Source organism: Allokutzneria oryzae (assembly GCF_042429765.1).
GTDB lineage: Bacteria > Actinomycetota > Actinomycetes > Mycobacteriales > Pseudonocardiaceae > Allokutzneria > Allokutzneria oryzae.
The window spans coordinates 697,640-753,223 of the sequence record NZ_JBHLZU010000002.1 but is presented as its reverse complement, the minus strand read 5'-3'; the positions used below and the strand labels follow the sequence as shown (position 1 = coordinate 753,223).

Below are 55,584 nucleotides of genomic sequence, written 5' to 3'. Positions count from 1 at the left end.
CAGGTCCAGCCGGTCGCAGTCCTCACCGGTCAGCGGCACGCAGATGTAGCCGGAGGTGTAGCGGACGGTGAACGCCACCAGCTCCGGGGTGGCCTTCTCCGCGGCGAAGATGAGGTCGCCCTCGTTCTCCCTGTCCTCGTCGTCAACGACGACGACGGGGCGGCCCGCCGCGATGTCGGCCAACGCCCGCTCGATGGTGTCGAAAGTGGTCACCGGGCCACTCCTGTTCATGTGCGGGTCCTTGACAGCATATTGTCCCCCAACCGGCGGTGTCCGACGGCGCGGCGTTCGTCACGTGGCGAGGTGCGGGGTGGCGAGCCGCTCGACGTACTTGGCGACCACGTCGACCTCCAGGTTCACCACGTCGCCCGGCTCGCGGCGGCCGAGCGTCGTCAGCTCCAGGGTGGTCGGGATCAGCGCGATGCTGAACTCGTCGGCGCCCGCGTGCACCACGGTCAGTGAGACGCCGTCCACCGCGATCGAGCCCTTCTCCACCACGTAGCGGGCCAGGTTCTCCGGCATGGCGAAGCGGGTCAGCCCGGAGGCGTCGCGGGAGAGCATGGTGCCGGTGCCGTCCACGTGGCCCTGCATGATGTGCCCGCCGAGGCGCTGACCGGCGGCGACCGCGCGTTCCAGGTTGACCGGCTGCCCCGCCTCGGCCTTGGCCAGGCTGGAGCGCTGCAAGGTCTCGTGCACCACGTCGACGGTGAACGAGCCGTCCCGCACCTCGACCACCGTCAGGCACACCCCGTTGACCGCGATGGAGTCACCGTGCTTGGCGTCGGAGGTCACCAACGGACCGTGCACCGTCAGCCGGGCGGAGTCCGCCTCGTGCTCCACCGCGGTGATCGTGCCGAGCTCCTCGACGATTCCGGTGAACAAGGTGATCCTCCTAGTCCTGGGCCGGGACGGCGCTGATCCGCACGTCCGGGCCACTCATGGTGACGCTCTCGTAGCTCAGGGGCAGCGCGGCGCTCATCGTGGACACGCCCAGCTCCCCCAGCGCGGCGGTGCCCGCCCCGAGCAGCAGCGGCGCCACGTACATCAACACCCGGTCCACGACGCCTGATTCCCAGAACGCGCCCGCGAGCCGGGGGCCGCCCTCCAGCAGCACGTCGACGACGCCCCGCCCGGCGAGCACGGCGAGGACCTCACGGGGGTCCCTGGTGCGCAGGTGCAGCGTCTCCGCCGCGTCGTCGAGCACCCGCGAGCCCTCGGGGATGTCGCTCTCGCCGACCACGACGCGCAGCGGCTGCCGTTCGGCAAGACCGCCCTCGGGCGTGCGGGCGGTCAGCTGCGGGTTGTCGGTGACCACCGTCGCCGTGCCGACGATCACCGCGTCGATCTTGCGCCGCAACGCGTGCACCTCGGCGCGCGACTCGGGCGAGCTGATCCACCGGCTCGTCCCGTCGGCCGCGGCCGACCGTCCGTCCACAGTGGACGCGAACTTCCACGTCACGTGCGGCCGCCCAGTGCGCACGTGGTGCAGCCACGCCCGCAACGGGCCCTTGCGCACGGCGTCGGCGAGCAGTCCGGAGTGGACGGTCACGCCCGCGGCCCTGAGCTGGTCCGCCCCGCCCGCCGCGGCCGGGAACGGGTCGGCCACCGCGAAGTGCACCTCGGAGATCCCGGCGTCCAGCAGCGCGAGCACGCACGGCGGGGTGCGGCCGTGGTGCGCGCAGGGCTCCAGCGTGACGACCGCGGTGCCGCCCCTGGCCAGCTCACCGGCGGCGCGCAGCGCCATGACCTCGGCGTGCGGCCCGCCGGGCGGCTGGGTGGCGCCGACCCCGGCGACCGCACCGGTCGGGTCGAGGACGACGCACCCGACGGGCGGGTTCGGGCTGGTGCGGCCCCGCGCGCCCTCGCCGGCGGCGATCGCCGCCCGCATCGCGATCTCCAGCGCGGACATCAGCGCGCGGAGTCGAGCACCTGTCGGCGCAGGGCACGGACCGCCCGTCCGGGGTCCTTGCCGTCGTAGACGGCCGAACCGGCGACGAAGCAGTCCACCCCGGCCTCCGCGGCCTGTTCGATGGTGTCGGCGTTGATCCCGCCGTCGATCTCCACGACGAGCTTCAGGTGCCCGGTGTCCACCAGCCGCCGGGCGGTGCGCACCTTGTCCAGCACCTCGGGCATGAACGACTGCCCGCCGAACCCGGGCTCCACCGACATCACCAGCAGCGTGTCGAAGTGCCTGAGCACGTCCACATAGGACTCCAGCGGCGTGCCCGGCTTGACGGACAGCCCCGCCTTGGCGCCCGCGGCGCGCAGGTCCTTGGCGATCTTCACCGGGTCGGCGGCCGCCTCGGCGTGCACGGTGACGTTGTAGGCGCCCGCCTCCGCGTAGCCGACGGCCCAGCGGTCCGGGTCCTCGATCATCAGGTGGCAGTCCAGCGGGATCTCGGTCGCCTTGCGCAGCGACTTCACCACCGGGAGCCCGAGCGTCAGGTTGGGCACGAAGTGCGCGTCCATGACGTCGACGTGCAGCCAGTCCGCGCCGTCGGGCCCGCCGACGGCGGCGGCCTCCTCGGCGAGACGCGCGAAGTCCGCGGACAGGATGGAGGGAGCGATCAGCGCCTGACGAGCCACGGAACGGCAGTCTAGGTGCTGGGTTCGGCGTCGCGCGCACCGGTCCGCGCGGCCCGGCGGCGGACCGGCAGGTACGCCAGCACGAGCAGCAGCAGGAACGGCGGACCCGCAAGCCACGCGACGAAGAACTGGTCGGTGAACCCCGTGGTGACCAGGACCGCGACCAGCGCGAGCGCGGCGAGGCCGGAGGTCACCGGCGCCCCGGGCAGGCGGATCGGCGAGGCGGGCAGCCCCTCGCGGGCGCGGGTGCGCCGGAAGGCGAAGTGCGTCACGAAGATCAGGATCCAGGCCGTGACACCGCTGAACAGGGCGGCGCCGATCAGCAGCGGGAACGCCTGCTGCGGCGAGAACACCGAGGCCAGCACCGCGATCACCAGGCCGAGCGCGCACAGCGCCAGCGACCTCGTCGGCACCCCGCGCGCGCTGGTCTTGAGCAGCGCCTTCGGGGCGTGGCCGACCATCGCCAGCGAGTGCGTCATCCGCGAGCTCAGGTAGAGGTTGGTGTTCATCGCCGAGAGCGCGGCGGTCAGCACCACGAAGTTCATCAGCCCCGCCGCGGCCGGGATGCCCGCGTACTCGAAGAGCCGGACGAAGGGGCTCTGCGTGATGCCCTCCGCGCCCGCCGCCTCGGTCCACGGCACGACCGCGACCAGCACCGCCGTGCCCAGCACGTAGAACAGGCCCAGGCGCACGACCATGCCGCGCGCGGCCCTGGGCACGTCGCGCTCCGGGTCCTTCGACTCCGCCGCGGTGACCGCGACCGCCTCGGTGCCGAGGTAGCTGAAGGTCACCACGCTCAGCGCGAGCCACACCGCCCCGAGCCCGTTGGGCAGGAAGCCGCCGTGGTCGGTGATCGCGGTCAGGCCGGGCGACGGGCGGCCGGGCAGGCCGAAGAGCAGGAAGTACACCCCGATCGCGATGAACACCACGATCGTGACGACCTTGATCATCGCGAACCAGTACTCGAACTCGCCGAAGAAGCGCACCGACAGCGTGTTGACCGTCAGGATCAGCGCGGAGAAGACGACCACCGGCAGCCAGAGCGGCACCTCCGGCCACCAGAACTGGATGTAGAGCCCGGCGGCGACGACCTCGCTGCCGATGTTGACCACCTGCGCGACGACGTAGAGCCACCGCTGCACGAAGCTCGCCATCGGGCCGAGGTAGCGGTGCGCGATGGCGCCGAAGCCGCCGGCCTCCGGGTGCACGACGGTCATCTCCGCCAGGGCGTAGGCCAGCGCGAGGGCGACGACGGCGGCCACCGCGTACGCCGCGACCGCGGCGGGACCGGCCAGCGAGATCGCCAGCCCGGAGCCGAGGAAGAGCCCGGTGCCGATCGCGCCGCCGAGGGCGATCATGCCCACCTGCCGCCCGGACAGCTCCCGCCGCAGGCCAGTGCCCTCGTCCACGCCACGCTCTCCCTGTCTCGGCCCGGTAACGCCGTGGCGAGTCTGCCCGGAACACGGACGGTGATCGCCAGTGGGCCGGTCGTCGGTGCTGCGCCGGGGCCTACTTGTCGGTGCCGAGGAACTCGCGCAGCTCAGCGAGGACCTCGGCCGGGCGCTCCTCGGGCAGGAAGTGCCCGCAGTCCGGGATCGCCCCGCCACGGACGTCGTCGGCGTACTCCCGCCAGATGTCCAACGCGGGCAAGGAACCCAGCAGTCCGGAACCGCCCCACAACGCGAGCACCGGCATGCCCAGCCGATGTCCCGCGGCGAAGTCGGTGTCGTCGTGCTCGGCGTCGTGCGGGAAGGACGCGCGGTAGTCGTCGAAGCCCGCGCGCAGAGCGCCCGGGGCGGAGAACGCGCGCACGTACTCGTCGATCGCGGCGGGTTCGAGCCCGTGCCGGTTCACCGTCCACTTCTCGAAGAAGTACGAGAGATATCCCGCGACGTCCTGCCCTGCCAGCCGCTCCGGCAGGTCCGGCTGCAGGTGGAACAGCCAGTGCCAGTAGGCGGCACCGAGCTTCGCGTCCAGGCGCTGCCACATGGCCCGCGTCGGGAGGATGTCCAGCACGGCGAGCCGGTCGACCTGGTCCGGGCGGTCCAGACCCCAGCGGTGGGCGACCCGCCCGCCTCGGTCGTGCCCGACCACGGCGGCGCTGGCGAAGCCCAGAGTTTCAATCAACACTGAAATGTCGGAGGCCATAGTGCGCTTGTCGTAGCCGCCGGTCGCCTTGTCCGTGCGGCCGTACCCGCGCAGGTCGGGAGCGATCACCGTGTGATCGCGAGCGAGCTCGGGCAGCAGGAACCGCCAGCAGTGGCTGGTCTGCGGCCACCCGTGCAGCAGCACCACGAGCGGCCCCTCCCCCGCGCGCAGGTAGTGCATCCGCAGCCCGTTCACCAGCGCTACCTCACCCATGACGCCTCCTTCTAACCGGCTAAGATGGTTAGAGACGGTAGCGTGCGGCACACTCTCCGGACAAGGAGGGACGATGGCCAAGCGGGACTGGGTCTGGGACGGCGGGCGGGCGAGCGTCGACCTGGTGAACACGGTGCGCGACCGCAAGATCAGCCCCCGCGAGCTGCTCGACACCGAGGCCGCACTCGCGGAGTGGCTGCGCCTTGCCAAGCTCGCGGACGTCACCGCGGCCGAAGCGCGCCCGTACCTCGACGCGGCGCACGAGCTCCGCGAGGCGGTCGACCGCGTGACCAGGGGAGAGCTGACCCAGGCAGACATCACCCTGCTCAACGGCTGGGCGGCCCGCCACCACCAACCCCCGCCCCAGCTGCGCCTGACTCCGGAGGGCACTCCGGAGGCACACATCCCGAAACCCGAAGACCCGGTCGCATCGGCCCTGGGCGCGGTGGCGGTGGACGCGATCACCCTGCTCCTGGAGGACCGCCCGCCGACGATCAGGGTCTGCGCGCTCGACACCTGCGGCCTGCGCTTCGTGGACCGCTCCCCCGCCAGGAACCGCCAGTGGTGCTCAATGGCGCGCTGTGGCAACCGGGCGAAGGCGCGACAGCACTACGCCCGCCACAAAACCACGTAGGAAGGGGAAAGCGTGAGCTACGTCCACTGGCAGGACGTGCCGACGCGGTGGAAGGACAACGACATCTACGGCCATGTGAACAACGCGGCCTATTACTCCTTCATGGACACCGCGATCAACACCTGGCTCATCGAGACCGGCGGGCTGGACATCCACAACGGCAAGACAATCGGCCTCTGCGTGGAGTCGCATTGCTCCTACAAAGCACCCGCGGCATTTCCGGAGACGATCGCGGTCGGATTGCGCGTGGGACACCTCGGCCGGTCAAGCGTCCGGTACGAGCTCGGGCTCTACCGCGATGACGACCTGCTGGCCGAGGGTCACTTCGTCCACGTCTTCGTCGATCGCGAGACGCGGCGCCCGCAGGAGATCACCGCGCCGTTGCGCCCGGCCCTGGAATCACTGCTCATCAACCCCTAAGCCGCTGCGGGGAAGTCTCCCCCAGGACCCCCAGACCCCGCAGCGGCCGTTGGTGGACGCCCTCCCCCGTGCTCGCCGAGCGAGGCTCGGTGACTGGCGTCTGGCACAAGACTGGCCTCGCCCACGAGCCCGCCGAAACCCCCTGACCGGAAGGCGCGAGCAAAATCCCAGCTCACGGGTAGTGCCCCGGGTTTCCGGTCCGGAACTCGGGGCGGTTAGGGTCACCGCATGGGCAGTGGGGGCCCGCGCGGGGCGTTCATGGAGCGGTTCGCGCTGCTGTACGCGGAGGCGGGTGACCCGCCGCTCAAGCGGGTCGCCGAGACGATCGGCCGGGCCCGCCGGGTCGACGAGGACGGGCGGCCCGTGCGGGTCAGCGTCCAGCGCATCAGCGACTGGCGGCGCGGACGGAGCGTCCCCGCGCGGTTCCCCGGGCTCGCCGCGGTCCTGGAGATCCTGATCGGAGAGGCGCGGAAACGGCGGCCCAGCCCGCTCGTCCCGGGTTTGTACGACCTGGGCTCCTGGCGGTCCCTGTGGGAACTGGCGGTCGCCGGCACCGCCCGCGCCGAGCCGGACGTCAACGTTTGTCCTTATCGGGGCCTTGCGCCTTTTCGCCGGGAAGACTCGGATTGGTACTTCGGGCGGGAACAGGTCACGCAGGATCTTTTCCGCATGGTGGAGACCACTCGCGAAACCGGCGGGATCGTCACGGTCGTCGGCGCTTCCGGAGCGGGCAAGTCCTCACTCCTCAAAGCCGGGCTCATGCCGCTTCTCGGCGATGCCGTCGAATACGTGACGCCCGGCAGCGAACTCGAACTGGCCGAGGCTCCCGTGCTCATCGTGGACCAGTTCGAGGAGCTGTTCACCCTCACGTCCGACCCGGTCGCGCGGCAGGACTTCGTGTCGCGGCTGCGGGAGAGCAGTGAACGCGCCGTCGTCGTCATCGGGGTCCGCGCGGACTTCTACGACCACTGCCTGGCGCACCCCGAACTGCTGGACGCCTTGCAGGACCGGCAGCTCGTCCTCGGACCGATGACACCGAAGCAGCTCCGAGAAGCGATCACGGCGCCCGCCAAAGGGGTCGGGCTGCACCTGGAACCCGGTCTCGTCGAGCTGCTCCTGCACGACCTCGGAACCGATGCCGGAGGGCTCCCGCTCCTGTCGCACGCGCTGCTGGGAACGTGGAAGCGCCGCCAGGGCAACCGCCTCACCATCGCCGGTTACCGGGCGACGGGCGGTATCCACGGCTCGGTCGCCGCCACCGCCGAGCGAGCGTGGACGCGGTTGGACGAGCCGGGGCAGCTGGCGGGACGGGCGATGCTGCTGAAGCTCGTCCGCATCGACAGGGACGGCAAGGACACCCGCAGGCGGACCACGCGCGATGACCTCCTTGGCTCACCGGCCGGGGCCGCGGCGCTGGAGATCCTGGCCGAGTCACGGCTGGTGACACTGGACGCGGGCTCGGTGGAGATCACCCACGAAGCCCTGCTGAGGGCCTGGCCGAGGCTGCGGCAGTGGCTCGACGAGGACCGCGAGGCGATCCTGGCGCGGCAACGGCTCGACGAGGACGCCGAGGCGTGGGCCCGTGCCGGGCACGACCCGTCCCTGCTCTACCGCGGCGCGCGGCTGGCGACCGCGAGGGGGTGGGTGTCGGGGGACTCCGGGGAGGCGACCCGGGCTTTCCTGGCGCGTTCGGAGCGGCAGGACCGGCGGGTGCGGTGGGCGCGCAGGAGCGGGGTCGCGGCCGTCCTCGTGTTCGCGCTCATCGCCGCACTGTCCACCGTGGTCGTTCTCCGGCAGCGGGACGAGGCCCGGTACGCACATCTGGTGTCGGCCGTCGAACGGGTCACCGACACCGACCCTTCGCTGGCGGCACGGCTCAACCTCGCGGCCGCCGCACTGCGACCGGAGGACCAGAACGCCTACGCGCGAACGATCTCCGCTCAGCACGCCATGTTCACCACCAGGCTGGACAGCCATCGAGGCGCGATCCGGGCGATCACCTCCAGTGGTGACGGCAGGCTCGTCGCGACGGCGAGCGAGGACAGGACGGTCCGGCTCTGGGACGCCGTCAGCCGCACCCCCCTTGGCGAGCCGCTCACCGGGCACGGCGACGCCGTCATGGCCGCGGCGCTCAGCCGGGACGGTCGCGTGCTCGCGACCGGCGGGGCGGACGGGGCGGTCCGCTTGTGGGACGTCGCCGAGCCGGCACGCCCGCGCCCACTCGGCCCCCCGCTCAAGGCTGATACCGGCGCCGTCAGCTCGGTCGCGCTCTCCCCCGACGGCAGGACCCTGGTGAGCGCGGGCACCACCACCAGGATCTGGGACCTGGCGTCACCGATCCCGGTCTCCCGCGACCTGGCGGGCCACTCGGGAGTCGTCCGCGCTGTGGCCATCAGCCCGGACGGCCGCCTCCTCGCGACCGCGAGCTCGGACAGGACGGCGCGGCTGTGGGACCTCAGCACCGCCACCCCGCTCGGTCGGCCGCTGACCGGCCACACGGGCCGGGTGTGGTCGGTCGCCTTCAGCGCGGACTCGGCGATGCTGGCGACGGGAAGCGACGACGAGTCGGCGCGGCTGTGGGACACCCGCGACCTCCGCCAGATCGGGCAGCCGCTGACCGGCCACGCCAGCGCGGTGATGTCCCTCGCGTTCAGTCCCGACGGCGGGCACCTGGTCACCGCGAGCACCGACAAGAAGCTGCGGCGGTGGGACATCCGCACTCCGGAGAAGCCGCGCGGGGAAGTGCTCGCCGACAGCAGCGGCGTGGTGTACGCCGTGGTCACCCGGGCGGACGGGACCCTGGTGACCGGGGGCGAGGACACCGCGCTGCGCTTCTGGAGCCCGCCGCCCGGCCTGCTTCCCGGGCACACCGCCAGCGTGCACGCCGCGGCCTTCCGCCCGTCGGACCACACGCTCGCCACGGCAGGCGAAGATCGCACGGTGCGCCTGTGGGACACACGGGACCCGTTGCACCCCAAGCCTTGGGGCCCGCCGCTCGTCGGCCATGCGAGCGGCGTCCGGTCAGCCGCGTTCATCCCGGGCAGCTCGCTGCTCGCCACCTCCGGCGATGACAGCAAGGTGGTGTTCTGGGATGTGAGCGACCCCGCGAACGCCGCGCTCGCCGGGCAGCTGGACGTCGGCGCCGGGGAAACGCTGTGGAAGGTCGCGTTCAGCCCGGACGGGCGCACGATGGCGACCTTGGTCTACGGCAAGGAAGTGCGGCTGTGGGACACCAGCGACCCACTGCGCCCTCGGCCGCTCGGCAGCGCGCACCCCGGAGCCGTGTGGGCCGACTTCGCTCCGCGGGGCAGGACCCTGGTGACCGGTGGCCCGGACCGCACGGTGCGGTTGTGGGACGTGGCCGATCCCGCCGCGCCGAAGCAGCTCGGGCAGCCGCTCACCGAGCACACGGGGACCGTGTGGACGGGGGCGTTCAGCCCGGACGGCCGGTCGCTGGCGACGGCGAGCAGCGACCGGACGATCCGGCTGTGGGACATCACCGACCGCCTCCGCCCCCGGCCGGGCCCGGTGCTGACCCGGCACGGCGAGACCACCACCGGACTGGCGTTCAGCCCGGACGGCCGCCACCTCGCCAGCTCCAGCTCCCACCACACGGTCCAGCTCTGGGACCTCGGCACCGGCGACGGGGTGACGCTCACCGGGCACCACGACCTGATCTGGTCGATCACCTTCAGCCCTGACGGGCGGAGCCTGGCCACGACCAGCTCCGACCGCTCGGTGCGGCTGTGGACCCTGGACGCGGCGCAGGTCGCCGAGCGGGTGTGCGCGCAGACCCGGGGAGTGCTGACGCCCGAGCTGTGGCGGGAGCACGTGCCACAGCTGCCCTACACCGATCCCTGCGCTAGGTAGCGCTACTCCTCCGGCCGCCGGAACAGCGCGCAGAACATGGCGTCGGTGCCGTGCCGGTGCGGCCACAGCTGCACGTACGGGCCGTCGCCGAGGTCGGGCACGCCGGGGAAGTACTCGCGCGCGTCGAGCACCTCGGCCTTGCTGCGGCGGGCGGTGTCCACGGCGATGCCGACCGTCTCGGACAGGTGCGGGGAGCACACGACGTAGCCGACGACACCGCCCGGCCGGACCAGCGTCATGGCCGCGCGCAGCAGCTCGCGCTGGATCTTGGTCAGGCCGCCGACGTCCTCCGGCTTGCGCCGCCAGCGGGCCTCCGGGCGCCTGCGGAGCGCGCCGAGGCCGGTGCACGGGGCGTCGACCAGGACCCGGTCGAAGGAGCCCTCGGGCAGCCCGGAGTCGCGGCCGTCGCCGACGTGCACGGTGACCGGCAGTCCTTCGGTGGCCTGGCGGACCAGCTTGGCGCGGTGCTCGGCCTGCTCAACTGCGTCCAGGGTGCCGCCCTCGATCGCCACCAGCGAGCCCAGCAGGTTCGCCTTGCCACCGGGTCCGGCGCACAGGTCGAGCCAGCGCTGGTCGGAGCCGGTCAGCGGCACGCGGCTGAGCGCGACCGCGACGAGCTGGCTGCCCTCGTCCTGGACCGCGGCCAGGTGCTGGCGCACCGGGTCCAGCTCACCGGGGTCGCCGGACTCCAGGTGCACGCCGTAGGGCGAGTACGGGGCCACGTCGCCGCCGGTGATCGCGGCGAGCTCGTCAGCGCTGATCTCACCGGGCCGGGCGAGCAGGTGCACACCGGGCCGGGCGTCGTCCGCGGCGAGGGCGTCGGCCAGCTCCGCGCGGGCGCCGCCGAGCGCGTCGGCGAAGGACTGGGCGATCCACTTCGGGTGGGCCGTCCGCAACGCGAGGTTGCCGATCGGGTCGGTGTCCGCGGGCGGGGCCAGCTGCTCGACCCACGCCTGCTCGTCCTGCTGGGCGACCTTGCGCAGCACCGCGTTGGCGAAGCCACCCGCGCCACCACCCGCCTCCACGCGGACCATGTCCACACTGGACGCCACGGCCGCGTGCGCGGGAATCCTGGTGCGCAGCAGCTGGTACGCGCCCAGCCGCAGCACGTCGAGCACCCGACCGTCCACTTCGGACAACGGCCGGTCGGCGCAGGCCGCGAGCACGGCGTCCAGCAGCCCCTGCGCGCGGCTGGTGCCGTAGCCCAGCTCGGTGGCAAGCGCCGCGTCCCTGCCGGTGATCTTGCGCTCCCGCAACAGCTTCGGCAGCACCAGGTTGGCGTAGGCGTCGCGCTCACGGACCGCGCGCAGCGTCTCCAGCGCGGCCACCCGCGCGGGGTCCAGCTCCGGCGGGCGACGCGGTGCCTCGGTGCGCCCGCGCGGCGGACCCGACTTCTTGGGTCCGCCGCGTCGGCGTGGCTGGTGGAAGGTCATCCGAGTCGCTCTCCAACGTCGATGCGGCTGCCACGGGCCCAGTCCACGGCGGCCATTCTCTTCTTGCCCTGCGCCTGCACCTCGCCGAGCTGCACGGCGGTGGTGGCGGTGCCGACGAGCACGCGCCGCTTCTCCACGCGCAGCTCCCCCACCGCCAGGTCGGTCACGTCCGTCGGCTGGACCGGGGCGAGCTTGAGCCGCTCGCCCCGGAAGACCGTCCACGCGCCGGGATCGGGGGTCACCCCGCGCACCAGGCGGTCGATCGCGGTGGCCGCGACGGTGAACTCCACCCGCGCGTCCGCCACGGTGATCTTGGGGGCCAGGCTGACACCCTCCGCGGGCTGGTCCACCGCGACCAGCGTGCCGTCCTCGATGCCGTCCATAGTGGACAGCAGCAGGTCCGCTCCGGAGACCGACAGCCGCTCCAGGAGCTCACCGGCGGTGTCGCGCTCGCGCACCTTCTCCGTCACCACGCCGAAGACCGGTCCCGCGTCGAGCTCGCGCACGATGCGGAAGGTGCTCGCGCCGGTGATCTCGTCGCCGTGCCGCACCGCCGCCTGCACCGGCGCCGCGCCGCGCCACGCGGGCAGCAGCGAGAAGTGCAGGTTGACCCAGCCGTGCTCGGGCACGTCGAGCGCGGACTGCGGCAGCAGCGCGCCGTAGGCCACCACCGGGCAGCAGTCCGGCTCCAGCTCGGCGAGGCGGGCGAGGAAGTCCGGGGCTCCGGCCTTGGCCGGGGTCAGCACCTCGATGCCGTGCTCGTCGGCCAGCGCCCCGACCGGGGACCGCAGCACCTTCCTGCCCCGTCCCGCGGGCGCGTCCGGCCGGGTCACCACGGCGACCACCTCGTGCCGGGGCGAGTCGATCAGCGCGCGCAGCGAGGGCAGCGCCACCTCCGGCGTTCCGGCGAAGACCAGCCTCATCGCGCGCCCCCCTTGCCGAAGAACGGGTGCGGGCTCTCCTTGATCATGGGCACCGCGCCATCGAACCACTCCGCCGCGCGGATCTCGCGCAGCGCCTGCTTCCTGGTCTCGGCGTCGAGGCGGTCGACGAACAGCACGCCGTCGAGGTGGTCGGTCTCGTGCTGGATGCAGCGGGCCAGCAGGTTGCTGCCCTCCACCTCGACCGGCTCGCCGTGCATGTTCCAGCCCTTGGCCACCACGTGCAGGTGCCTGCGGCAGTCCCAGCTCATCCCGGGGATGGACAGGCAGCCCTCCGGGCCGTCCTGCTCCTCGTCGCCGACCACGTCGAAGGTCGGGTTGATCAGGTGTCCCGCGAAGCCGTCGCAGTGGTAGGTGAACACGCGCAGGCTCACCCCGACCTGCGGAGCGGCGATGCCTGCCCCGCCCTGCGACTCCATGGTGTCCCACAGGTCCTTGACCAGGCCGCGCAGCTCCTTGTCGAAGTCCACCACCTCCGCGGCTCTGGTACGCAGCACGGGGTCTCCGAACAAGCGGACGGGCTGAACGGTCACGGGGCTCCTCTCGACAGTTGCCCAGTCTACGAACCGGAACGGGACGCGGCGGCGGCGGGCGCTTCGGTCCGGAACCCCACCTACCGGCTGACCGGCTCCTGGGCCGCCGCCGAGGACCTGACGCCGGGCACCTGCCTGACGGCGCGGAACAAGTTCGGACAGGTGGCGCTGGCGGCCGTGAACCGGGTTCATCCGCGCCTGCTCGGCGAGCTGTCCTTCGCCGACGCGGCGACCGCGCTCGGCATCGCCGGGTCCAGCGTGCGTGCCGTCCTTCCCGAGGAGCCCCGGGTCCGCTGTTCGCCACGATGACACCGCTGGTGGGGACCCCGGAGATCACGGTCACCGGCCTCCGAGCGGGTCCGGCGCCCGACCTTCGCCGTACATCCCGAAGCGGCGCTGTGGCTACCCCCAGGAAACCCTGGGGGGTGATCCTCAGTTGCCTGAGAAGTCCCTCAGGCGCCCCCCGGACCTTCTTGAGGGGTGATTCCGGGTTGTCCGAGGGTCTTCCCCGATGGTTCCGCTCGACGACGCGAACAAGAGTTGGTCGTGTGATGGAACTGACCGTGCTGGCCGTGGCGCTGGCCGCGCTGGGCGCCTGTTGCTACGCCGGGGCCGCGCGGTTGCAGCACACCGCGGTGCGGGCCACCGGCGACGGGGAAGCGCTGAAACTGGCTTCCCTGCTGGGATTGCTGCGCGACCGGCGGTGGCTGCTCGGCATGGGGCTGCTCGTCGGCGGCACCGTGCTGCACGCGGTCGCGGTCGCTATCGGTCCTCTCATCGTGGTGCAGCCGGTCGGCGTACTCGCACTGGTGCTCGCCGCCGTGCTCGACGCCCGCCAGACCGGCGAGTCCCTTACCGCCCAACGCATAGCGCCCGTGCTGACGGCGACGCTCGGCATGGGGCTGTTCGTCGCCTTCGCGGCGGGCAACACCTCCGGGGCGCTCGCCCCGCTCACCGCGGTGACCGACGCGCTGCTGATCACCTTGGGCCTGCTCGCGGTGTTCGGCCTCGTCGGCGCGCTCTCCGGGGGCGGCCTGCGCTGCCTCGCGCTCGGTGTCGCGGGCGGAGTCGCGTACGGACTGATCTCGGTGCTGATCCGCCTTGTGGCACAACGATTCCAGTCCGGCGGCGACATCGACCCGCTCGCACCGGCTGGCATCGTGGTCGCGCTGGTGGTCGGCGGCTGGTGCGTCCAGCAGGCCTACGCCAGCGGCCCGTCGCACATGGTGGTCGCCTGCCTCACGGTGATCGACCCACTGGTCGCGGTCGGCATGGGCGTGGGACTGCTCGGCGAGGCCGCGGGCACCAGCCCCGCCGTCGCCGTCGCCGAGCTGGCCTGCGCCGCCGTCGCACTCGCCGGTGTCGCGCTAATCGCCTTGCACGGCAACAAGAACTCATCCAGCAGTACTGGGCGGACCGTCGGTCCGGCCGAGAACGAGCGGGTGCTCGCCGCCGCTCACGCCACGTCCCCCCTCACGGACAGGACCGGATCATGACCAGCAACCGCCCCCTCCGGATCGTCATCGGCGCCGACACGTTCCCGCCGGACGTCAACGGCGCGGCCAACTTCGCGCACCGCCTCGCGGTCGGGCTGGCCTCCGCCGGGCACGAGGTGCACGTGCTGTGCCCGGCCCCCGCCGCCGACGCGCCGATGCTCGCCGGGGTCAACGCCGTCGACGGCATCACCGTGCACCACCTGAAGTCCTACCGCTGGCCGTTCCACGAGAGCTTCCGGTTCTCGGTGCCCTGGAAGGCCGCGGCGGAGACGGAGGAGCTCCTCTGGCAGATCCGCCCGGACGTCGTGCACGTGCAGGCGCACTTCGTGGTGGGCCGGGCGCTGTCGAAGACTGCGACCGCACTGGGCATCCCGCTGGTGGCCACCAACCACTTCATGCCGGAGAACCTCTTCGCCCACGCCAAGGTCCCGCGCTGGTTCCGCTCCACCGCCGCCAAGTTCGCCTGGCGCGACCTGGCCAAGGTCTTCGGCCGCGCCCAGGTGGTGACCGCGCCGACGCCGAGAGCCGTGGAACTGTTGCACGCCAACAAGCTCGGCAAGGAGGCGCTGGCGATCTCCTGCGGCATCGACATCGACAAGTACCGCGACCGCGCGGCCGCGGTGCGGCCAGAGGGCGCGGCCAAGACGGTGCTCTTCGTCGGCCGCCTCGACGAGGAGAAGCGCGTAGACGAGCTGCTGCGGGCGATGGCGAAGCTGCCGGAGACCCTCACCGTGCGCGCGGAGATCGTCGGAGGTGGCAGCTGCCAGACCCAGCTTGAGGAGCTGGCTCGGCAGCTGGGCGTCGCCGACCGCGTGAGCTTCCTCGGCCGGATCAGCGACGAGGAGCTGCTGGACGCCTACGCCCGCTGCGACCTGTTCTGCATGCCCGGCATCGCGGAGCTGCAGAGCCTGGTCACCATGGAGGCGATGGCGGCGGGCAAGCCGGTGATCGCCGCGGACGCGATGGCGCTGCCGCACCTGGTCCGCCCCGGCCGCAACGGCTGGCTGTTCCCGCCCGGCAACGTGCTGGTCCTGGCGGCGCGCCTGGCCCAGACCCTGGGCGACGAGGAGATGCTGGAGCGCATGGGCAGGGCGAGCGCGGAACAGATCACCGAGCACGCCATCACGGCCACCCTCCAGCGCTTCGAGTCCCTGTACCGCCAGGTGATCGCCGACGGCCAGGGCCAGCTCCGCCTGCTCCCCAAGCTCACCCCCTCGGAACCCCACACCGCTCTCCCCCGCACCGCCTGACCCCCGCCCCCGCCATTCGCGGGCTTATGGACCTCCGCCCGCGCGCGAAGAGGTCCATAAGCCCGCGAATGGCGCTAGATCAGCTCGGGTGGGTCGAAGCGGACGCGGACCGGGTCGGGTTCCTTGCGAGCGGTCCGGACGCCCTGGGCCTCCGCCAGCGCCGCCGCGAGGGCCTTGCCGTCCCGCCGAGGCACCCTGATCAACGCGCGCTCGCGCTCGGCGAGGCCGTCCGCGCTCTCCGGGCCCAGCGGCACCGGGCCGAGCACCTCCGCGGTCTCCGGCAACCGGGCCGTGTCGAGGAACTGCGCGACCGCGTCGGGAGTCCCGTCGACCGTGCCCATCCGCACGGCGGGCGGGAAGCCGAGCTCCTGCCGCCCGGCGAGCTCCTGCCGGGCGTGCCACACCGGGTCCCACCGCACGAGGGCCTGCACCGGCACCAGAGCCGACTCCGCGACCACCACGACCTTGCCGCCATCGGGCCCCGGTTTGACCAGTGCTGCCGCAGTCAGCCACCTGCGGAAAGCCTCCTCCGCGGCGCGCAGGTCGGCCCGGCCCAGCAGCGCCCAGCCGTCCAGCAGCAGCGCCGCCCCGTAGCCGCCCTCCGCGTACGGCTCCGCTCCTGGCGTCGACACCACGATGGCGGGTTTGCCCGGCACCGAGGACAGCACCTCGTCGGCCCCGGACGTCCGCACCACGGCCCCGGGGAACGCGCGCCCCAGCTCCTCCGCCGTCCGCTTCGAGCCGATCACCACCGCGCGCATCCGGCGCGAGGAGCACGCCGGGCAGACGAAGGACGCCTCGCTGACCCCGCACCACCGGCACGCGGCGGGCCTCGGCTGGTCCTCGCGCATCCCGCCCGGCAGCGCCAACGGCCCGGCGCACCGGCGGCACCGCGCGGGCTCGCGGCAGTTCCCGCAGGCCAGCGAGGGCACATAACCCCGGCGAGGCACCTGGACGAGCACCGGAGCGCCAGCGGCGAGGGCGGCACGCGCGGCGTCGAAGGCGATCGACGGCAGCCGCGCGGCCCGGGCCGCCGGGTCCCTCGCGAGCTGTGTGTCGGTCTCGCCGATCGAGGCCACCTTCGGCGCCGCCGCGCGAACCTGGTCGCGGGTGCCGATGATCTCGTGCGCCCAGCCGGTCTCCACCAGCAGCTGCGCCTCCGCCGTGCGCGCGAACCCCGCCACCAGCAGCGCCGCGCCGTTGCCGTGCGCGCGTTGGGCGAGGACGTCACGGGCGTGCGGGTAGGGCGAGCGCGGCTCGGCGTGCAGGTCGTCACCGTCGTCCCAGATCACCAGGAGCCCCGGGTCGTGCACGGGGGCGAACGCCGCCGCCCTGGTTCCCACGACGACGCGGACCGCGCCGCGCAGCACCGCGAGCCAGCGGCGGTAGCGCTCGGCCGGGCCGAGGTCGTAGGACAGCGCGACGACGCCATCAGCGCCCATCAGGGCTTCGCAGGCGGTGTGCACGCGGGCGAGGTCGCGGTGGTCAGGCACCACGATCACCGCGCCGCGCCCGGTGGAGGCGACCGTCGCCGCGGCCTCGGCGAGCCGGGCGGGCCAGTCTTCGCCGGGCAGCGCCTGCCACACCGCGTGCGCGGGCCGACCGGCCAGCGCCGCGTCCAGGAACACCTTGCCGCGCGGGTAGCGGTGCCATCCCCCGGCGGGCGGGGCATCGGGGACCGGGGCGGGCTCGCGCGGGGTCTGCGCCTCCGCCTTGGCGTGCCTCGGCGGGATGGCCAGCCGCAGCACGTCGATCATCATGCCCGCGCCGCGGTCGGCGATCACCCGCGCCAGCTTCTTGATCTCCGGAGCCAGCACCGGCTCCGGGGAGACCACCCGGTCCAGATAGGACAGTCGGCCGCCGAACTCCGAGGCCTCAAGGCGCTCCAGCACGAACCCGTCGACCAGCTGCCCGGCGAAGCGCACCCGCACGCGCGCGCCGGGCACCGCCGAGGCGTCGGCCTCGCGCGGCACCAGGTAGTCGAAGGGCCGGTCCAGGTGCGCGAGCGGCACGTCGACACAGATCCGCGCGAACGGCAGCGTCTCGGCGGGCTGCTGTTCGCCCTTGCGCTTCGCGCGCGGTTTCCCACCCGGCTTCCCGGCAGCTCCAGCCACCTCGCTGGTGTACCAGAGACCACCGACCACGGGCATGCCGGGAGCGCGCGTCGCCCGCCGCACCCCCAGAAGGCGCGGCGGGCGCACCCACCCCGCTCACGCGCCCCGACCCGGCGTGCACCGGAAGCGTAGACCGGGCTCGTCACCGACAGTGCCGGTCGATCACCCCACGGCTACAGGTCGCCGACGTCGATCAGGCCGTCCTGGATCGCCCGCGCCACCAGGGCCGCCTTGGTCGGCGCGCCCCGCCCGGCGTTGGCGTACTTCACCCGCACCCGGTCGATGTAGGAGTTCACCGTGCGCACCGACAGCGAGAGCTTGCGGGCCACCATCTCCTTGGACTCGCAGTGGAACCACTCGATCAGCACGTCCACCTCGCGCGGCGCGAGCTTGGGCCGGTGCAGGCGCATGTCCGTGCCCAGCGCCCCGGCAAGCGACGGCGTGGTGTACGGCAGGTCGTTCGCGGCCGCCCGGATCGCCGCGACCAGATGCCGCTCCCCCTCCGCCTTGGTGATGTGGCAGCTCGCGCCGATGTCCAGGCAGGTCAGCGCGGTCTCCGGGTCGTCGCGCATGGTGTAGACCACGACCTTGCGCCCGTCGTCGACCAGCCGCCGCAGGTCGCCGTACGCGGGCACGCTGTCGGCGAGCTGGAGGTCGAAGACCACCACGTCGGCCAGCGACCCGGGCTCCAGCCAGGCCGTGCGCACCGTGGGCCCCGCGGCGAGCACCTTGATCGGCGGGGTGGCGGACGCGCACCACACCCGCACCCCGGCGGCGATGGCCGGGTGGTCGTCGACAACGGCCACCGTGATCGTCATGCCCGCCACGTCACCTCGACCCACAGCCGCCCTTCTGCCTCCACCGTCGTCGTGGTGACCCCTGGAACCTCCACAGTGGACAGCTCATCCGGGGCGGCGTCGGCGACGACGCTGACCGACACCCGGTCCGGCCGCCCGGCAACGGTAACCCTGGCGGAGCGCACCGTCGCCACCAGCACCGCGAGCACCGGCTCGGTGAGCGCCCGCCGCACCTGCTTGCTCAGCGCGGGCCGCTCCCCGCGCACCGACAGCTGCACCGTGATCCCGTTGCGCTCCGCCAGGTCGATGCACGCCTGGAGCTGGTGCACCAACGGATCCGGCACGTCGTCGCCCTCGGCGAACAGCCGCCGCATCCTGGCCGCCTCCAGCGCGCACGAGCGCCTGACCCGCTCGTCCTCGGGGTTGAGCACCCCGGTCGCCAGGCCGGCCAGCAGCGGCGCCGTGGTCGCGGCCAGCGCCGCGTAGCGCTCGCGCTGCTCGGCGTGCAGCCGCTGCGCCACGGCCTCGTCGGTGCGCAGCTTCTCCTCCTGCTCGGCGACCCTGGCGGCGTCGACGGCGATCCGCCGCATCAGCGTCGCGGCGTGGCCGACCGCGAGCTGGAAGCCCCACACGATCACCGTCTGCACGGCCATCCCGACCAGGGTGGCGCGGTCGGTCTGCCCCGCGAGGGCCAGCTGCCCCAGCGTCAGCAGGTAGTGCGTGACCAGCAGCGCCGCCAGCACCTGCGCGCCGAGGTCCAGGGTCAGCAGCACCGCCAGCCAGCCCAGCGGCCCGAAGGACCAGTGCGCCTGGCCGATGAGGTGCGGGGCGGGAACCGCGGCGGTCGCCGCGACCGAGGTCAGCAGCACGAGCGCGGCCAGCGGCCACCGCCACCGGCCCGGCGCGACCTCCAGCCACGCCAGCACGCCGAACCCGCACGCCACCACCACGAAGATCACGAACGCGGCGAGCTGCGTCCACGCCGGACGGTAGACGCCCATGTGCGCCAGCAACATCGGAAGGCTGAGGCCGAACAGCACGGCCAGCGTGATGGCCACCACCGCCAGCCGCAGCCCGCGCAGGATGTGCGAGGTGGCCGGGGCCGGGGAGATCGTCGGAGCGACGACCCGGACGGGCGCGGCGACCGCGGCGACGTCAAGCATGCGGCCACTCCAGTCGCACGCTGGTGCCCGCGCCGGGACTGCTCGCGATCACCGCCCGCCCACCGACGGCGGCGAGCCGGTCCACCAGCGAGAAGGCCAGTCCCCTTCGCTGCGGCGGCACCTGGTCGGGCTCGAACCCGGTGCCGCTGTCGAGCACCTCCACCACCACGCCGCCGTTGCGCCGCGAGGACATCCGCACGAGCGCGTTGAGCACACCGGAGTGCCGGGCCACGTTGGTCAGCGCCTCCCTGGTGGCCAGGCACAGCGCCACCGCCACCACCGCGGGCACGACCAGGCCGGAGGTGCCGCGCCAGTCCACCCGCAGCGGGCACTGGTCGATGACGTCCTCCAGCAACCCGACGAGGTCCACATCGCCCTCGGTGACATTGGCGAGCCCGGAACCGCTGAGCACTTCGAGATCCCGCGCCGCCTGCCCCGCCAGCCACGTCTCACGCCCGTTGAGCACCCCGGCGCCGACCATCAGCAGCGTCGCCGCCGCGGTGTCGTGCAGCGCCGCCAGGTGAGCGCGCTCGTCGGCGCGCACGGCAGCGGCGATCGCGGCCTGCCTGCGGACGAGCTCCTGGGCCGCCACCGCCCGGTCGGCACGCCTGCCTCCGCGCCGCACGAGCACGTACAGCCCGTAGGACAGACCCGCCTCGACCAGCATCCAGACCGCAAGCGGAACCGCCTCCGCCCACCGCGCCGGGGCGGCCAGCGCCGCGCCCGCGAGGTAGGCGGCGACGAGGGTGGCGGTCGCGGGCGCCGCGACGACCGGCCGGAGGTGCCACTGGTAGGTCACCACCACGATGGAGATGACCACCAGCACCCAGCTGGTGCCGTTGTAGAGCGCCTCCGTCGGCACGATCCACAGCTGTGTCAGGCAGAACCCGGCAAGCACCAGGGTGTCCACGGCGATCAGCCAGGTCATCCTCGGCAGCCGCACGTACACCGCGTTCCACCCGTTGAGCCCGGCCGCGACCGACAGCGTCACCAGGACCGCCTGTGCCGGGACTGCCAGCAGCGACAGCAGACTGCACGTCGCGATCACGACCGTGCGGACGACCCCGGCATAACGCAGCCCGAGTCGCCGCAGCTCCCGCTCCGCTGGCCCCACGCGTTCACCCGCCACTGACCGCTCGACTGTGTCGAACACCGTAGCGATCAAGGGCAAGGCTGGGCGTACCCATTCGGCCCTGAAATGCAGGCTGATGCTTGTTTAGTTCACGCGGGTCGCCGAAAGACCAGGTACCGCACGGTGCGCTCCTGCGCGACCGGGACGTCGGCGGCCAGCGGGCTCTCCGCGAGCACGCCCTCCCCCAGCGACGGCAGCAGGCCCCGGTCCTGCCCGGCCCGCCAGCGGTCGGCGACCGCGACGGCGTCCGCGACGACCTCGCGCGGGGTGATCATCAGCTCACCGGAGACCTCGATCGGCTCCTCGGGGAGGAGCCCGAGCGCGGTCAGCTCCTCGGCGACCTGATCCGGCCCCTCGATGTCGGCGCGCACGTCGTCGCGCGGCAGCCCGGCGGCCTCGGCCCGGTCGTAGAAGGCGTTGGACAGCTCGCGCAGCCCGCCGGTGTAGAGCGGCCAGCCCAGCGACAGGCACAACCGCCCGCCGGGCGCGAGCACGCGGGCCAGCTCGGCCAGCGCGGTCCGCCACTCGGTGATGTGGAACAGCACCCTGGCGATGTGCACGCCGCCCATCGAGCCCGACGCCTGCGGCAGCGCGGTGGCGTCGGCGCGCACGAAGGTCGAGCCGGGGACCTCCACCTGACGCCAGTCCTCGACATCGGTCAGCTCGAAGGACACCCCGCGCGCGGCGATCTCCGCGGCCAGGAAACCCGATCCGCAGCCGACGTCGAGCACGGCAGCGCCGGTGCCCAGACACGCCGCGAGGCGGCCGAACAGCTGTTCGGCCGCCTCGGCGGGAAGAACTGGGATCACGCCCCGACGGCGCTCTTGAGCGCCTCGACCCGGTCCAGGCGCTCCCACGGGAGGTCCAGCTCGGGACGACCGAAGTGGCCGTAGGCGGCGGTCTGCGCGTAGATCGGGCGCAGCAGCTCCAGGTCGCGGATGATCGCGGCCGGGCGCAGGTCGAAGACCTGGTTGATGGCGGCCTGGATCTTGGCGGGGTCGATGTTCTCGGTGCCGAAGGTCTCCACGAACAGGCCGACCGGGGCCGCCTTGCCGATGGCGTAGGCGACCTGGACCTCCATCCGGGTGGCCAGGCCCGCGGCGACCGCGTTCTTGGCGACCCAGCGCATGGCGTAGGCGGCGGAGCGGTCCACCTTCGACGGGTCCTTGCCGGAGAACGCGCCGCCACCGTGGCGGGCCATGCCGCCGTAGGTGTCGACGATGATCTTGCGACCGGTCAGGCCGGCGTCACCCATGGGGCCGCCGATGACGAAGCGGCCGGTCGGGTTGACCAGCACGCGCACGTCGCTGGTGTCCAGGTTCAGCTCGTTGATCTCCGGGGAGATCACGTGCTCGCGCACGTCGACGGCGAGCATCTGCTCCAGGTCGATGTCCGCGGCGTGCTGGCTGGAGAGCACCACGGTGTCCAGGCGGACCGGCTGGTCACCGGCGTACTCGATGGTGACCTGGGTCTTGCCGTCGGGACGCAGGTACGGCAGCGTGCCGTTCTTGCGGACCGCGGTCAGGCGGCGGGAGAGCCGGTGCGCCAGCGCGATCGGCAGCGGCATCAGCTCCGGGGTGTCGGTGCTGGCGTAGCCGAACATCAGGCCCTGGTCGCCCGCGCCCTGCTTGTCGATGTCGTCGTCGGCGCCCTCGACCCGGGTCTCGTGGGCGGTGTCCACGCCCTGGGCGATGTCCGGGGACTGGGAGCCGATGGCGACGTTGACGCCGCAGGAGTGGCCGTCGAAGCCCTTGGCCGAGGAGTCGTAGCCGATCTCCAGGATCTTCTCGCGGACGATCGAGGGGATGTCGGCGTAGGCCTCGGTGGTCACCTCGCCTGCGACGTGCACCTGGCCGGTGGTGATCAGGGTCTCCACCGCGACGCGGCTGCGGGCGTCCTTCGCGAGCAGCGCGTCCAGGATGGAGTCGCTGATGGCGTCGCAGATCTTGTCCGGGTGTCCCTCGGTCACGGACTCACTGGTGAAGAGTCTGCGGCTCTGCTGCGTCACGGTGCTCCCCAAAGATGTGTTCTCGGCCCCGAAATGGCCGGGCCAGCGTACTTCGCTGGTCTACGCGCCCGAAGCGACGTATTCAAGCTTCTTGCTCACAGCGTCCCAGAGCTGCGCCGCGAGTTCAGTCTTCTCACCAAGTGGGAGCTCGACGGCGGTCGCGCCGCCGTCCGCCGAGGCCAGCAGCCAGCCGGAGTTCTGCTCGACCTCGAAGGCCCGCCCGTCCCCGACCGCGTTGACAACCAGCAGGTCGCAGCCCTTGCGCGCGAGCTTGGCGCGGCCGTGTTCCAGCGGCGTCCCGTCGGCGTCGCCGGTCTCGGCGGCGAAGCCGACCACGAGCTGTCCAGGGAAACGGTGTACAACCAGTTCGGCCAGAATGTCCGGGTTGCGGGTGAGTTCCACCACGGGATCGGGCCGGTCATCCGACTTCTTGATCTTGTGCTCGGCGAGCTCGGCCGGCCGGAAGTCCGCGACGGCCGCGGCCATCACCACGACGTCGGCGGCCTTGGCGGCCTCTCGCACCGCCTCGCGCAGCTCCAGCGCCGTGCCCACCCGGACCAGGTCCACCCCGGCGGGCGTGCCCAGGTCCGCGGTGTGCGCGGCGACCAGGGTGACCGTCGCGCCCCGCTGGGCGGCGACGCGGGCGAGCGCGAAGCCCTGCCGCCCGGAGGAGCGGTTGCCCAGGAACCGCACCGGGTCCAGTGGCTCGCGGGTGCCGCCCGCGGAGATGACGACTCGCCTGCCCTCCAGGTCGCGGGGCAGCGCGTCGCGGCGGGCCAGCAGCAGCCGGCACAGCTCCGCGATCTCGGCGGGCTCGGGCAGCCGGCCCTTGCCGCTGTCCTTGCCGGTCAGCCTGCCGCTGGCCGGTTCGGCGACGACCACGCCCCGCTCGCGCAGCAGCGCCACGTTGGCCCTGGTCGCCGGGTGCTCCCACATCTCGGTGTGCATCGCCGGGACCAGCAGCACCGGGCAGCGCGCGGTCAGCAGGGTGTTGGTCAGCAGGTCGTCGGCCAGCCCGTGTGCGGCCTTGGCCAGCAGGTCCGCGGTGGCGGGGGCGACAACGACCAGGTCGGCGGTCTGCCCCAGGCGCACGTGCGGGACCTCGGGCACGTCGGCGAAGACCCCGGTGTGCACCGGGTTGCCGGACAGCGCCTCGAAGGTGGCCGCGCCCACGAAGTTCAACGCGGCCGAAGTGGGAACGACCCGCACCTCGTGGCCGGTCTCGGTCAGCCTGCGCAGCAGGTCGCACGCCTTGAAGGCGGCGATGCCACCGGCCACTCCGAGAACGACCCGAGGGCGGGTCCCGTCGGTGGTGCTCACCTCGCGGTGCTCACTCGCCTTCGGTGTGCTCGAGCATTCCGGCGTGGATCTCGCGCAGCGCGATCGACAGCGGCTTCTCGCGCGGGCCCGGCTCCACGAGCGGGCCGACGTACTCCAGCAGGCCCTCGCCGAGCTGGGCGTAGTAGTCGTTGATCTGCCGCGCGCGCTTGGCGGAGTAGATCACCAGGGCGTACTTCGAGCTGACCTTCTCAAGCAGGTCGTCGATGGGCGGGTTGGTGATGCCCTCGGCGCCGGTGATCGGCTGCGCGAGCGCGCCCAGCTCTGCGGGGATCGTCACTGAGATTGCTCCATGCGGTCGGTAAATCCGGGGTGCGACCTAGTCGGTCGTCACGGCCCCGGATGATGTAGCGGCGGTGCTGTCCGCGGCCTTGCTACGCGATCCAGGCGGGCCGACCACCAAGTTTACCAACTCGGCCGCGGCCTGCCGCACGTCGGCGTTGACGACGTGGTGGTCGAACTCCTCAGCGGCGGCCAGCTCCTCGCGGGCCACCCGGAGCCTGCGCTCCACGACGGCGGGATCCTCGGTGCCTCGTCCGGTGAGCCGGTCGACCAGCACCTCCCACGACGGCGGCATCAGCATCACCAGCCGGGCCTCGGGCATCGCCTCCCGGACCAGCCGGGCGCCCTGGAGCTCGATCTCCAGGATCGCGGGGCGCCCCGCGTCGAGCGCGGCCAGGACCGGGCCCCTCGGCGTGCCGTAGTGGTTGCCCGCGTACTCGGCGTGCTCCAGCATCTCGCCCGAGTCGATCATGTGCTGGAACCGGTCCCGGTCGACGAAGTGGTAGTGCGTCCCGTCGATCTCGCCGGGGCGCGGGGACCTGGTCGTCGCCGAGACGCTGAAGTAGAGGTCCGGGGCCAGCCTGCGGACCTCGGCCAGCACGCTCGACTTGCCGACGCCCGAGGGCCCCGAGACAACGGTGAGCCGGGGCCGGGCGATGGCGTCGCCCGGCCCCGGCCGATCCGCGGTCACTCTGCGCTGAACTCCGCGAGCAGCGCCTTGCGCTGACGGTCGCCGAGACCACGAAGACGGCGGCTGTTGGCGATCTCGAGGCGCTCCATGATCTGGGCGGCGCGGACCTTGCCGACGCCGGGCAGGGCCTCGAGCAGCGCCGAGACCTTCATCTTGCCCAGGATCTCGTCGCTCTCCGCGGAGTGCAGCACCTCCTTGAGGTTGGTGCCGCCGCGCTTGAGGCGCTCCTTGAGCTCAGCGCGAACGCGACGAGCAGCAGCCGCCTTCTCCAACGCTGCAGCCCGCTGCTCCTCGGTCAGCTGGGGAAGGGCCACGATCATCCTCCGTGGGGTGGGGGTTTATCCAGTAGGAACGGTGCGGCGACCGTACCGACCGGGTCTGACACGACACAACGCGGGTCGAACATCCGAACACATCTCTTGCGACAGTGTCCGTCGCGCCCCGCATTCGACATCAGTCCTGAGGATGACTACCCATTCGGGTTGTCCTCCTCGCGGCGGACGGTCTGCGAACGTTACCCGCGAATCCCGTTGAAAGCGGTATCACCCGCACGGCATTCCCGGAAACGATCGGCACCGGGCGCAAGTACTACCAGTACCGGCGGCTTCACCGCTACTGACCCGCTACAAGGCACCCGAACTCCTAGATCACATATTTCGTACGCGAGCCGAAACAACCTGTGTTGCACGAGGCCGCACAGGTGGGCGATTGGCGTGGTTTTCCCGCGCGCTTTCGGGGCCTCAGACAGCGAGCGAAGCGGCTATCGACTCAACGGCGCGCAATGCCGCCGAGCGCACTTCCGCGACCCCGGGACCATGCCGCAGAACGTCGCGGGAAGTGGCGGGCAGAACGTGCGCCAGCCGATCGCCGAAGACCGTTCTCAGGTCCTGCGCCGTTGCGCCCTGCGCACCGATGCCCGGAGCCAGAAAAGGCCCGTTGACCTGCGAAAAGTCCAGCCCCGTCCGGCCGACGGTCGCTCCGACGACCAGCCCGACCGAGCCCAGCGGATCGGCGCCGGCGTTGCGCGCGGCGGCCTCGTCGGCCATGGCCTGGGCGACGCTGCGGCCGCCGTCGGCCAGGGTCGCGGTCTGCACCTGGGGACCCTCCGGATTGGAGGTCCTCGCGAGCACGAACACCCCCCTGCCGGTGCGCTCGGCGAGGGCGAGCGCGGGCTCCAGCGAGCCGAAGCCGAGGAACGGCGAGAGGGTCACCGCATCGGCCGCCAAGGGCGAGGAATCGGCCAAGTAGGCGTTGGCGTACGCCGACATGGTTGATCCGATGTCGCCGCGCTTGACGTCCAACAGGACCAACGCCCCGGCCTGACGCGACTCCGCGATCACCCGCTCCAGGACCGCCACCCCGCGCGAACCGTGCGCCTCGAAGAACGCCGACTGCGGCTTCAGCACGGCCACGGTGCCCGCCAGCGCCTCCACAGCGGTCAGGGCGAAGCGCTCAAGGCCCCCGGCGTCCACCGGCAGCCCCCACGCCTCCAGCAGGCCCGGATGCGGGTCGATGCCCACGCACAGCGCGCCCCGTTCGGCGACGGCGGAGACCAGCCGCGCCCCGAACGGGACGCGGCCGGTTCCCGCGGTCACTTGCGGGCCTCGCGCACCGCCGCCTGCAGCTCCTGCAGCGAGCGCACCCCGATGTCGCCCCTGATCAGGGCCTCGATGCCGTGCACAGCGGCAGCGGCGCCCTGGACCGTGGTGACGCACGGGATGTCCCTGGCCACGGCCGCCGTGCGGATCTCGTAGCCGTCCAGCCGGGGCCCGTGGTTGCCGTACGGGGTGTTGATCACCATGTCCACCTCGCCGGCCAGGATCGAGTCGACCACGTTGTGCTCGCCCTCGAAGTGCTTGCGCACGACCGTGCACGGGATGCCGTTGCGCCGGAGCACCTCGGCAGTGCCGTCGGTGGCAAGAACTTCGAAGCCGAGGTCGGCGAGCCGCTTGACCGGGAAGATCATCGAGCGCTTGTCGCGGTTGGCCACCGAGACGAAGACGCGGCCGCTGGTGGGCAAAGACCCGTACGAAGCGGCCTGCGATTTGGCATATGCCTTACCGAAGGACGCGTCGATGCCCATCACCTCGCCGGTGGACTTCATCTCCGGGCCGAGCAGCGAGTCCACGCCGCGGCCGTCGGGGGTGCGGAAGCGGTGGAACGGCAGGACCGCCTCCTTCACCGCGACCGGGGCGGAGACGGGCAGGTCGCCGCCGTCGCCGTGCGCTGGCAGCAGGCCCTCGTCGCGCAGCTCGGAGATCTTCGCGCCGAGCGCGATCCTGGCCGCCGCCTTGGCCAGCGGCACCGCGGTGGCCTTGGACACGAACGGCACGGTCCGCGAGGCGCGCGGGTTGGCCTCCAGCACGTAGAGCACGTCGTCCTTGAGCGCGTACTGCACGTTCAGCAGGCCGCGCACGCCGACACCGCGGGCGATGGCCTCGGTGGTGCGGCGGACCGCCTCCAGGTCCGTGCGGCCCAGGGTGATCGGCGGCAGGGCGCACGCCGAGTCACCGGAGTGGATGCCCGCCTCCTCGATGTGCTCCATGACGCCGCCGAGGTAGACCTCCTGGCCGTCGCAGAGCGCGTCCACGTCGATCTCGATGGCGTCGTCGAGGAACCGGTCGACCAGCACCGGGTGCTCCGGGCTGACCTCGGTGGCCCTGGCGATGTAGCCGGCCAGGGTGTCCTCGTCGTAGACGATTTCCATACCGCGCCCGCCCAGCACGTAGGAGGGCCGCACCAGCACCGGGTAGCCGATCTCGTCGGCGATCCGCTTGGCGCCCTCGAACGAGGTGGCCATGCCGTACTTCGGCGCCGGCAGCCCGGCGGAGGTGAGCACCTCGCCGAACGCGCCGCGCTCCTCGGCGAGGTGGATGGCCTCCGGCGGGGTGCCCACGATCGGCACGCCCGCGTCGGCCAGCCGCTGCGCCAGGCCGAGCGGGGTCTGGCCGCCGAGCTGGACGATCACCCCGGCGACCGTGCCCGACCGCTGCTCGGAGTGCACGACCTCCAGGACGTCCTCGAAGGTCAGCGGCTCGAAGTACAGGCGGTCGGAGGTGTCGTAGTCGGTGGAGACCGTCTCCGGGTTGCAGTTGATCATGACGGTCTCGAACCCGGCGTCGCGCAGCGCCATGGCCGCGTGCACGCACGAGTAGTCGAACTCGATGCCCTGGCCGATCCGGTTCGGGCCGGAGCCCAGGATCAGCACCTTCTGCCGGTCCCGCTGCTCGGTGACCTCGCACTCCGCGTCGGGGTCCAGCTCGTAGGCGGAGTAGTGGTACGGCGTGTTCGCGGCGAACTCCGCGGCACAGGTGTCCACCGTCTTGAACACCGGCCGCACGCCGAGCCGGTGCCGCAGCGCACGCACGCCGTCCTCACCGGCCAGCTCCGGCCGCAGCACGGCGAGCTGCCGGTCGGACAGGCCGTTGCGCTTGGCGCGGCGCAGCAGGTGCTCGTCGAGCACGGGGGCCGACTCGATCTCCTGGCGCAGCTCGATCAGCGCGGCGATCTGGTCGACGAACCACGGGTCGATCCCGGAGGCCTGGCAGACCTGCTCCACGGTCGCGCCCAGCCGCAGCGCCCGGTCGACGGTGTAGAGCCGCCCGTCGTGGCCCTGCTTCAGGGCTTCGAGGGTGTCCTCCAGCGTCACGTCGGGGTCCGGCAGCGTCCAGAACCCGGCCGCCTTGGTCTCCATCGAGCGCAGGACCTTGCCCAGCGCCTCGGGGAAGTTGCGGCCCATGGACATGGCCTCGCCGACGCTCTTCATCGTCGTGGTCAGCGTCGGGTCCGCGCCGGGGAACTTCTCGAAGGCGAACCTCGGCACCTTGACGACCACGTAGTCCAGCGTCGGCTCGAAGCTGGCCGGGGTCTCGCCGGTGATGTCGTTGCGGATCTCGTCGAGGGTGTAGCCGATGGCCAGCTTCGCGGCGATCTTGGCGATCGGGAAGCCGGTGGCCTTGGACGCCAGCGCCGAGGAGCGCGAGACCCTCGGGTTCATCTCGATGACGACCATGCGGCCGGTCTCCGGGTGGATGGCGAACTGGATGTTGCAGCCGCCGGTGTCCACGCCCACCGCGCGCAGCACGTCGATGCCGACGTCGCGCATGTGCTGGAACTCGCGGTCGGTCAGGGTCATCGCCGGGGCCACGGTCACCGAGTCGCCGGTGTGCACGCCCATCGGGTCGATGTTCTCGATGGAGCAGACGACCACCACGTTGTCGCGCCGGTCGCGCATGAGCTCGAGCTCGTACTCCTTCCAGCCGAGCACGCTCTCCTCGATGAGCACCTCGGTGACCGGGCTCTCCGCGAGGCCGGTGGAGGCGATGCGCTCCAGCTCCTCGTGCGTGTGCGCCATGCCGGAGCCGAGGCCGCCCATGGTGAAGCTGGGCCGGATGACCACCGGCAGGCCGAGCTCGGCCACGGTCTCGCGGACCTCGTCCATCGAGTGGCAGACCCGGCTGCGCGGGGTCTCGCCGCCGATGGAGGCCACGATGTCCTTGAACTTCTGCCGGTCCTCGCCGCGCTGGATGGCGTCGATGTCGGCGCCGATCAGCTCGACCCCGTACTTCTCCAGCACGCCGCGCTCGTGCAGCGCGACCGCGGTGTTCAGCGCGGTCTGGCCGCCGAGGGTGGCCAGGATGGCGTCGGGGCGCTCGGTCGCGATGACCTTCTCGACGAACTCCGGCGTGATCGGCTCGACGTAGGTGGCGTCGGCGAACTCCGGGTCGGTCATGATCGTCGCCGGGTTGGAGTTGACCAGGCTGACCCGCAGGCCCTCCGCGCGCAGCACGCGGCAGGCCTGGGTCCCGGAGTAGTCGAACTCGCACGCCTGGCCGATCACGATCGGACCGGAGCCGATGACCAGGACGTGCTTGATGTCGGTGCGCTTGGGCATCAGTTCTTCCCGTCCATGAGCTCGACGAACTGGTCGAACAAGGGCGCGGCGTCGTGCGGACCCGCTGCGGCCTCGGGGTGGTACTGCACGCTGAACGCGGGAACGTCCAGGCAGCGCAGTCCTTCGACGGTGTCGTCGTTGGGGCAGTAGTGGCTGACCTGGGCGGCGCCGAAGTCGGAGTCGAAGCGCTCCCCCGGCGTGCCCTCGACGGCGAAGCCGTGGTTCTGGGCGGTGATGGCGACCTTGCCGGTGGCCACGTCGATCACCGGGATGTTGATGCCCCGGTGGCCGTAGCGCATCTTGTAGGTGCCGCGACCGAGCGCGCGGCCGAGCACCTGGTTGCCGAAGCAGATGCCGAACAGCGGGACGCGGCGGCCGAGGAGCTCCCTGGTGAGCGCGACCGCGTGGTCCTGGGTGGCCGGGTCGCCCGGCCCGTTGGACAGGAACACGCCGTCCGGGTTCACGGCCAGCACGTCCTCCACGGAGGAGGCCAGCGGCAGCACGTGCACCTCGATGCCGCGCGCGGCCATCATCCGCGGGGTGTTGGACTTGATGCCCAGGTCCAGCGCGGCCACGGTGAACCGGCGCTCGCCGTCGGCCTTGACGACGTAGGGCTGCTTCGTGGTGACGTCCCCGGCGAGGTCGGACCCGGCCATCTCCGGTGCCTTGCGCACCTCGGCGACCAACCGGTCGACGTCGGCGAGGGCGTCGCCGGAGAAGATCCCGGCGCGCATGGCGCCGCGCTCGCGGATGTGCCGGGTCAGGGTGCGGGTGTCCACCCCGGAGATGCCGACGACGCCCTGCTGGACCAGCTCGTCGTCGAGCGAGCGGACCGAGCGCCAGTTGGACGGCACGCGCGCGGGGTCGCGCACGACGTACCCGGCGACCCAGATCCGCTCGGACTCGTCGTCCTCGTCGTTCCAGCCGGTGTTGCCGATCTGCGGCGCGGTCTGCACCACGATCTGGCGGTGGTAGGAGGGATCGGTCAGCGTCTCCTGGTAGCCGGTCATGGCGGTGGAGAACACCACCTCGCCGAGGCTGCGGCCGAGGGCTCCGTAGGACTCGCCACGGAAGCTTCTGCCGTCCTCGAGCACCAGGACAGCGGGGGTGCGAGAACTCATCGCGCAGAATTCCCTTCGTGGTCGGGGGTGGGAGCCGGAGCAATACTCTGCAACGCGGCCTCCCACTCGGGGTAAACCGAACGGTCATCGCCGCGGAACCCGCTGTCCAGCAGCCAGTTCTCGTCGAGGGCCCATGTCACGACGAACACGCCCTTGATGCCCATGGCCTTGCCCGCGAGGCCGCGCGCGGCACGGGCGCCGCGGACAGTCTGCGCGGGAATCCACAGTGGACTGGCGCCGACGCGTTCGACGAGCAGTCCCTCGGCGGTGAGACGCACGGTCGCCTCGGCGCGGTAGCCGATGTCGCCGACGGCGATCCGGTCGTGCCAGTCGCCCGCGTGCACGGTGCCGACGTAGACACCGCGCAGCGGGGGAAGCAGGTCGGCGGTGAGGGTGTCCGGCGGGGCGAAGAACCCGGGCATGACGGCGGACTGGCGGCGGGCGCGGTAGCGCCACCCGCGCAGCATCGCCAGCAGGGTCAGCACCAGCAGGCCGACCAGGATCAGGGTGAGCAGCGCACGCATCAGCCGCACACCTTTCCCTCGTGGGCGGTGATCCGCCCGCGCAGCATGGTCATGACCACCCGGGCGGGCAGCTCCATGCCCTCGAACGGGGTGTTGGCGGCGATGCTGGCGAACTCCGATCCACGCACGGTCCAGCGCGCGTCCGGGTCGACCAGCGCGAGGTTGGCGGGCTCGCCCTCGGCCAGCGGGCGGCCCTGGTCGGGCAGCCCGGCGATCTGCGCTGGGCGCTCGCTCATCACCCTGGCCACGCCGCGCCAGTCCAGCAGCTCGGTGGCGACCATCGTGTGCGCGACGACCGACAGCGCGGTCTGCAGACCCAGCATGCCGGGACGGGCGCTGGACCACTCGCAGTCCTTGTCCTGCGGGGCGTGCGGGGCGTGGTCGGTGGCGACGCAGTCGACGATGCCCTCGGCGAGCGCGGCCCGCAGCGCCTGCACGTCCACGGAGGTGCGCAGCGGCGGGTTGACCTTGTTGACCGGGTCGTAGCTCGCCAGCACCTCGTCGGTGAGCAGCAGGTGGTGCGGGGTCACCTCGGCGGAGACGCCGGTGCCGCGCGCCTTCGCCCACCGCAGCACGTCCACCGTGCCCGTGGTGGAGACATGGCAGACGTGCAGCCGGCCGCCGGTGTGCTTGGCCAGCAGGCAGTCCCGCGCCACGATCGCCTCCTCGGCGACCGCGGGCCATCCGGCGAGCCCCAGCCGCGAGGCGACCTCGCCCTCGTTCGCCTGCGCGCCAACGGTGAGCTCCGGCTCCTCGGCGTGCTGCGCGATGACCGCGTCCAGTGCCTTGCTGTACTCCAGGGCCCTGCGCATCAGCAGCGGGTCGTGCACGCAGTGCCCGTCGTCGCTGAAGACCCGCACTCCCGCCGCGGATCTGGCCATGGTGCCGAGCTCGGCGAGCTTCTCGCCCTTGAGCCCCACGGTGACCGCGCCGACCGGGTGCACGTCGACGAGCCCCACGGCCTGGCCCTGCCGCCACACGTGCTCGACCACGAGCTGGGTGTCGGCGACCGGATCGGTGTTGGCCATCGCGAAGACGGCGGTGTAGCCGCCGAGCGCGGCGGCGGCCGACCCGGTGGCGATGGTCTCGGTGTCCTCACGGCCCGGCTCACGCAGGTGCGTGTGCAGGTCGACGAACCCGGGCAGCAGGACCTTGCCCCTGGCGTCGACGACCTCCGCGCCGCCGGCGTCGAGATCCGTGCCGATCCGCGCGATAACCCCGTCATCGACGAGGACGTCGACGGGTTCTCCCTCGCCGTAGAGGAGAACTCCCCTCAGCAGCGCGCTCACAGCGCATTCCCTTCTCCGACTAGCAGGTGGTAGAGCACGGCCATCCGGACGTGCACGCCGTTGGACACCTGGTCCACGATCGCGGCGCGGTCGGAGTCGGCGACGGCGGAGGAGATCTCCATGCCGCGCAGCATCGGCCCGGGGTGCAGCACGACCGCGTGCTCCGGCAGCAGCCGCATCCGGTTCTCGTTGAGGCCGTAGGCGATCGAGTACTCGCGCGTCGACGGGAAGAAGCCGCCGTGCATGCGTTCGGCCTGGACGCGCAACACCATCACCGCGTCCAGCCCGGGGAGTTCCGCGTCGAGGTCGTAGGAGACGGGAACCTTCCACGCCTCGACCCCGGCCGGCACCAGCGTGGGCGGTGCGACCAGGACGACCTCAGCGCCCAAAGTGGACAGCAGGTGGACGTTGGAGCGCGCGACCCTGCTGTGCAGGATGTCGCCGACGATCCCGATGCGCCTGCCGCGCAGGTCACCGAGGCGCTCGCGCAGGGTCGCCGCGTCCAGCAGCGCCTGCGTGGGGTGCTCGTGCATGCCGTCGCCCGCGTTGACCACGCCGGTTCCGGTGTGCCCCAGCCAGCCCGCGAGCCGGTGGGCCGCGCCGGAGGCCGGGTGCCGCACGATCACGCAGTCGGCGCCCGCCGCGGACAGCGTCAGCGCGGTGTCGCGCAGCGACTCGCCCTTGTTCACCGAGGACCCGCTGGCCGACACGTTGATCACGTCCGCGCTCATCCACTTGCCAGCGATCTCGAAGGAGACCCTGGTGCGGGTGGAGTTCTCGTAGAACATCGTGATCACAGTGCGGCCGCGCAGCGTCGGCAGCTTGCGGACCTCGCGGCCCAGCAGCGTCGCCTTCAGCTCGGCGGCCGTGTCGAGAACGGCGGTGGCGGTGTCGAGGTCGAGGTCGGCGGCGGAGAGCAGGTGCCTCACCGCGCGCCCCCCTGGCTCAGGAACACGCCGTCATGACCGTCCACCTCGGACAGATGAACCGAGATGTCCTCGCTGCGCGCGGTGGGCACGTTCTTGCCGACGTAGTCCGCGCGGATCGGCAGCTCGCGGTGGCCTCGGTCGACGAGCACGGCGAGCTGGACGGCGCGGGGACGACCGTGGTCCCGCAGGGCGTCCAGCGCGGCGCGCACGGTGCGGCCGGAGAACAGCACGTCGTCGACGAGGACGATCAGCCGGTCGTCAACGCCGCACTCGGGCAGCTGGGTGTGCTCAAGCGGACGCGCGGGCTTGCGCCGCAGGTCGTCGCGGTAGAGCGTGATGTCGAGGGCGCCGACGGGCACCGTGACGTCGCTGAACTCGGCGATCTTCTCGGCCAGCCGCACCGCGAGCGGAGCGCCCCGCGAGGGGATGCCGAGCAGCACCACCGACGCGCGGTTGGCCGCGTCGAGCGCGGTCTTCTCGATGACCTGATGGGCCATCCGGGCAACAGTGCGCGCGACATCACCGGCCGACAGCAGCTCACGCCGCTCGGCCGGATCCGCCGCGCCACCGTGAGGTGACACCACGGAGGGACCTCCTTCCCCGCCTCACTGGACGGGTCGTTAAAGGACGTCTAGCAGGGCTTTTGCCCAACCACGTCAGACCGTATCAAGAAGTCGCTATCAGCCGTCCGAGTGGTGTGTCACTACTCGCCCGCCTGCCGCAGTGAGATCAGCTTGACCTGGTGACGTCGAACAGCAACCATTACTCTCCGTATTGGATGTGAGCTTCCCTGCGGCAACTGGTGCCTGCCGACGGGGCGAACGAACGGAGAACCGCCACATGGGCGATTACGCCAAGGCGCTGGGCGCCAAGCTCCGCGCGATCCGCCAGCAGCAGGGACTGTCGCTGCACGGTGTCGAGCAGAAGTCCGGCGGCCGCTGGAAGGCGGTCGTCGTCGGCTCCTACGAGCGCGGCGACCGTGCGGTGACCGTCCAGAAGCTGGCGGAGCTCGCCGACTTCTACGGCGTGCCGGTGGCGGAACTGCTGCCCGAGGGCCGGGTCCCCTCCGGGGCCGAACCGGCGACGAAGATCGTGATCAACCTCGAACGGCTCCAGCAGCTACCGGCGGACAAGGTGGGCCCGCTGGCCCGCTACGCGGCGACGATCCAGAGCCAGCGCGGCGACTACAACGGCAAGGTGCTCTCGATCCGCACCGAGGACCTGCGCTCGCTGGCGATCATCTACGACATGACTCCCGGCGAGCTCACCGAGCAGCTCATCGACTGGGGCGTGCTCCCGCCCGAGGCCAGGCCCTCCAAGGAGGACTGAGCGGCCCGACCTCGGCCAACGGCGCAGGCACCACGACGAGGCACCCGGGAGCACGTGGCTCACGGGTGCCTCGTGGGTTCGGTGGCACTCAGCCGTTGAGCGAGGCCCGCAGGTGCGTGGCGATGCCCGCGATCCGGCCGAGCACACCGTTGACGAAGCGCGGCGAGTCGTCGGTGGACAACGTCTTGGCCAGCTCGATCGCCTCGTCGATGGCGACCGCGTCCGGCACGTCGGCCGACCACAGCAGCTCGTAGAGCCCGATCCGCAGGATGGCGCGGTCCACCGCGGGCATCCGGCCGAGGTTCCAGCCCTCGGCGTGCTCGGAGATCAGCTGGTCGATCCGCGCGCGGTTGTCCCGGACGCCCTCGACCAGCGTGATCGTGTAGTCGTTGACCGGGGCGACCTCGGTGGAACCGACCCGCTCGGAGATGAGGGTGACAGGGTCCACCTCGCGAGCCTCGGCCTCGTAGAGGACGTCGACGGCCCGTTTCCTGGCCTTGCTGCGCGCGCCCATGTCAGCTGTTGACGCGGCCGAGGTAGCGGGCGTCGCGGGTGTCCACCTTGACCTTGTCGCCGGTGTTGACGAACAGCGGGACCTGGATCTCCGCGCCGGTCTCCAGGGTGGCGGGCTTGGTGCCACCGGTGGAGCGGTCGCCCTGCAGACCCGGGTCGGTGTGCTGGATCAGCAGCTCGACGGAGGCGGAGAGCTCGACGAACAGCGGGGCGCCCTCGTGCGTGGCGACCATCGCGGAGGTGTTCTCCAGCATGTACTTGGCGGCGTCGCCGACGGTGACCTCGGGGACCGTGATCTGGTCGTAGGTGTCGCCGTCCATGAAGACGAAGTCGGAGCCGTCCTTGTACAGGTAGGTCATCTCCCGCTTGTCCACGGTGGCGGTCTCGACCTTGGTGCCGGCGTTGAAGGTCTTGTCCACGACCTTGCCGGAGAGCACGTGCTTGAGCTTGGTGCGCACGAACGCGCCGCCCTTGCCCGGCTTGACGTGCTGGAACTCGACGACGGTCCAGAGCTGGCCGTCGAGGTTGAGCACCAGGCCGTTCTTGAGGTCGTTGGTGGTGGCCACGGTGGTGGTCTCTCCTGTGGTGTCTCAAGGGTTGGGGGTCTGGGCGAGCGCCCGCCGTGGGGTGAGGCCGCCTAGACGACCACGAGATCCTTCGTGGTCAGGGTGAGGAGCTCGGGTGCGTCGGCGCGCACGACGAGGGTGTCCTCGATGCGGACGCCGCCCCGCCCGGCCAGGTACACACCGGGTTCGACGGTGACCGCCATACCGGCGGCAAGTGTACCGACCCCCACCTTGGACAAAGCCGGAGCCTCGTGCACCTGGAGGCCGACGCCGTGGCCGAGCCCGTGCAGGAAGCGCTCCCCGTGGCCGCCGGTCTCGATCACCGACCGGGCGGCCGCGTCGACGTCGGCGACCTTGGCCCCGACCTCCAGCGCGGCGCGCCCGGCGGCCTGCGCGGCGGCGACGAGCTCGTAGACCTCGCGCTGCCAGTCCGCGGCGGCCCCGAGGACGAAGGTCCTGGTCATGTCGGAGTGGTACCCGTCGACGCGCGCACCGAAGTCGAGCTTCACGAAGTCCCCGGACCGCAGCACGGCGCCGGTGGGCCGGTGGTGCGGGATCGCGGAGTTCGGCCCGGCGGCCGCGATGGTCTCGAACGCGGGCCCGGCGGCGCCGTGCTCCAGCATCCGCGACTCCAGCTCGCGCGCCACCTCCAGCTCGCTGCGGCCGGGCCGCAGCCCACCGTGCTCGACGAGGTCGGCCAGCGCCCGGTCGGCGGCGGCGCACGCCATCCGCAGCGCCTCGACCTCGGCCTCGTCCTTGATCAGCCGCAGCCGCTCGACCAGTCCGGGAGCGCGCACCAGCTCGGCGGTGCCGGCTTCGGAGAGCAGGTCCAGCCCCTCCACGGTCACCTTGTGGCTCTCGAACCCCAGCCGCCCGTGCGCCGACCTCGCCAACGCGATGTCACAGGGCCGGTCGATCACCCGCCGCAGGTCCGGAACCTGCGTCTCCGACTGCGTGATGTACCGGCCGTCGGTGCAGAAGACGCTGCGTTCCTCGTCCTCGGCGTGCACGAGCAACGCGGCGTTCGAGCCGGTGAAGCCGGTCAGGTAGCGGAGGTTGAGCAGATCGGTCACCAGCAGCGCGTCAAGGTCCCCGGCACGGAGCTCCGCGCGCAGCAGCGACCGCCTGCGGGCGTGGGTTTCTGACATGTCCGCAGGGTACGTCGGCGCTGGTGAAGCGGTCGATAACCGACACCCGCCCGTAGGCTGTCCCACGTGCGAAAGGCTGACCAGGTGCGAACCTGGATGCTGCGAGGACTCTTCCTCGGACTGCTGCACGCGGTGGCGCAGGTGGTGGTGGCGGCGGTGCGGGTGCAGGCCCCGGAGGCGCTGGCGCTGCCTCGGACCATCGCGCTCGCAGTGCTGGTGATCGCCGCCGCTGCTTGGGCCTACGTCGACGGCGACCGCACCAACTGGCTGCTCGCGGGCGTGGTCGCGGGTCTGGTGGCGGGCCTGTTCGGAGTCGCCGGTCAGGCGCTCCTAGTGGACGCGACGGAGTTCTCCGCGCTCGGCGTCGCGCTGACCGGAGGAGCCGCGTTCACAGCGCTTCTCGTGCTGCTCCCGGCTCTGATCGGCAAAGCCCTGGCGAACCGCCGAGTCACAGGTTCTCCTTGATGGCACGAAGAATCCTGATCGCGTCCTGTTCCGCCTTCGCGGGGTCCAGCGGCTGGCTCTTCCTGTCCGGTCCGTAATCCGTGCCCTCGACGCTCACATGGACAACGAGATTGGCGTCCCGAAACGCCGCGGCTCCTCCCGCCTCCTGAATGCCAATCGCGGGGGTGTTCCAGGAAACGCCTTCCTGGCCGAGATCCAGTGGCCGTCTCAGCCCGGAGGAACGACGCTTCTCGTCCAGGTTCTCCTTCGCCGCCGCCACTGGATCCGGATACTGGTCCGATACCTTCGGCATGTAGTATGACACCGCTACGGTGCGCTTCTCCGGACCAAAGACCGCGGTGGTGTCGAGTCTGGACATGGAACGCGCACACCGTCGAAGCGCGCTGTCACCCCACGGGGACGTGACACCCCCTTCGTTGAAGACAGAGAGTTCCTGCGCATGATCCATGATCTCCGACAGGATCTGCTCGGCTCCCCGAAAACAGTCACTGGGAAAGTTCGTGTACTTCACCGGCTCGGCCGGAGCCGAACAACCGACCAAAGACGCTGCGGCCACAACCAGAAAGAGCGACCTTCTCAACGACGACCAACCTTCCAGCTGCCGGAGTCACCCACGGACGAGGGGATCGGGTCCGGAACGCGAAGATTGACCGCAGCCTGCTCCACCTGCGTCCCAGTTCGACGAAAGCAGCCTTGGAAACTTTCGGACGCCATGGTGGCCGTCATGAGCTGAACTTGTTCAGCTTTCGTCGATATCCCTTTTGAGCTGCTCGAACTCAGCTATCCGAGCCTCAAACACCACAAGTCCCCCGCACGTGCACGAACTCTTTCAGCGACCATACAACGAGTCGTGACAGCGAGTTGGCACAACAGGAGAGGTTCGGGTCAGCCGCCGATGGTCGATCCGGGGCGATAGGCGTCCCAGCGGGCCGTGGGCACGTCGACGATCGGGGACTCGTTGGCCACGGCTGCGGCTTCCGAGCCGGCTCGCCACAGCCTTCCGTCGTCGAGGAGGAAGGCAAAGGGGCGGCCCGGGGCGCGGATCGCCGGGGCTCCTGGGCGGAGGCGAGCCAGGACGGGCAGGCGCTGGAGGGCCGGAACCGGGGCCGGGAGCAGGCGCACGGCCAGGCGTTCGGCGACCGACCTGCGCTCAACGCGGACGCGGTTGCCGCCGATGACCAGGTCGATCGTGCGGTCCGGGGCGGGGAGGGCGAAACCTTCGAGGATCTTGCGGGCGCGGCCGGTCTCCGCGCAGCCGTCGAAGCCGCGCACGTCCAGCCCGAAGTGCTGGAGGTCGGTGGGCGCGCGGGGCTCACGGGTGGCCCTGACGACGTCGATGGCGGTACGGCCGCACGGGTCCTCGGTGGACAGCGGGGCGTGTCCCTCGGCGGTGCGGACCAGGCCCGGACCTTCCTGCCAGGGTCCCGGGATGTGCACCGGCTGGTACGGATGGCGGGCGAAGGTCCGGTCCCAGAACGTGATGGTGGTGCCCTCGCCGGTCTCGTGCGCGATCGCCACCGCGTCCAGGGCGGGCACCCACATCCAGTCCGCGCTGAAGGCGTCGACCACCGAGCGGGTGCGCGTGACCTGCGTGGAGGCGACCGGCTCGAAGCCGTCACGGGTGAGGGCCTGGACCTGCTCGGCGAAGAGCGGGTCCTTGGCCCGAAGGACGAACTGACCGGCTCCGTTGGGCCCGGCTCCGGCCGCGGTGGTGTCGGTGAACATCAGGTGGAACCAGCCGTCGAGGTAGAAGACGGACGGCTGGCCCGCGCCGTAGGTGTTGGGGCGGCGGACCTCGCCGGACGCGCGCACGATCGGCGCTCCGGCGGCGAGCCTGCGCCAGCGGACGCCGTCGTCACTGGCCGCGACGCCGATGGTGTTGTCGTGGGTGTGGTCGTTCGGCGCACCCGTGTAGTAGAGGTAGTAGGTCCCGCTGACCTTGATGACCGACGGGTCGCAGGTGTGCATGGCGTCGAAGCCGCCGCCGCTGCCGCTGAACACCGCGCCGACCGCCTGGAACGGACCGGCCGGGGTCGCGGCGTCGCCGTGCACGATGTCGTCGCCGGGCGGGCCGGCGCCCATCAGCTGGCTGCACCACCACATGCGGTAGCGCCCGTTCTCCAGCAGCAGCGTGGGGCCGTAGTTGTAGGGCGCCTGAGGCCCGCCGACCGCGACCACCCCACCGCTCTGCCTCGGCCGGTCGGTGCCGAGGACCGCGGGGACCAAGGCGGCCGCACCGCCTGCGGTCCCCCGGTTCGGCGCGACGGTGGCGGGACCCGTCATCGCGGGCGCCGGTGGCTCCGGCGGCGGCGTCTCCGCGGTCGTGCACCCGGCCAGGACGAGCACGCAGAGCAACACCGCGAGCAGGTTCCGGGGCCGCCGCAGTCCCACCGCTCACCTACTTAGTGCGACGACAAGGCGCGCACAGTCTAAGCATTCTCACCCTCATGGGTGAGTTCGGGAGCGCGCAGCGTCACGCGTCCTGCGGCGCTGCCACCAACTCCACCTGGAAGCCATCAGCGTTTTCCAAGTAGGCCGCGTAGTGCTGGTCCCCGCCGGCGTGCGGGTGCCGGTCGCCGAACATCAGCCGCCAGCCGTGCTCGCGCGACTGCTCGGTCAGCCGGTCCACCGTCGCCCGGTCCCCGGCGTGCAACGCGAGGTGGTTGAGTCCGGGCAGCAGCCGGTCGTGCGCGTCCCCGGACCGCGCGGGCGAGCGCTCCGCCACGACGTAGGCCGGGCCGAGCCGCCAGCTGATGCCGTTCTCCCACACCTGGTGCTGCCGCCAACCGAGCTCGGTGAGCAGCCAGCCGAAGGTGTCGCGCGCGTGCTCCAGGTCGCCGACCCACAGCTCCACGTGGTGCAGCCCGGTCCGCTGTGGACGCTCAAGCACCTGCACGCGGTGGGTGGCGCCGTACGCGTGGCGCTCACCAACGTCGAGGAAGCCCAGGCGCTCGGAGAGCTTGAGACTGCCCGTGTTCTCCGGGTGCACCAGCGCCCAGACGGTCGGCAGCGCGAGATCGTCGAATGCGTGCCGCAGCAACGCTTCCGCGGCCTCGCGGGCCAGGCCGGTTCCCCAGTGCGACCGGGCGACGAACCAGCCGACCTCCGCCAGCGCGCCGGGCAGCTCGTTGGACGGCCGCAGGTGGCCGATGCCGACCGCCGCACCGTCCACAGTGAACAGGAAGTGGCCCATTCCGTCCGGGTAGTCGCCGCTGACCCGGCTGTACACGTTGACGAAGGCGGCCTCGCGGGTGCTGAGGTCGGTGCCCAGCCAGCGGCTCATCTCGGGGTCGGCGAAGACCTCCGCGACCGCGTCGGCGTCGGAGGCGCGCAGCTCCCGGAGCACCATGCGCTCGGTGGTCAGCTCCGGCACGTTCACGACGGCACCTTCTTGACCAGGTAGCGCAGCGCCAGCTCGTAGCCGGTGAACCCGAGGCCGACGATCACCCCGGTCGCGACGGCGGAGATGTGGCTGTGGTGCCGGAACTCCTCGCGCTTGTGCACGTTGGAGATGTGCACCTCGACCAGGGGCTCGGTGAGCTGCGAGCAGGCGTCGCGGACGGCGATCGAGTAGTGCGTCCACGCGCCCGCGTTGAGCACCACCGGCCAGCGCGCGTCGGCCGCCTCGTGCAGCCACCCCAGCATCTCGCCCTCGTGGTCGGTCTGCCGGACCTCGACCTCCACGCCCAGCTCCGCACCCGTCTCCTCGCAGAGCCGGACCAGGTCGGCATAGGTCTCGTTGCCGTAGATCAGCGGCTCCCGGGCACCGAGCCTGCCGAGGTTGGGGCCGTTGAGCACGAGGACCTTCACAGCAGCAGACCTCCACCGTCCGAAGTGGACTCACGAACGATCGCCGAGTACGCGGCGGCCAGCATGCCGGGCTCCGGGCCCTCCAGGCGGCCGGGCTTGGCGAGCCCGTCGAGCACCACGAACCGCAGCACTCCGGACCGGGTCTTCTTGTCGCCGCGCATGGTCTCCACCAGCTGCGGCAGCGCGTCGGCGTCGTAGGTGGTCGGCAGGCCGAGCGCGGTGAGCACCCGGTAGTGCCGGTCGACCGTCTCGTCGTCCAGCCGCCCGGCCAGGCGCGCCAGCTCGGCGACGAAGACCATGCCGACGCTGACCGCGGCCCCGTGGCGCCAGCGGTAGCGCTCCCGCCGCTCGATGGCGTGGCCCAGGGTGTGGCCGTAGTTGAGCACCTCGCGCAGGTTCGACTCGCGCAGGTCGGCGGAGACCACGTCCGCCTTGACCTGGATCTTGCGCCGCACGAGCTCGGCGAGCACGTCACCGGCCGGGTCGATGGCGGCCTGGGGGTCGGCCTCGATGAGGTCCAGGATCACCGGGTCGGCGATGAACCCGCCCTTGACGATCTCCGCCATGCCGGAGACGAGCTCGTTGCGCGGCAACGACTCCAGCGTCGCGAGGTCGACGAACACCGCGGTCGGCTCGTGGAAGACGCCGACGAGGTTCTTGCCGGCCTCGGTGTTGATCCCGGCCTTGCCGCCGACCGCCGCGTCGACCATGCCGAGCAGCGTCGTGGGCACGTGCACCACCCGCACACCGCGCATCCAGGTCCCCGCGATGAACCCGGCGAGGTCGGTGGTCGCGCCGCCGCCGAGGGAGACGATCACACCACCGCGGTCCATGCCGATGCGGCCGAGCACGTCCCAGCAGAACCCGGCGACGGCCAGGTTCTTGCCGTCCTCGGCGTCGGGGAGCTCGACGCGGTGCGCCGATGCGCCCGCCTTCTCCAGCTCCTCGCGCAGGCTCTCGGCGGTCGTGGTCAACGTCGGCTGGTGCAGGATCGCGACGGTGGCGACCCCCTTGAGGGTGTCCAGGATCTCGGCGAGCAGGCCCCGACCGATGACGACGTCGTAGGGCTGGCCGGTGTTGACGCGAACGCGGACCGGTTCGCTCATCGTGTCCCTTCCAGTGCTTCGATGGCCGCGTCCACGACCTCCTGCGGGGTACGGGCGTCGGTGCTGACCTCCACGGTGGCGACCTCGCGGTAGAGCGGCAGCCGCGCGTCGAGCAGCGCCTTGAAGGTGGCGCGCGGGTTCACCCCCGCCAGCAGCGGGCGGGCGCTGGACAGCCCGGTGCGCCGCACCCCCTCGGCCATGCCCACGCCGAGGAAGACCACGACGTGGTCGGCGAGCAGCGCGCGGGTGCGCTCGGAGAGCACGGCTCCGCCGCCGAGCGCGACCACACCGTCGTGCTCGGCGACCGCGGCGGCGACGGCGCGCTCCTCGATCTCGCGGAACGCTGCCTCACCGTCGACGGTGAAGATGTCGCTGATCGACTTGCCCGCCCGCTCGACGATGTCGGCGTCGACGTCGCGGAAGCCGACGCCCCACTTCTCCGCGAGCAGGCCGCCCACGGTGGTCTTGCCGGCGCCGGGCGGGCCGACGACGACTGCGCGCGGGCTCACGGGGCCACCTCGCGGGCTCGACGGTTCGCGGTCATGGGCACCGCGGTGAAGGGCTCGCTCACCAGCGCTCCTTCAGGGCCGCGAGGTACGCATCGGCGTTGCGCTTGGTCTCGGTGACCGAGTCGCCGCCGAACTTCTCCAGCACCGCGTCCGCGAGCACCAGGGCCACCATCGCCTCGGCGACCACCCCGGCGGCCGGAACCGCGCAGGCGTCGGAGCGCTGGCTGATCGCCACGGCGGGCTCACCGGTCGCGACGTCCACTGTGGACAGCGCGCGGGGCACGGTGGAGATCGGCTTCATCGCGGCGCGCACCCGCAGGGGCTCGCCGTTGGTGATGCCGCCCTCCACACCGCCAGCCCGGTTGGACCGGCGGCTGACGCCGAGCACGCCGTCGGCGCGGTCGATCTCGTCGTGGGCCTGGCTGCCCCGCCTGCGCGCGGTCTCGAAACCGTCGCCGACCTCGACGCCCTTGATCGCCTGGATGCCCATGAGCGCCCCGGCCAGCCGCGAATCGAGCCTGCGGTCCCAGTGCACGTGCGAGCCCAGACCCGGCGGCAGCCCGTAGGCCAGCACCTCGACAACACCGCCGAGGGTGTCGCCGTCGGACTTGGCCGCGTCCACCTCGGCCACCATCGCCGCGCTCGCGCCGGCGTCGAAGACCCGCACCGGGCTGGCGTCGATCGCTTCGAGGTCCTCCGGGCCCGGCAGGACGTCCGCGGGCGCCTGCACGGTGCCGATGGAGATGACGTGGCTGATGACCTCGACCCCGAGGGTCTGCCGCAGGAAGGCCCGCGCCACCGCGCCCAGGGCGGTGCGCGCCGCGGTCTCCCGCGCGCTCGCCCGCTCCAGCACCGGACGCGCGTCGTCGAAGCCGTACTTCTGCATGCCGGCGAGGTCGGCGTGCCCCGGCCGGGGCCGGGTGAGCGGGGCGCTGCGGGCCAGGCCCGCGAGCTCCTCGGCGTCGACCGGGTCGGGCGACATCACCTTCTCCCAGCGCGGCCACTCGCTGTTGGCGACCTGCACGGCGACGGGGCCGCCCTGGGTGCGCCCGTGCCGGACGCCACCGAGGAAGGTGACCGCGTCCGCCTCGAACTTCATCCGGGCGCCACGGCCGTGGCCAAGACGCCTCCTGGCCAAATGACCCGCGACATCACCAGTGGTGATCTCGACCCCGGCGACCAAGCCCTCAAGCACGGCGACCAGGGCGGGTCCGTGCGACTCTCCAGCGGTGATCCAGCGCAACACGCCGTGATCCTGCCATGTCGCGGCGGTTCAGCCCCGCGGAACCCCGGGGACGAGCACCGGCTGCTCACTGGCTGGGATGACGACGACCAGCAGCGTGGCCAGCAACAATCCCGGCCCGTGCGGGATCACGGAACCTCCTTCCCACACTCCAGAGAAGCGCCGTGACAGCGCACCGACTATGGCGGTAATCACCGCCGCGACGACCGCGACCACGGGCAGGGCGCCCCACGACACCGACGCCGCCACCGCGCCGAGGCTGCCGGAGAGCTTCACGTCGCCCGCCCCCAGCGAGGTCGGTGAGACCGCGCGCACGACCAGGTGCACGGCGAGGAACAGAGCCGCCCCGCCAACGGCACGGCCCACCAGCGGTGGTCCGGGCCCGGCCAGCACGGCTGGTGCCAGCACCAAGCCCGCGACCGGATAGGCGGGCAGCGTCAGCGCGTCCGGCAGCCGTCTGTGCCTGACGTCGACGGCGACCAACGCCACGGTGAACCACGCCACCGCGAGCTGCACCGGCAACCACCACAGCGGCACGGCCCCACCGAACGCACTGGCGCCGCCGAGCGCCCACAACCCACCGACGGCGAGCTCGCACCAAGGCGGACGCACGATGACACCACGGTCGAGCCGGCCGAGCAGCAGCCTGGCTCCCGCTCCCGTCGCCACTCCGGCGACGAGACCGAGAACCGTTCCGAGAACGGGAGTGAGGATTTCCATGCCCTCAGGGTGCGTTCGCTTGTTGTTCCGCGGCAAGGCAGAACGAGGCTTGGGGGGAGTTCGTCTCACACCCCGTTCCCCCATGCGGCAACGAGCCCAACCGTCCACAGTGGACCAGCCCTGGATTTCGCGTTTTGTCACCTTATTGCACTGTGAGAGCGCTTTTTCTCGCATCAAGGTGACAAAACGCGAGGAGGGACTGGAGCTGAGGCACGACAGCAGCCGACGGTTGCGAGCGGAACAGCTCCGTGGGCGGGCGCACGGCTTTCAGGGCGCTGCCATTGCCGTTGTGAGTGCGAAACGGGCTTGCGGCAGCAGTGTCGGCGTGCCCGGGGGAACTGAGTGGCCGACGGTGGCCCACTTCGGGGTGTGACCGCCTCCGCTCGACGAACCGCGGCTGGACGCGGGGGCTGCCCACTCGCTGCGCGATGTCGTTGCGCCAGAAGGCAGTTCGCTGGTCCACACCGTCACCGGAGACTGCGGTGGAGACTGGGCCAACGGCCAGTGGGTCCTCGATCGCGGCTGTCTCGACCAGCCCTCCGCACGGGTGGAGACCGACGCGGAGTCCTTCTTGCGCCTGTGCGTCCGCGCCATCGAGCCCGACGAGCGGGTGCGGCGACAGGGCGACGAGAGGCTGACCGAGGCCGAGACCGCGATGGTGTCGATCATCAGGTGAGAACCGGTGCGGCGCCCGCAACGACGCGCGCCGCACCGGTCATCGGGCTCAGGAGCCCCAGGTGAAGACCGGATCGCCGAGCTCGACCGCGTCGGACTCGCGCAGCGCCGCCAACTGGTCCGGCTTCGCCTCGACCGCGACGATCGGGCAGACCGGGGAGTAGCCCTGCCGCTCGACCTCCGCCGGGTTCCAGGTGATCATGCGCTGACCCGCCCGGACCGTCTCGCCCTTGACCACGTGCAGGGTGAAGCCCGCACCCTTCAGCTTCACCGTGTCGATGCCCAGGTGCACCAGCACGGCCTGGCCGGAGGGCGCGAGCACCACGAAGGCGTGCGGGTGCAGGGTCACCACCGTGCCGTCCACCGGAGCGACCGCGTCGGCCTCGGCGCGCTCCGGGTCGACCGCGATGCCCGGGCCGACCATGGCCTCGGAGAACACCGGGTCCGGCACCTCGCTCATCGGGATGGCCCGGCCCTTGACCGGGCACTGCACGCTCAGGCTCACAGCAGGTCCTGGATGTCCTGGGCGATGTTGTCCGCCTCCGGCCCGACAACGACCTGGACGATGGTGCCCTGCTGCATGACGCCGTGGGCGCCGGCCGCCTTCAGCGCGGCCTGGTCGACCAGGGAACCGTCGTGCAGCTCGCAGCGCAGCCGTGTGATGCAGCCCTCAATGTCGTCGATGTTCGAGGCTCCTCCCAGCGCCGCCAGGATCGCCTCGGCCTTGTCGTCAGCCACTCAAGTCCTCCTTGCCTGACACCCCGCGAGCAGGGCGTACGTGGTTGGGCCAGATGCTCCCACGCCTGATACGAAGCCATAACGGTGGTTGACACCCCGTTCCTCCCCGGAGCATCCTCCCCCGCAACTGGTTTAGACCGGACCGTACCAATCTGGCCGCGTGGTTTCGAGGCCGGATCACAGTCGAGGGGAGTCAGCAGTGCCGGTCCCGGAGACTCCCGCAGCCCGGCGGCTGTTGGAAGGGCCGACCCCCAAGCACGCCCAGCTGCGCGAGATCCTGCGCAGGCTGGCCCAGGACCAGCTGCCGCCGGGCACCCCGGTGCCCTCCGAGCGCGAGCTGGCCGCCCGCTACGGCGTCTCCCGGCTGACCGTGCGCGAGGCCATCAGCCAGCTCGTCACCGACGGGCTGCTGACCAGGGTCCGGGGCAAGGGCACCTTCACCGCCAAGCCGAGGGTGGACGCGCAGCTGCACCTGGCCTCCTTCACCGAGGACATCCGCAGGCGCGGGATGACCCCGGCAACCGAGGTGCTCGACAGCGGCGAGCTCGTCCCGCCGGGGGCGACCGCCGCCGCGCTGGGGCTGGAGCGCGAGGAGAGCGCCTACTGGCTGTTCCGGCTGCGCCGCGCCGACGACACCCCCATGGCCGTCGAACGCGGCTGGTACCACCCCCGCGAGGTCCCGGGGCTGCTGGAGCACGACCTCACCCGATCCCTGTACGGCCTGCTCGCGCGGGAGTACGGGGTCCAGCTCGACCACGGTCGCCAGACCGTGTGGGCGGACGCCGCCGACCCGGCGACCGCCCGGCTGCTCGGCGTCAAGCCGGGCAGTCCCGTCCTGGTCTTCCGCAGGATCTCCACCGCCGCCGGTGTGCCCGTGGAGGACATGACGTCCTGGTACCGGGGCGATCTGTACCAGGTGACCATGCAACTCGACCGGAGCCTGCCTGGCTCCGATCCCCACCCTCAGCAGGGAGGTACCAGATGAGCGCCACCCCGGGCGGTCGTGACATCAAGGGTTTGGCGGTACTGCAACGGATCGGCCGCAGCCTGATGCTGCCGATCGCCGCGCTGCCTGCGGCGGGTCTGCTGCTGCGGCTCGGACAGGACGACCTGCTGGGCGGCATCGGCGGCTTCGAGAAGGTCGCCGCGGTCATCGGCGGCGCGGGTGGTGTGCTCTTCGACTACCTGCCGCTGCTGTTCGCCGTCGGTGTGGCCATCGGCTTCGCCAAGAAGGCCGACGGTTCCACCGCGCTGGCCGCCGTCGTCGGCTTCCTGGTGCTGTCCAAGGTCATCCTGGTGTTCAACCCGCTTGCCGAGGGCAAGGAGGGCGCGCCGCCGAACAACTGGCCCTACGGCGTGCTCACCGGTCTGATCGCCGGCATCCTCACCGCGTGGATGTGGCAGCGCTACCACCGGATCAAGCTGCCGCCGTACCTGGCGTTCTTCGGCGGCAGGCGGTTCGTGCCGATGGCCGTCGCGGTGGTGATGATCCCGCTCGGCGTGGTCATGGGCCTGATCTACCCGCTGTTCAACGCGGGCCTGACCTCGCTCGGCGAGCTGATCACCGGCAGCACCCTGGTCGGGGCGGGCGCCTACGGCGTGGCCAACCGGCTGCTGCTGCCGTTCGGCCTGCACCACATCATCAACTCGTTCGTGTGGTTCGTCTTCGGCGAGTTCGGCGGCCAGCACGGTGACCTCAACCGGTTCATCAAGGCGCACGATCCCAGCGCGGGCTCGTTCATGACCGGCTTCTTCCCGATCTTCATGTTCGCCCTGCCCGCCGCGGCGCTGGCGATCTGGCGGACGGCCCGGCCGGAGCAGCGCAAGATCGTCGGCGGCATCATGCTCTCCGGCGCGCTGACCGCGTTCATCACCGGTGTCACCGAGCCGCTGGAGTTCTCCTTCCTGTTCGTGGCCTGGCCGCTGTTCCTGGTGCACGCGGTGCTGACCGGCGTGTCGTTCATCGTGGTCAACGCGCTGGGCATCCACACCGGCTTCACCTTCTCCGCCGGTGCCATCGACTACGTGCTGAACTGGAACATCTCCACCCAGCCGTGGCTGATCATCCCCGTCGGCCTCGCCTTCGCGGTGGTCTACTACTTCCTGTTCACGTTCGTGATCAAGAAGTGGAACCTGAAGACACCGGGCCGCGAGGACGAGAGCGCGGACCCGCAGGCCGAGTCCAGCAAGCTCTAGGCGCTGGCACCTCCCCCAGGAAGGACCTTTGCAATGCCGGAAAGACGGGTCACCGTTGCCTCCCAGGTCGGACTGCACGCACGGCCGGCGGCACTGCTCGCCAAGGCCGCCGCGGCGCAGCCGGTCACGGTCACCATCCGCAAGAACGGCGGCGACCCGGTGGAGGCCGCCAGCGTCCTCGGGCTGATGACGCTGGGCGCGATGCACGGTGACGAGGTGGTGCTCAGCGCCGAGGGCGAGGGCGCGGAGGCGGCTCTGGAGGCCATCGCCACGATCATCGCGACGGACCTCGACCAGGGCTGACGCCCGAGCAGGCACGACCTCAGTGGGACCCGCCGGCTCGGCGGGTCCCACTGTCGTATACCGATCGATCGTCATTCCGGGGGATATCAGGGAAAACGCCGATGTCTCCCGGTTGCGCCAGGGCGATGATCAGGGGCATGGATCTCAACATCGCCGGCGCTCCCGCCGCGACTCGGGCGCCCCGGATGGGGATCACCGTCGCCTGGGTGGGCGTGGGCGTCTCGGGCGTCCTGATGGCTGTGCTGCACAGCCAGCCGTTTCCCAGCCCCTACTCCCAGACGATCAGCACCTACGGTGTCGGCCCGTCGTCCCAGCTCTACATGTGGGCGCTGGTCGCACTGGGCGTCGGCTCACTGGCCTTCCTCGCGGGGATGGTCCGGTGGGAGGCGCCCTACTCCCCGCTCGCGTGGACGTGCGTGGGCATCTGGAGCGGCGGCCTGCTGATGGCCGGCGTGCTGCCGATGGACACCACGAGCACCGAGCGCACCCCGTTCGGCATGCTGCACAACTTCGCCGCGGTCGCCGCGTTCCTCGGGCTGCCCGTTGCGGGCATCGCGCTGGGCAAGCGGTACCGGGGGCACCCGGAGTTCGGCGGCTACGCCCGGCTGAGCACCCGGCTCGGCGTGTTCGGGTTCGTCATGCTGGCGGCCTTCGGCGTGAGCTTCTTCGGGATGATGGAGCCCGCGCTGATCGACTGGTTCCCGGGGCCGAACCCGGTGGGCATCACCGAGCGCCTGCTCGTGCTCGGCGAGGTCGCGCTGCTAGTGGTGATCATGAAATGGTCCTCGGAGATCACCAGGGCGGTGCGCGCCACCTAACCGAGCGGCAGCTCCAGCACGTTGCCGGTCGCCTCCCGCAGCGCGGACCGCATGGCCTCGCGCGGTGCCGCCCTGCCCGTGAACAGCTCGGACTGGCCGAACGCCTGGTGCAGCAGCATGTCCAACCCGGTCGCGACCGGGTTGCCCGCCTGCTGCGCCGCGGCCGCCAACGGCGTCGGCCACGGGTGGTAGACCACGTCCAGCACGCTCGGCGCCTGCGCCAGCTCGGTGACCCACGGCTCCACCGCCGCGGTCGGCACCGTGCTGATCAGCACGGAGCACCCGTCGACGAGCTTGGCCGGGTCGACATCGGCCCAGGTCACCACGGTGACCGCGAGCCGAAGCCGCTGCGCGCACTCCAGCGCCCCGACGGCGCGCGCGGGGTCGCGGACCACGAGCCGGACCTGGCGCACCCCCAGCTCAGCGAGCCCGACCAGCGCGGCCTGCGTGGTGCCGCCCGCGCCGAGGACCACCGCGGGCCCGGCGGCGATGGTGAAGCCCGCCGCGGCACGCAGCGCTCCGACCACTCCGTCCACGTCGGTGCAGTCGGCGCGCCAACCGCCGTCCACCGGGACCAGGGTGTTGGCCGCGCCCGCCATCCTGGCGCGCGGGGTGACGGTCGTGGCGAGCGCCAGCGCGGCGCGCTTGGCCGGCATGGTCACCGACAGCCCTGCCCACTCCGGCCCGAGCCCGCCGACCAGACCGGGCAGGGCCTCGGCGTCGCACTCGACGCGGTCGTAGGTCCAGCCGGTCAGGCCGAGCGCGTCGAAGGCGGCGCGGTGCAGCACCGGGGACAGCGAGTGCTCGACGGGGGAACCGAGGATCGCGGCCTTGCGGTCGGCCATCAGTACGCGCCCCTGGCCTCGGCCTCGCGGACGTTGGCCTTGTGCTCGTCCAGGGTCTTGCCGAAGCAGGACCGGCCTTCCTTGTCGCAGCGCACGAAGTACAGGTAGTCGCTGGGCTCCGGGGTGACCGCCTTGCTGATCGCCAACGCGCTCGGCGAGGCGATCGGGGTCGGCGGCAGGCCCTGCACCGCGTAGGTGTTGTACGCGCCCGCCTTGTCCCGGTCGGAGCCGTTGGTGCGGATGTTCGGCCGGTCCAGCGGGTAGTTGACGGTGGAGTCGTACTGCAGCCGCATGCCCTGGGCCAGGCGGTTGCGGGTCACCTGCGCGATCTTGCCGAAGTCCTCCTTGACGGCTTCCTTCTCCACCAGGGAGGCCATCACCAGCAGCTGGTAGGCGCTGAACCCGGTCTTCTCCGCCGCCTTGGGCAGCCCGGCCGCCTGCAGCCTGCCCGAGGAGGTGGCCAGCAGCGCGCGCAGCACGTTCTCCGGGCTCTCGCCCGGCTTCACGTCGTACTTGCCGGGCATCAGCAGGCCCTCGAACCGGCGGCGGGGCTCGGTGGTCCTGGCGGCCTCGGCCTGCGCCCACTCGGGCACGCCCATGTCGTTGAGGTCGGCCTTCTCCATCGCGGTGCGGACCTGCTCCGGGGTCAGGCACGTGTTCTTGCCGTTCAGCTCCGCGCAGCTGGCCTTGGCGATCAGCGAGATGATGCCCAGGTTGGTCTTGCCGCTGGCCACGGTCACGTCGTCGAGCTGGAAACCGCCGCGGATCTCCATCTCGCCGACCCTGGCGTTCTTGCGCACCAGGCCCGCGATGGCGTTGGCCCCCGACATCTTGGTCTTGAGCACGTAGTAGCCGGGCTGCACCGCGCTCGCGGCATCGTTCTCCGCCGCGGCGGCGGTGTAGGCACGCACGCTGGCGACGACCCCGGCGTCCAGCAGGCTCTGGCCGGTCTGGGAGATGGTGCCCGGCTCGACCTTGACCACGACGTCGGACTCGCCGGCGCCCTCGAAGTCCTCGTAGCTGGTGAGGCCGAACAGCGACTTCACGCCGTACCAGACGCCGACTCCCAGGATCACCACCGCGGCCAGGCCGCCGACCAGCAAGACGGTCCGGCGGCGCTTGTTCGCCTCGGCGTTCTCGGCCCGGCTCCCGCGGCCGCGGCGCCCGCGTGGCGCCGCCTCTGCGGCTTCGGCGGGGCCCTCGTCGAAGAGATCCAGGTCGTTCACTGGCTAACCCTCCTGGGTGGCAGGTCGGGTACGGGCGCGCAGGTCGATCCAGCCCTGGAGGATCTCCACGGCGGCGGCCTGGTCGATGACCTTCCGCTGCTTCTTGCCGCGCACCCCGCGGTCGGACAGCATTCGTGTTGCGGAGACGGTGGTCAGCCGCTCGTCGGAGAGCCGGACGGGCACCGGCGCCAGTCGGCGCGCGAGCACGCCCGCGTACGACGTCGCCGCCTCGGCGGCCGGTCCGTGCCGGCCCGCCAAGGTGCGCGGCAGGCCAACGACCACCTCGACCACCTCGTGTTCGGCGACGAGCGCCACGAGCTGGTCGACGTCGCGGCCAGTCTTCTCGTCGCGAGCCAGGGTAACGAGCGGGCTGGCGAGCACCGGAGCCGGATCGCTCAGCGCGATGCCGACCCGGACCGAGCCCACGTCCACCCCGAGCCGCCGCCCCGGTCCGGGATCGTCCGGGCCGGGGCGGTCGGGGCTGGTCGGAGCGTCGGTCACGAGGCCGTCACGGCGGCGTCGAGGGCGCGGCGCAGCGCGGTGGCGGCCTCGCCGACCCCGGCGTGGTTCGTGCCGCCGCCCTGGGCCATGTCCGGCTTGCCGCCGCCGCGCCCGTCGATGGCGGGCAGGAAGCTCTTCACCAGGTCGCCGGCCTTGAGCTTGAGGTCCCTGGCGGCGGCCGTCGTGGCCACCACGAAGCTGACCTTGCCGCTGCCGGGCTCGGCGGAGAACAGGGCGACAACGCCGGAGCGGCCGCCGAGGCGGTTGCGGACCTCGGTGGCGAGGGCGCGCAGATCGTTGCCGCCGACGCCGTCGGGGACCCGCTCGGCCACGAGCACGGTGCCGTGCACGTCCTGGCCCTTGCCCACCAGGTCACCGGCGGACTGGAGCACGGCGGCCACGCGCATCCGGTCGATCTCCCGCTCGGCGTCGCGCAGGCGGGTGAGGATGCCGGAGACGCGCTCGGGCAGCTCGTGCGTCGGCACCTTCAGCTGGTCGGCCAGCTGGGTGACCAGCAGCCGCTCCTTGCTGGTGTGCCGGAGGGCGTCCATGCCGACCAGGGCCTCGACGCGGTGCACGCCGGAGCCGATCGAGGAGTCGGCGACCAGCTTGACCATGCCGAGCTGGCCGATGCGCTTGACGTGGGTGCCACCGCAGAGCTCGCGGGAGTACTCCCCCATGTCCACGACGCGGACCTCGTTGCCGTACTTCTCGCCGAAGAGGGCGACGGCGCCGAGCTCCAGGGCCTTGTCCATCGTGGTGGTGAAGGACTTCACCTCGATGTCGTCCTGGAGGTAGGCGTTGACCTCCTCCTCCACCCCGCTGAGCACGGTGGCCGACACCGGGCCGGGCGTGGTGAAGTCGAAGCGCATCCTCCCCGGCGAGTTCAGCGAACCGGCCTGGGCGGCGCGCTTGCCGTAGGCGGAGCGGACGGCGGCGTGCACCAGGTGGGTGGCCGAGTGCGAGCGCTCGACGGCGCCGCGGCGGTCCTCGTCCACGTGGGCCTGGATGACGTCGTCGACGGCGACCTCACCGGCGAGCACCTTGGCCTTGTGCACGAACAGGCCGGGAACGGCCTTCTGCACGTCGGTCACGGAGATCTGCACGTTGTCGCCGACCAGCACGCCGGTGTCGCCGACCTGGCCACCGCTCTCGGCGTAGAACGGGGTGCGGTTCAGGAACAGCTCGACCTCGGTGCCGGTGCCGGCGCTGGTCACCGGGACGCCGCCGACCAGCAGGCCGACCACGCGGGAGTCGGAGTCCAGGTCGGTGTAGCCGAGGAACTCCGTGGTGCCGTGCTGTTCGAGCACCGAGCGGTAGACGGTCAGGTCGCCGTGCCCGGTCTTGCGGGCGGCGGCGTCGGCCTTGGCCCGCTGCCGCTGCTCGGCCATCAGGCCGCGGAAGCCCTCCTCGTCCACGGTGAGGCCCTGTTCGGCGGCCATCTCCAGGGTGAGGTCGATCGGGAAGCCGAAGGTGTCGTGCAGCTGGAAGGCCTTGTCCCCGGCCAGCTGCCTGCTGCCGGCGGCCACGGTCTCGGCGGCGGCGACGTCGAAGATCTTCGAGCCGGAGGTCAGCGTGGCGAGGAAGGCCTCCTCCTCGGTCCGCATCACGGCCTCGATCCGGTCGAAGTCGCTGGCCAGCTCGGGGTAGGACGGGCCCATGGCGTCGCGCACCACGGAGGTGAACTCGGCCAGCACCGGCTCGTGCACGCCGAGCAGGCGGGTGGAGCGGACGATGCGGCGCAGCAGGCGGCGCAGCACGTAGCCGCGGGCCTCGTTGCCGGGGGTGACACCGTCGGCGACCAGCATGACGCCGCTGCGGGCGTGGTCGGCGATCACGCGGAAGCGCACGTCGTCGGCCGGGTCGGTGCCGTAGGTGCGGCCGGAGAACTTCTCGGCGGCGGTGATCACCGGGCGGACCAGGTCGGTCTCGTAGACGTTGTCGACGCCCTGGAGCAGGAAGGCCACCCGCTCCACGCCCATGCCGGTGTCGATGTTCTTGGCCGGGAGCTGGCCGAGGATCGGGTAGTTGTCCTTGGCCCCGCCCTCACCCCGCTCGTTCTGCATGAAGACGAGGTTCCAGATCTCCAGGTAGCGGTCCTCGTCGGCGACCGGGCCGCCCTCGACCCCGAACTCCGGTCCACGGTCGAAGTAGATCTCCGAGCACGGGCCGCACGGGCCGGGAACGCCCATCGACCAGTAGTTGTCGACCATGCCGCGGCGCTGGATGCGCTCGGCCGGGATGCCGGCGACCTTCTTCCAGAGCTCGATGGCCTCGTCGTCGTCCTGGTAGACGGTGACCCACAGGCGCTCCGGGTCGAAGCCGTAGCCGCCGTCGGCCTGGGAGCTGGTCAGCAGCTGCCAGGCGTGGGTCATCGCTCCTTCCTTGAAGTAGTCGCCGAAGGAGAAGTTCCCGGCCATCTGGAAGAAGGTGTTGTGCCGGGTGGTCTTGCCGACCTCGTCGATGTCGCCGGTGCGCACGCACTTCTGCACGCTGGTGGCGGTGGCGTACGGCGGCGGGGCCTCGCCGAGGAAGTACGGCTTGAACTGGACCATCCCGGCGTTGACGAACAGCAGGTTCGGGTCGTCCAGGATCAGCGGGGCGCTGGGCACCAGGGTGTGACCGGCCCGCTGGAAGTGGTCGAGAAAGCGCTGACGGATCTCATGCGTCTGCATGGTGGGTCCTTACGGAGGAAAGAGAGCGGAAAGGGGGCCAGAACGGCGGAGAGCGTGCAGCGCTGTGCAGGCGCGGGAGATCAGCTCCCCGCCTTGCGCGCTCGCCTGGTCCGCTGCACGGTTCCGTCCTCTGGTGCTTCCCAGCTCCTGCGCTCCCTCGACTGGGAGACGCGGTCCGTGCCTCTACTGTAGCTCGGGCGTCGACCGGGATCGTTGGCCCGATCGACCACCTCGCGGAGCTCGCCCTCGCGCTCGCTCATGCCCGCGCGCACGTCGGCGCCGAACGCGCCGACCGCCCCGGCCAGCTCGCTGATCGCGTCGCCGAGGTTGGCCGCGACACCGGCGGGGGTGAAGCCCTGCGCCTTGGTGTTGGCCTTGCGGGAGAGCACCAC

At 71.8% G+C, this 55,584-nt stretch carries 57 protein-coding genes (2 of these 57 only partly in view); 13 read left to right on the top strand and 44 right to left on the bottom strand.

The annotated features are described in order from the left end of the window. The 6 genes from ACFFQA_RS03825 to ACFFQA_RS03800 all read right to left on the bottom strand — a co-directional run. A protein-coding gene (locus ACFFQA_RS03825) for a bifunctional 3,4-dihydroxy-2-butanone-4-phosphate synthase/GTP cyclohydrolase II (RefSeq protein WP_377850154.1) crosses the window boundary here: on the bottom strand, positions 1-213 show its 5' end (the start). It extends 1,011 nt beyond the left edge of the window; the window shows 213 of its 1,224 coding nt (coding positions 1-213); it begins with the start codon at positions 211-213; the stop codon falls past the left edge of the window. Between the two features lie 78 nt (positions 214-291). Continuing rightward, on the bottom strand, positions 292-882 hold the full coding sequence (locus ACFFQA_RS03820; RefSeq protein ID WP_377850153.1) for a riboflavin synthase: 591 nt from the start codon (positions 880-882) through the stop codon (positions 292-294). A gap of 10 nt (positions 883-892) precedes the next feature. Continuing rightward, positions 893-1,909, bottom strand: a complete 1,017-nt coding sequence (gene ribD / locus ACFFQA_RS03815) for a bifunctional diaminohydroxyphosphoribosylaminopyrimidine deaminase/5-amino-6-(5-phosphoribosylamino)uracil reductase RibD (protein ID WP_377850152.1) — start codon at positions 1,907-1,909, stop codon at positions 893-895. Further along, a complete protein-coding gene (gene rpe / locus ACFFQA_RS03810) occupies positions 1,909-2,586 on the bottom strand; it encodes a ribulose-phosphate 3-epimerase (RefSeq protein ID WP_377850151.1) in 678 nt (225 codons plus the stop codon). The genes ribD and rpe overlap by 1 nt, the downstream gene beginning before the upstream one ends. 11 nt (positions 2,587-2,597) lie before the next feature. Beyond that, on the bottom strand, positions 2,598-3,995 hold the full coding sequence (locus tag ACFFQA_RS03805; RefSeq protein ID WP_377850150.1) for an amino acid permease: 1,398 nt from the start codon (positions 3,993-3,995) through the stop codon (positions 2,598-2,600). Positions 3,996-4,095: 100 nt separating this feature from the next. Further along, positions 4,096-4,947, bottom strand: coding sequence for an alpha/beta fold hydrolase (locus ACFFQA_RS03800; protein ID WP_377850149.1), 852 nt, complete (start codon positions 4,945-4,947; stop codon positions 4,096-4,098). A 73-nt stretch (positions 4,948-5,020) separates the two neighbouring features. On the opposite strand from ACFFQA_RS03800, the gene ACFFQA_RS03795 reads away from it, so the two are divergent. The 3 genes from ACFFQA_RS03795 to ACFFQA_RS03785 all read left to right on the top strand — a co-directional run bounded on the left by ACFFQA_RS03795 (position 5,021) and on the right by ACFFQA_RS03785 (position 9,871). Continuing rightward, entirely contained in the window at positions 5,021-5,581 is a 561-nt protein-coding gene (locus ACFFQA_RS03795) for a CGNR zinc finger domain-containing protein (RefSeq protein WP_377850148.1), read from the top strand. A 12-nt stretch (positions 5,582-5,593) separates the two neighbouring features. Further along, positions 5,594-6,001: an acyl-CoA thioesterase gene (locus ACFFQA_RS03790; RefSeq protein ID WP_377850147.1), complete on the top strand. Its 408-nt coding sequence runs from the start codon at positions 5,594-5,596 to the stop codon at positions 5,999-6,001. Between the two features lie 228 nt (positions 6,002-6,229). Then, a complete protein-coding gene (locus ACFFQA_RS03785; protein WP_377850146.1) occupies positions 6,230-9,871 on the top strand; it encodes an nSTAND1 domain-containing NTPase in 3,642 nt (1,213 codons plus the stop codon). 2 nt (positions 9,872-9,873) lie between these two features. Here ACFFQA_RS03785 and ACFFQA_RS03780 read toward each other — a convergent pair whose 3' ends face one another. From ACFFQA_RS03780 to def, 3 genes are read right to left on the bottom strand one after another with little or no spacing between them, the layout of a single operon-like run. Further along, a complete protein-coding gene (locus ACFFQA_RS03780) occupies positions 9,874-11,304 on the bottom strand; it encodes an RsmB/NOP family class I SAM-dependent RNA methyltransferase (RefSeq protein ID WP_377850145.1) in 1,431 nt (476 codons plus the stop codon). Next, positions 11,301-12,227 (bottom strand): methionyl-tRNA formyltransferase, encoded by a 927-nt coding sequence (gene fmt, locus ACFFQA_RS03775; RefSeq protein WP_377850144.1) that lies wholly within the window; start codon positions 12,225-12,227, stop codon positions 11,301-11,303. Before fmt ends, ACFFQA_RS03780 begins: the two co-directional genes overlap by 4 nt. Next, positions 12,224-12,778, bottom strand: a complete 555-nt coding sequence (def, locus tag ACFFQA_RS03770; RefSeq protein WP_377850143.1) for a peptide deformylase — start codon at positions 12,776-12,778, stop codon at positions 12,224-12,226. Before def ends, fmt begins: the two co-directional genes overlap by 4 nt. Before the next feature lie 162 nt (positions 12,779-12,940). Here def and ACFFQA_RS03765 point away from each other — a divergent pair, with 162 nt between their 5' ends. From ACFFQA_RS03765 to ACFFQA_RS03755, 3 genes are all read left to right on the top strand, one after another. Further along, the gene (locus ACFFQA_RS03765) at positions 12,941-13,087 is read left to right on the top strand and encodes a hypothetical protein (RefSeq protein ID WP_377850142.1); all 147 of its coding nucleotides are present in this window, start codon (positions 12,941-12,943) and stop codon (positions 13,085-13,087) included. 239 nt (positions 13,088-13,326) lie between these two features. Next, a complete protein-coding gene (locus ACFFQA_RS03760) occupies positions 13,327-14,274 on the top strand; it encodes a DMT family protein (RefSeq protein WP_377850141.1) in 948 nt (315 codons plus the stop codon). Continuing rightward, a complete protein-coding gene (locus ACFFQA_RS03755) occupies positions 14,271-15,524 on the top strand; it encodes a glycosyltransferase (RefSeq protein WP_377850140.1) in 1,254 nt (417 codons plus the stop codon). Before ACFFQA_RS03760 ends, ACFFQA_RS03755 begins: the two co-directional genes overlap by 4 nt. A gap of 74 nt (positions 15,525-15,598) precedes the next feature. Here ACFFQA_RS03755 and ACFFQA_RS03750 read toward each other — a convergent pair whose 3' ends face one another. From ACFFQA_RS03750 to pyrR, 17 genes are all read right to left on the bottom strand, one after another. Continuing rightward, a complete protein-coding gene (locus ACFFQA_RS03750) occupies positions 15,599-17,674 on the bottom strand; it encodes a primosomal protein N' (RefSeq protein WP_377850139.1) in 2,076 nt (691 codons plus the stop codon). A 137-nt stretch (positions 17,675-17,811) separates the two neighbouring features. After that, entirely contained in the window at positions 17,812-18,456 is a 645-nt protein-coding gene (locus ACFFQA_RS03745) for a DNA-binding response regulator (RefSeq protein ID WP_377850138.1), read from the bottom strand. Then, entirely contained in the window at positions 18,453-19,598 is a 1,146-nt protein-coding gene (locus ACFFQA_RS03740; protein WP_377850137.1) for a hypothetical protein, read from the bottom strand. The genes ACFFQA_RS03745 and ACFFQA_RS03740 overlap by 4 nt, the downstream gene beginning before the upstream one ends. Next, complete coding sequence (locus ACFFQA_RS03735; RefSeq protein ID WP_377850136.1) at positions 19,591-20,712, bottom strand: sensor histidine kinase; 1,122 nt, start codon at positions 20,710-20,712, stop codon at positions 19,591-19,593. Before ACFFQA_RS03735 ends, ACFFQA_RS03740 begins: the two co-directional genes overlap by 8 nt. Before the next feature lie 107 nt (positions 20,713-20,819). Next, complete coding sequence (locus ACFFQA_RS03730) at positions 20,820-21,539, bottom strand: class I SAM-dependent methyltransferase (protein WP_377850135.1); 720 nt, start codon at positions 21,537-21,539, stop codon at positions 20,820-20,822. Next, a complete protein-coding gene (gene metK, locus ACFFQA_RS03725) occupies positions 21,536-22,738 on the bottom strand; it encodes a methionine adenosyltransferase (RefSeq protein ID WP_377850134.1) in 1,203 nt (400 codons plus the stop codon). The genes ACFFQA_RS03730 and metK overlap by 4 nt, the downstream gene beginning before the upstream one ends. A gap of 60 nt (positions 22,739-22,798) precedes the next feature. Next, positions 22,799-24,058 (bottom strand): bifunctional phosphopantothenoylcysteine decarboxylase/phosphopantothenate--cysteine ligase CoaBC, encoded by a 1,260-nt coding sequence (gene coaBC, locus ACFFQA_RS03720; protein WP_377850133.1) that lies wholly within the window; start codon positions 24,056-24,058, stop codon positions 22,799-22,801. Between the two features lie 10 nt (positions 24,059-24,068). Then, positions 24,069-24,356 (bottom strand): DNA-directed RNA polymerase subunit omega, encoded by a 288-nt coding sequence (gene rpoZ, locus ACFFQA_RS03715; protein WP_052407405.1) that lies wholly within the window; start codon positions 24,354-24,356, stop codon positions 24,069-24,071. 39 nt (positions 24,357-24,395) lie between these two features. After that, on the bottom strand, positions 24,396-25,049 hold the full coding sequence (gmk, locus tag ACFFQA_RS03710) for a guanylate kinase (protein WP_377850132.1): 654 nt from the start codon (positions 25,047-25,049) through the stop codon (positions 24,396-24,398). Continuing rightward, the gene (mihF, locus tag ACFFQA_RS03705; protein WP_377850131.1) at positions 25,046-25,363 is read right to left on the bottom strand and encodes an integration host factor, actinobacterial type; all 318 of its coding nucleotides are present in this window, start codon (positions 25,361-25,363) and stop codon (positions 25,046-25,048) included. The genes gmk and mihF overlap by 4 nt, the downstream gene beginning before the upstream one ends. Before the next feature lie 426 nt (positions 25,364-25,789). Further along, positions 25,790-26,644 carry an orotidine-5'-phosphate decarboxylase gene (gene pyrF / locus ACFFQA_RS03700; protein WP_377850130.1) on the bottom strand — a complete coding sequence of 285 codons (855 nt, stop codon included), beginning with the start codon at positions 26,642-26,644 and terminating at the stop codon, positions 25,790-25,792. Beyond that, complete coding sequence (carB, locus tag ACFFQA_RS03695; RefSeq protein WP_377850129.1) at positions 26,641-29,943, bottom strand: carbamoyl-phosphate synthase large subunit; 3,303 nt, start codon at positions 29,941-29,943, stop codon at positions 26,641-26,643. The genes pyrF and carB overlap by 4 nt, the downstream gene beginning before the upstream one ends. Beyond that, positions 29,943-31,064 (bottom strand): glutamine-hydrolyzing carbamoyl-phosphate synthase small subunit, encoded by a 1,122-nt coding sequence (gene carA, locus ACFFQA_RS03690; protein WP_377850128.1) that lies wholly within the window; start codon positions 31,062-31,064, stop codon positions 29,943-29,945. The genes carB and carA overlap by 1 nt, the downstream gene beginning before the upstream one ends. Then, entirely contained in the window at positions 31,061-31,588 is a 528-nt protein-coding gene (locus ACFFQA_RS03685) for a PH-like domain-containing protein (RefSeq protein WP_377850127.1), read from the bottom strand. The genes carA and ACFFQA_RS03685 overlap by 4 nt, the downstream gene beginning before the upstream one ends. Next, positions 31,588-32,877: a dihydroorotase gene (locus ACFFQA_RS03680; protein WP_377850126.1), complete on the bottom strand. Its 1,290-nt coding sequence runs from the start codon at positions 32,875-32,877 to the stop codon at positions 31,588-31,590. The genes ACFFQA_RS03685 and ACFFQA_RS03680 overlap by 1 nt, the downstream gene beginning before the upstream one ends. After that, positions 32,874-33,806 carry an aspartate carbamoyltransferase catalytic subunit gene (locus ACFFQA_RS03675; RefSeq protein ID WP_377850125.1) on the bottom strand — a complete coding sequence of 311 codons (933 nt, stop codon included), beginning with the start codon at positions 33,804-33,806 and terminating at the stop codon, positions 32,874-32,876. Before ACFFQA_RS03675 ends, ACFFQA_RS03680 begins: the two co-directional genes overlap by 4 nt. Further along, positions 33,803-34,390 (bottom strand): bifunctional pyr operon transcriptional regulator/uracil phosphoribosyltransferase PyrR, encoded by a 588-nt coding sequence (pyrR, locus tag ACFFQA_RS03670; protein WP_377850124.1) that lies wholly within the window; start codon positions 34,388-34,390, stop codon positions 33,803-33,805. Before pyrR ends, ACFFQA_RS03675 begins: the two co-directional genes overlap by 4 nt. A 256-nt stretch (positions 34,391-34,646) precedes the next feature. Between pyrR and bldD the strand changes: the two genes are divergently transcribed. Beyond that, positions 34,647-35,135 carry a transcriptional regulator BldD gene (bldD, locus tag ACFFQA_RS03665; protein ID WP_030430051.1) on the top strand — a complete coding sequence of 163 codons (489 nt, stop codon included), beginning with the start codon at positions 34,647-34,649 and terminating at the stop codon, positions 35,133-35,135. An 88-nt stretch (positions 35,136-35,223) separates the two neighbouring features. Here bldD and nusB read toward each other — a convergent pair whose 3' ends face one another. From nusB to ACFFQA_RS03650, 3 genes are all read right to left on the bottom strand, one after another. After that, positions 35,224-35,649, bottom strand: coding sequence for a transcription antitermination factor NusB (gene nusB / locus ACFFQA_RS03660; RefSeq protein ID WP_377850123.1), 426 nt, complete (start codon positions 35,647-35,649; stop codon positions 35,224-35,226). A gap of 1 nt (position 35,650) precedes the next feature. After that, positions 35,651-36,214 carry an elongation factor P gene (gene efp / locus ACFFQA_RS03655; protein WP_377850122.1) on the bottom strand — a complete coding sequence of 188 codons (564 nt, stop codon included), beginning with the start codon at positions 36,212-36,214 and terminating at the stop codon, positions 35,651-35,653. A 71-nt stretch (positions 36,215-36,285) separates the two neighbouring features. Then, a complete protein-coding gene (locus ACFFQA_RS03650; protein WP_377850121.1) occupies positions 36,286-37,362 on the bottom strand; it encodes a M24 family metallopeptidase in 1,077 nt (358 codons plus the stop codon). A 66-nt stretch (positions 37,363-37,428) separates the two neighbouring features. Between ACFFQA_RS03650 and ACFFQA_RS03645 the strand changes: the two genes are divergently transcribed. Next, entirely contained in the window at positions 37,429-37,827 is a 399-nt protein-coding gene (locus ACFFQA_RS03645; protein ID WP_377850120.1) for a hypothetical protein, read from the top strand. Here ACFFQA_RS03645 and ACFFQA_RS03640 read toward each other — a convergent pair. The 8 genes from ACFFQA_RS03640 to ACFFQA_RS03605 form a co-directional block, all read right to left on the bottom strand. Beyond that, positions 37,811-38,185, bottom strand: a complete 375-nt coding sequence (locus ACFFQA_RS03640) for a hypothetical protein (RefSeq protein ID WP_377850119.1) — start codon at positions 38,183-38,185, stop codon at positions 37,811-37,813. The two genes, ACFFQA_RS03645 and ACFFQA_RS03640, sit on opposite strands and share 17 nt — an antisense overlap. Positions 38,186-38,712: 527 nt before the next feature. Further along, entirely contained in the window at positions 38,713-40,218 is a 1,506-nt protein-coding gene (locus ACFFQA_RS03635) for a glycoside hydrolase family protein (protein WP_377850118.1), read from the bottom strand. Positions 40,219-40,300: 82 nt separating this feature from the next. Further along, positions 40,301-41,206 carry a GNAT family N-acetyltransferase gene (locus ACFFQA_RS03630; RefSeq protein WP_377850117.1) on the bottom strand — a complete coding sequence of 302 codons (906 nt, stop codon included), beginning with the start codon at positions 41,204-41,206 and terminating at the stop codon, positions 40,301-40,303. Then, positions 41,203-41,637, bottom strand: a complete 435-nt coding sequence (gene aroQ, locus ACFFQA_RS03625; RefSeq protein WP_377850116.1) for a type II 3-dehydroquinate dehydratase — start codon at positions 41,635-41,637, stop codon at positions 41,203-41,205. The genes ACFFQA_RS03630 and aroQ overlap by 4 nt, the downstream gene beginning before the upstream one ends. Continuing rightward, positions 41,634-42,743, bottom strand: a complete 1,110-nt coding sequence (aroB, locus tag ACFFQA_RS03620) for a 3-dehydroquinate synthase (protein WP_377850115.1) — start codon at positions 42,741-42,743, stop codon at positions 41,634-41,636. Before aroB ends, aroQ begins: the two co-directional genes overlap by 4 nt. After that, positions 42,740-43,252 (bottom strand): shikimate kinase, encoded by a 513-nt coding sequence (locus tag ACFFQA_RS03615; protein ID WP_377850114.1) that lies wholly within the window; start codon positions 43,250-43,252, stop codon positions 42,740-42,742. The genes aroB and ACFFQA_RS03615 overlap by 4 nt, the downstream gene beginning before the upstream one ends. 58 nt (positions 43,253-43,310) lie before the next feature. Next, positions 43,311-44,498: a chorismate synthase gene (gene aroC, locus ACFFQA_RS03610; RefSeq protein ID WP_377850113.1), complete on the bottom strand. Its 1,188-nt coding sequence runs from the start codon at positions 44,496-44,498 to the stop codon at positions 43,311-43,313. A gap of 27 nt (positions 44,499-44,525) precedes the next feature. Further along, positions 44,526-45,215, bottom strand: a complete 690-nt coding sequence (locus tag ACFFQA_RS03605; protein WP_377850112.1) for a prepilin peptidase — start codon at positions 45,213-45,215, stop codon at positions 44,526-44,528. 547 nt (positions 45,216-45,762) lie between these two features. On the opposite strand from ACFFQA_RS03605, the gene ACFFQA_RS03600 reads away from it, so the two are divergent. Next, positions 45,763-45,891, top strand: coding sequence for a hypothetical protein (locus ACFFQA_RS03600; protein WP_377850111.1), 129 nt, complete (start codon positions 45,763-45,765; stop codon positions 45,889-45,891). 48 nt (positions 45,892-45,939) lie between these two features. Here the strand turns inward: ACFFQA_RS03600 and ACFFQA_RS03595 are convergent, their stop codons facing one another. Then, a complete protein-coding gene (locus ACFFQA_RS03595) occupies positions 45,940-46,395 on the bottom strand; it encodes a PTS sugar transporter subunit IIA (protein ID WP_377850110.1) in 456 nt (151 codons plus the stop codon). Beyond that, positions 46,392-46,628 (bottom strand): PTS sugar transporter subunit IIB, encoded by a 237-nt coding sequence (locus ACFFQA_RS03590; protein WP_377850109.1) that lies wholly within the window; start codon positions 46,626-46,628, stop codon positions 46,392-46,394. The genes ACFFQA_RS03595 and ACFFQA_RS03590 overlap by 4 nt, the downstream gene beginning before the upstream one ends. A 199-nt stretch (positions 46,629-46,827) precedes the next feature. Between ACFFQA_RS03590 and ACFFQA_RS03585 the strand changes: the two genes are divergently transcribed. The 4 genes from ACFFQA_RS03585 to ACFFQA_RS03570 all read left to right on the top strand — a co-directional run bounded on the left by ACFFQA_RS03585 (position 46,828) and on the right by ACFFQA_RS03570 (position 49,945). Further along, positions 46,828-47,613, top strand: coding sequence for a GntR family transcriptional regulator (locus tag ACFFQA_RS03585; RefSeq protein ID WP_377850108.1), 786 nt, complete (start codon positions 46,828-46,830; stop codon positions 47,611-47,613). Further along, the gene (locus ACFFQA_RS03580) at positions 47,610-48,824 is read left to right on the top strand and encodes a PTS transporter subunit EIIC (RefSeq protein WP_377850107.1); all 1,215 of its coding nucleotides are present in this window, start codon (positions 47,610-47,612) and stop codon (positions 48,822-48,824) included. The genes ACFFQA_RS03585 and ACFFQA_RS03580 overlap by 4 nt, the downstream gene beginning before the upstream one ends. A 33-nt stretch (positions 48,825-48,857) precedes the next feature. Beyond that, on the top strand, positions 48,858-49,127 hold the full coding sequence (locus tag ACFFQA_RS03575) for an HPr family phosphocarrier protein (protein ID WP_377850106.1): 270 nt from the start codon (positions 48,858-48,860) through the stop codon (positions 49,125-49,127). A gap of 137 nt (positions 49,128-49,264) precedes the next feature. Then, positions 49,265-49,945: a DUF998 domain-containing protein gene (locus ACFFQA_RS03570; protein ID WP_377850105.1), complete on the top strand. Its 681-nt coding sequence runs from the start codon at positions 49,265-49,267 to the stop codon at positions 49,943-49,945. On the opposite strand, the gene ACFFQA_RS03565 is transcribed toward ACFFQA_RS03570, so the two are convergent. The 5 genes from ACFFQA_RS03565 to ACFFQA_RS03545 form a co-directional block, all read right to left on the bottom strand. Next, complete coding sequence (locus ACFFQA_RS03565) at positions 49,942-50,790, bottom strand: shikimate dehydrogenase (RefSeq protein ID WP_377850104.1); 849 nt, start codon at positions 50,788-50,790, stop codon at positions 49,942-49,944. The two genes, ACFFQA_RS03570 and ACFFQA_RS03565, sit on opposite strands and share 4 nt — an antisense overlap. Continuing rightward, positions 50,790-52,016, bottom strand: coding sequence for an endolytic transglycosylase MltG (mltG, locus tag ACFFQA_RS03560; RefSeq protein WP_377850103.1), 1,227 nt, complete (start codon positions 52,014-52,016; stop codon positions 50,790-50,792). The genes ACFFQA_RS03565 and mltG overlap by 1 nt, the downstream gene beginning before the upstream one ends. A gap of 3 nt (positions 52,017-52,019) precedes the next feature. After that, the gene (ruvX, locus tag ACFFQA_RS03555) at positions 52,020-52,517 is read right to left on the bottom strand and encodes a Holliday junction resolvase RuvX (RefSeq protein ID WP_377850102.1); all 498 of its coding nucleotides are present in this window, start codon (positions 52,515-52,517) and stop codon (positions 52,020-52,022) included. Continuing rightward, positions 52,514-55,192 (bottom strand): alanine--tRNA ligase, encoded by a 2,679-nt coding sequence (gene alaS, locus ACFFQA_RS03550; RefSeq protein ID WP_377850101.1) that lies wholly within the window; start codon positions 55,190-55,192, stop codon positions 52,514-52,516. The genes ruvX and alaS overlap by 4 nt, the downstream gene beginning before the upstream one ends. Positions 55,193-55,272: 80 nt before the next feature. Beyond that, positions 55,273-55,584 carry the 3' portion of a hypothetical protein gene (locus ACFFQA_RS03545; RefSeq protein ID WP_377850100.1) on the bottom strand. The gene runs 42 nt beyond the window's last position, so the window shows 312 of its 354 coding nt (coding positions 43-354); its start codon lies off the right edge, out of view; its stop codon occupies positions 55,273-55,275.

What these genes read in the sequence shown, in the direction of transcription:
- ACFFQA_RS03780 (WP_377850145.1), bottom strand. Translation starts at nt 11,304, where the DNA reads ATGACCTTCCACCAGCCACGCCGACGCGGCGGACCCAAGAAGTCGGGT.
- ACFFQA_RS03755 (WP_377850140.1), top strand. Translation starts at nt 14,271, where the DNA reads ATGACCAGCAACCGCCCCCTCCGGATCGTCATCGGCGCCGACACGTTC.
- aroB (WP_377850115.1), bottom strand. Translation starts at nt 42,743, where the DNA reads ATGAGCGAACCGGTCCGCGTTCGCGTCAACACCGGCCAGCCCTACGAC.
- ACFFQA_RS03685 (WP_377850127.1), bottom strand. Translation starts at nt 31,588, where the DNA reads ATGCGTGCGCTGCTCACCCTGATCCTGGTCGGCCTGCTGGTGCTGACC.
- carA (WP_377850128.1), bottom strand. Translation starts at nt 31,064, where the DNA reads ATGAGTTCTCGCACCCCCGCTGTCCTGGTGCTCGAGGACGGCAGAAGC.
- alaS (WP_377850101.1), bottom strand. Translation starts at nt 55,192, where the DNA reads ATGCAGACGCATGAGATCCGTCAGCGCTTTCTCGACCACTTCCAGCGG.
- ACFFQA_RS03580 (WP_377850107.1), top strand. Translation starts at nt 47,610, where the DNA reads ATGAGCGCCACCCCGGGCGGTCGTGACATCAAGGGTTTGGCGGTACTG.
- ribD (WP_377850152.1), bottom strand. Translation starts at nt 1,909, where the DNA reads ATGTCCGCGCTGGAGATCGCGATGCGGGCGGCGATCGCCGCCGGCGAG.
- ACFFQA_RS03800 (WP_377850149.1), bottom strand. Translation starts at nt 4,947, where the DNA reads ATGGGTGAGGTAGCGCTGGTGAACGGGCTGCGGATGCACTACCTGCGC.
- bldD (WP_030430051.1), top strand. Translation starts at nt 34,647, where the DNA reads ATGGGCGATTACGCCAAGGCGCTGGGCGCCAAGCTCCGCGCGATCCGC.
- ACFFQA_RS03575 (WP_377850106.1), top strand. Translation starts at nt 48,858, where the DNA reads ATGCCGGAAAGACGGGTCACCGTTGCCTCCCAGGTCGGACTGCACGCA.
- ACFFQA_RS03795 (WP_377850148.1), top strand. Translation starts at nt 5,021, where the DNA reads ATGGCCAAGCGGGACTGGGTCTGGGACGGCGGGCGGGCGAGCGTCGAC.
- ACFFQA_RS03745 (WP_377850138.1), bottom strand. Translation starts at nt 18,456, where the DNA reads ATGACGATCACGGTGGCCGTTGTCGACGACCACCCGGCCATCGCCGCC.
- ACFFQA_RS03750 (WP_377850139.1), bottom strand. Translation starts at nt 17,674, where the DNA reads ATGCCCGTGGTCGGTGGTCTCTGGTACACCAGCGAGGTGGCTGGAGCT.
- fmt (WP_377850144.1), bottom strand. Translation starts at nt 12,227, where the DNA reads ATGAGGCTGGTCTTCGCCGGAACGCCGGAGGTGGCGCTGCCCTCGCTG.
- ACFFQA_RS03785 (WP_377850146.1), top strand. Translation starts at nt 6,230, where the DNA reads ATGGGCAGTGGGGGCCCGCGCGGGGCGTTCATGGAGCGGTTCGCGCTG.
- carB (WP_377850129.1), bottom strand. Translation starts at nt 29,943, where the DNA reads ATGCCCAAGCGCACCGACATCAAGCACGTCCTGGTCATCGGCTCCGGT.
- ACFFQA_RS03740 (WP_377850137.1), bottom strand. Translation starts at nt 19,598, where the DNA reads ATGCTTGACGTCGCCGCGGTCGCCGCGCCCGTCCGGGTCGTCGCTCCG.
- ACFFQA_RS03650 (WP_377850121.1), bottom strand. Translation starts at nt 37,362, where the DNA reads ATGTCAGAAACCCACGCCCGCAGGCGGTCGCTGCTGCGCGCGGAGCTC.
- ACFFQA_RS03605 (WP_377850112.1), bottom strand. Translation starts at nt 45,215, where the DNA reads ATGGAAATCCTCACTCCCGTTCTCGGAACGGTTCTCGGTCTCGTCGCC.
- ACFFQA_RS03640 (WP_377850119.1), bottom strand. Translation starts at nt 38,185, where the DNA reads ATGTCCAGACTCGACACCACCGCGGTCTTTGGTCCGGAGAAGCGCACC.
- ACFFQA_RS03570 (WP_377850105.1), top strand. Translation starts at nt 49,265, where the DNA reads ATGGATCTCAACATCGCCGGCGCTCCCGCCGCGACTCGGGCGCCCCGG.
- nusB (WP_377850123.1), bottom strand. Translation starts at nt 35,649, where the DNA reads ATGGGCGCGCGCAGCAAGGCCAGGAAACGGGCCGTCGACGTCCTCTAC.
- ACFFQA_RS03565 (WP_377850104.1), bottom strand. Translation starts at nt 50,790, where the DNA reads ATGGCCGACCGCAAGGCCGCGATCCTCGGTTCCCCCGTCGAGCACTCG.